Origin of the sequence: Streptomyces sp. BE20, assembly GCF_036322525.1 — a bacterium.
Lineage (GTDB): Bacteria > Actinomycetota > Actinomycetes > Streptomycetales > Streptomycetaceae > Kitasatospora.
Genome location: NZ_JAQYWW010000587.1, coordinates 1 through 57671, shown reverse-complemented (window position 1 = coordinate 57671; position 57671 = coordinate 1). Strand labels below are relative to the sequence as shown.

43 protein-coding genes and 1 pseudogene are annotated in these 57671 nt (G+C 75.1%); 14 read left to right on the top strand and 30 right to left on the bottom strand.

The features are described 5' to 3' along the window. Positions 1-333: 333 nt before the first annotated feature. Positions 334-1158 (top strand): serine hydrolase, encoded by an 825-nt coding sequence (locus PUR61_RS10995; protein WP_329878290.1) that lies wholly within the window; start codon positions 334-336, stop codon positions 1156-1158. 75 nt (positions 1159-1233) lie between these two features. On the opposite strand, the gene PUR61_RS10990 is transcribed toward PUR61_RS10995, so the two are convergent. From PUR61_RS10990 to PUR61_RS10970, 5 genes are all read right to left on the bottom strand, one after another. Next, complete coding sequence (locus PUR61_RS10990; protein ID WP_329878288.1) at positions 1234-2367, bottom strand: FAD-dependent monooxygenase; 1134 nt, start codon at positions 2365-2367, stop codon at positions 1234-1236. An 85-nt stretch (positions 2368-2452) separates the two neighbouring features. Beyond that, entirely contained in the window at positions 2453-3106 is a 654-nt protein-coding gene (locus PUR61_RS10985; protein ID WP_329878286.1) for a GTP-binding protein, read from the bottom strand. 3 nt (positions 3107-3109) lie between these two features. Beyond that, positions 3110-3535: a DUF742 domain-containing protein gene (locus tag PUR61_RS10980; RefSeq protein WP_380355415.1), complete on the bottom strand. Its 426-nt coding sequence runs from the start codon at positions 3533-3535 to the stop codon at positions 3110-3112. Between the two features lie 7 nt (positions 3536-3542). Beyond that, positions 3543-3974: a roadblock/LC7 domain-containing protein gene (locus PUR61_RS10975; RefSeq protein WP_329878284.1), complete on the bottom strand. Its 432-nt coding sequence runs from the start codon at positions 3972-3974 to the stop codon at positions 3543-3545. After that, positions 3974-6931 carry a sensor histidine kinase gene (locus tag PUR61_RS10970; RefSeq protein WP_329878282.1) on the bottom strand — a complete coding sequence of 986 codons (2958 nt, stop codon included), beginning with the start codon at positions 6929-6931 and terminating at the stop codon, positions 3974-3976. Before PUR61_RS10970 ends, PUR61_RS10975 begins: the two co-directional genes overlap by 1 nt. 794 nt (positions 6932-7725) lie before the next feature. On the opposite strand from PUR61_RS10970, the pseudogene PUR61_RS10965 reads away from it, so the two are divergent. Both PUR61_RS10965 and PUR61_RS45285 read left to right on the top strand, forming a co-directional pair. Beyond that, a pseudogene (locus PUR61_RS10965) lies at positions 7726-9435 on the top strand (2-isopropylmalate synthase); the annotation flags it as partial. Positions 9436-9468: 33 nt separating this feature from the next. Beyond that, entirely contained in the window at positions 9469-9966 is a 498-nt protein-coding gene (locus PUR61_RS45285; RefSeq protein ID WP_355401503.1) for a YbaK/EbsC family protein, read from the top strand. Between the two features lie 63 nt (positions 9967-10029). Here PUR61_RS45285 and PUR61_RS10960 read toward each other — a convergent pair whose 3' ends face one another. From PUR61_RS10960 to PUR61_RS10945, 4 genes are all read right to left on the bottom strand, one after another. After that, positions 10030-10638, bottom strand: a complete 609-nt coding sequence (locus tag PUR61_RS10960; protein WP_329878280.1) for an RICIN domain-containing protein — start codon at positions 10636-10638, stop codon at positions 10030-10032. Beyond that, positions 10635-11282, bottom strand: coding sequence for a hypothetical protein (locus PUR61_RS10955; protein WP_329878278.1), 648 nt, complete (start codon positions 11280-11282; stop codon positions 10635-10637). Before PUR61_RS10955 ends, PUR61_RS10960 begins: the two co-directional genes overlap by 4 nt. 123 nt (positions 11283-11405) lie before the next feature. Beyond that, a complete protein-coding gene (locus PUR61_RS10950; RefSeq protein ID WP_329878276.1) occupies positions 11406-11939 on the bottom strand; it encodes a GNAT family N-acetyltransferase in 534 nt (177 codons plus the stop codon). Positions 11940-12255: 316 nt separating this feature from the next. Beyond that, the gene (locus tag PUR61_RS10945) at positions 12256-13416 is read right to left on the bottom strand and encodes an NAD(P)-binding protein (RefSeq protein ID WP_329878274.1); all 1161 of its coding nucleotides are present in this window, start codon (positions 13414-13416) and stop codon (positions 12256-12258) included. A 296-nt stretch (positions 13417-13712) separates the two neighbouring features. Here PUR61_RS10945 and PUR61_RS10940 point away from each other — a divergent pair, with 296 nt between their 5' ends. After that, positions 13713-14156 carry an SRPBCC family protein gene (locus PUR61_RS10940; RefSeq protein ID WP_329878272.1) on the top strand — a complete coding sequence of 148 codons (444 nt, stop codon included), beginning with the start codon at positions 13713-13715 and terminating at the stop codon, positions 14154-14156. Between the two features lie 72 nt (positions 14157-14228). On the opposite strand, the gene PUR61_RS10935 is transcribed toward PUR61_RS10940, so the two are convergent. Then, positions 14229-15665 carry a helix-turn-helix transcriptional regulator gene (locus PUR61_RS10935; protein ID WP_329878269.1) on the bottom strand — a complete coding sequence of 479 codons (1437 nt, stop codon included), beginning with the start codon at positions 15663-15665 and terminating at the stop codon, positions 14229-14231. A 175-nt stretch (positions 15666-15840) separates the two neighbouring features. Here PUR61_RS10935 and PUR61_RS10930 point away from each other — a divergent pair, with 175 nt between their 5' ends. Then, entirely contained in the window at positions 15841-16797 is a 957-nt protein-coding gene (locus tag PUR61_RS10930) for a quinone oxidoreductase family protein (protein WP_329878267.1), read from the top strand. 91 nt (positions 16798-16888) lie between these two features. On the opposite strand, the gene PUR61_RS10925 is transcribed toward PUR61_RS10930, so the two are convergent. Beyond that, positions 16889-17311, bottom strand: coding sequence for a MarR family winged helix-turn-helix transcriptional regulator (locus PUR61_RS10925; RefSeq protein ID WP_329878265.1), 423 nt, complete (start codon positions 17309-17311; stop codon positions 16889-16891). 37 nt (positions 17312-17348) lie between these two features. Then, positions 17349-18569, bottom strand: a complete 1221-nt coding sequence (locus tag PUR61_RS10920; protein WP_329878263.1) for a M48 family metalloprotease — start codon at positions 18567-18569, stop codon at positions 17349-17351. Positions 18570-18955: 386 nt separating this feature from the next. Between PUR61_RS10920 and PUR61_RS10915 the strand changes: the two genes are divergently transcribed. Beyond that, the gene (locus PUR61_RS10915; RefSeq protein ID WP_329878261.1) at positions 18956-20122 is read left to right on the top strand and encodes a CapA family protein; all 1167 of its coding nucleotides are present in this window, start codon (positions 18956-18958) and stop codon (positions 20120-20122) included. A 58-nt stretch (positions 20123-20180) separates the two neighbouring features. On the opposite strand, the gene PUR61_RS10910 is transcribed toward PUR61_RS10915, so the two are convergent. The 3 genes from PUR61_RS10910 to PUR61_RS10900 form a co-directional block, all read right to left on the bottom strand. Then, positions 20181-20879, bottom strand: a complete 699-nt coding sequence (locus PUR61_RS10910; RefSeq protein ID WP_329878259.1) for a siderophore-interacting protein — start codon at positions 20877-20879, stop codon at positions 20181-20183. Between the two features lie 69 nt (positions 20880-20948). Beyond that, a complete protein-coding gene (locus PUR61_RS10905; RefSeq protein ID WP_329878257.1) occupies positions 20949-21596 on the bottom strand; it encodes a TetR/AcrR family transcriptional regulator in 648 nt (215 codons plus the stop codon). A gap of 4 nt (positions 21597-21600) precedes the next feature. Continuing rightward, on the bottom strand, positions 21601-22917 hold the full coding sequence (locus PUR61_RS10900; protein WP_329878255.1) for an MFS transporter: 1317 nt from the start codon (positions 22915-22917) through the stop codon (positions 21601-21603). 316 nt (positions 22918-23233) lie between these two features. Here PUR61_RS10900 and dhbC point away from each other — a divergent pair, with 316 nt between their 5' ends. Next, positions 23234-24436: an isochorismate synthase DhbC gene (gene dhbC, locus PUR61_RS10895; RefSeq protein ID WP_329878490.1), complete on the top strand. Its 1203-nt coding sequence runs from the start codon at positions 23234-23236 to the stop codon at positions 24434-24436. A 265-nt stretch (positions 24437-24701) separates the two neighbouring features. Here the strand turns inward: dhbC and PUR61_RS10890 are convergent, their stop codons facing one another. The 11 genes from PUR61_RS10890 to PUR61_RS10840 all read right to left on the bottom strand — a co-directional run bounded on the left by PUR61_RS10890 (position 24702) and on the right by PUR61_RS10840 (position 37627). Then, a complete protein-coding gene (locus tag PUR61_RS10890; RefSeq protein ID WP_329878253.1) occupies positions 24702-26078 on the bottom strand; it encodes an MFS transporter in 1377 nt (458 codons plus the stop codon). Further along, positions 26075-27400 carry an ATP-grasp domain-containing protein gene (locus tag PUR61_RS10885; protein WP_329878251.1) on the bottom strand — a complete coding sequence of 442 codons (1326 nt, stop codon included), beginning with the start codon at positions 27398-27400 and terminating at the stop codon, positions 26075-26077. The genes PUR61_RS10890 and PUR61_RS10885 overlap by 4 nt, the downstream gene beginning before the upstream one ends. Then, positions 27393-29069: an AMP-binding protein gene (locus PUR61_RS10880; protein WP_329878249.1), complete on the bottom strand. Its 1677-nt coding sequence runs from the start codon at positions 29067-29069 to the stop codon at positions 27393-27395. Before PUR61_RS10880 ends, PUR61_RS10885 begins: the two co-directional genes overlap by 8 nt. Beyond that, entirely contained in the window at positions 29070-31109 is a 2040-nt protein-coding gene (locus tag PUR61_RS10875) for a hypothetical protein (protein WP_329878247.1), read from the bottom strand. Further along, positions 31106-31372 (bottom strand): phosphopantetheine-binding protein, encoded by a 267-nt coding sequence (locus PUR61_RS10870; protein ID WP_329878245.1) that lies wholly within the window; start codon positions 31370-31372, stop codon positions 31106-31108. Before PUR61_RS10870 ends, PUR61_RS10875 begins: the two co-directional genes overlap by 4 nt. Next, positions 31366-32235, bottom strand: a complete 870-nt coding sequence (locus PUR61_RS10865; RefSeq protein ID WP_329878244.1) for an aspartyl/asparaginyl beta-hydroxylase domain-containing protein — start codon at positions 32233-32235, stop codon at positions 31366-31368. Before PUR61_RS10865 ends, PUR61_RS10870 begins: the two co-directional genes overlap by 7 nt. Before the next feature lie 44 nt (positions 32236-32279). After that, positions 32280-33281: a proline racemase family protein gene (locus tag PUR61_RS10860; protein WP_329878242.1), complete on the bottom strand. Its 1002-nt coding sequence runs from the start codon at positions 33279-33281 to the stop codon at positions 32280-32282. Positions 33282-33345: 64 nt separating this feature from the next. Then, the gene (locus tag PUR61_RS10855) at positions 33346-34281 is read right to left on the bottom strand and encodes a PhzF family phenazine biosynthesis protein (protein WP_329878240.1); all 936 of its coding nucleotides are present in this window, start codon (positions 34279-34281) and stop codon (positions 33346-33348) included. Then, entirely contained in the window at positions 34278-35393 is a 1116-nt protein-coding gene (locus PUR61_RS10850) for a DUF6421 family protein (RefSeq protein WP_329878238.1), read from the bottom strand. The genes PUR61_RS10855 and PUR61_RS10850 overlap by 4 nt, the downstream gene beginning before the upstream one ends. Positions 35394-35418: 25 nt before the next feature. Next, the gene (locus PUR61_RS10845) at positions 35419-36252 is read right to left on the bottom strand and encodes a DUF6202 family protein (RefSeq protein ID WP_329878237.1); all 834 of its coding nucleotides are present in this window, start codon (positions 36250-36252) and stop codon (positions 35419-35421) included. Positions 36253-36460: 208 nt separating this feature from the next. Next, complete coding sequence (locus PUR61_RS10840; RefSeq protein ID WP_329878235.1) at positions 36461-37627, bottom strand: GNAT family N-acetyltransferase; 1167 nt, start codon at positions 37625-37627, stop codon at positions 36461-36463. 240 nt (positions 37628-37867) lie between these two features. Here PUR61_RS10840 and PUR61_RS10835 point away from each other — a divergent pair, with 240 nt between their 5' ends. The 7 genes from PUR61_RS10835 (at position 37868) to PUR61_RS10805 (ending at position 53474) form a co-directional block, all read left to right on the top strand. Continuing rightward, on the top strand, positions 37868-39070 hold the full coding sequence (locus PUR61_RS10835) for a PQQ-dependent sugar dehydrogenase (protein ID WP_329878233.1): 1203 nt from the start codon (positions 37868-37870) through the stop codon (positions 39068-39070). A 349-nt stretch (positions 39071-39419) separates the two neighbouring features. Further along, positions 39420-40274, top strand: a complete 855-nt coding sequence (locus tag PUR61_RS10830; protein WP_380355459.1) for a DUF4132 domain-containing protein — start codon at positions 39420-39422, stop codon at positions 40272-40274. Continuing rightward, positions 40271-45466, top strand: a complete 5196-nt coding sequence (locus PUR61_RS10825) for a hypothetical protein (protein ID WP_329878231.1) — start codon at positions 40271-40273, stop codon at positions 45464-45466. Before PUR61_RS10830 ends, PUR61_RS10825 begins: the two co-directional genes overlap by 4 nt. After that, positions 45463-46611 (top strand): ATP-binding protein, encoded by a 1149-nt coding sequence (locus PUR61_RS10820; RefSeq protein WP_329878229.1) that lies wholly within the window; start codon positions 45463-45465, stop codon positions 46609-46611. The genes PUR61_RS10825 and PUR61_RS10820 overlap by 4 nt, the downstream gene beginning before the upstream one ends. 270 nt (positions 46612-46881) lie before the next feature. After that, positions 46882-50679 carry a vWA domain-containing protein gene (locus PUR61_RS10815; RefSeq protein ID WP_329878227.1) on the top strand — a complete coding sequence of 1266 codons (3798 nt, stop codon included), beginning with the start codon at positions 46882-46884 and terminating at the stop codon, positions 50677-50679. Continuing rightward, positions 50676-52850 (top strand): hypothetical protein, encoded by a 2175-nt coding sequence (locus PUR61_RS10810; protein WP_329878225.1) that lies wholly within the window; start codon positions 50676-50678, stop codon positions 52848-52850. The genes PUR61_RS10815 and PUR61_RS10810 overlap by 4 nt, the downstream gene beginning before the upstream one ends. Before the next feature lie 156 nt (positions 52851-53006). Then, positions 53007-53474, top strand: coding sequence for a MarR family winged helix-turn-helix transcriptional regulator (locus PUR61_RS10805; RefSeq protein WP_329878223.1), 468 nt, complete (start codon positions 53007-53009; stop codon positions 53472-53474). Positions 53475-53533: 59 nt separating this feature from the next. Here the strand turns inward: PUR61_RS10805 and PUR61_RS10800 are convergent, their stop codons facing one another. The 4 genes from PUR61_RS10800 to PUR61_RS10785 form a co-directional block, all read right to left on the bottom strand. Further along, positions 53534-54106, bottom strand: a complete 573-nt coding sequence (locus tag PUR61_RS10800; RefSeq protein WP_329878221.1) for a GTP-binding protein — start codon at positions 54104-54106, stop codon at positions 53534-53536. Positions 54107-54194: 88 nt separating this feature from the next. Continuing rightward, a complete protein-coding gene (locus tag PUR61_RS10795; RefSeq protein WP_329878219.1) occupies positions 54195-54575 on the bottom strand; it encodes a DUF742 domain-containing protein in 381 nt (126 codons plus the stop codon). Further along, a complete protein-coding gene (locus PUR61_RS10790; protein WP_329878217.1) occupies positions 54572-55003 on the bottom strand; it encodes a roadblock/LC7 domain-containing protein in 432 nt (143 codons plus the stop codon). Before PUR61_RS10790 ends, PUR61_RS10795 begins: the two co-directional genes overlap by 4 nt. Beyond that, on the bottom strand, positions 55003-57249 hold the full coding sequence (locus PUR61_RS10785; protein WP_329878215.1) for a sensor histidine kinase: 2247 nt from the start codon (positions 57247-57249) through the stop codon (positions 55003-55005). The genes PUR61_RS10790 and PUR61_RS10785 overlap by 1 nt, the downstream gene beginning before the upstream one ends. Positions 57250-57671 lie beyond the last annotated feature (422 nt).

Genomic DNA, 57671 nt, shown 5'->3' with positions numbered 1-57671 from the left:
CGTCCAGGAAGGCCGGCTGGCGGCCCAGATCGACCAGCTCGACCTGCGCGCCGACCCGGTTCAGCCGGTGATAGACGAACGGACGCCCGTACGGGCAACCTCGCCACCCGCGCCGGCACGCTGGCCGACGCCCGACTCGCCCATCTGCACCGCCACCTGCTCACGGAGTCGCAGGGCTGGACGTGACGCCGCCCCGGGCGGCCGCCGCGTTCCGCGGCCGCCCGGGACGCCGGTGGGGCTGCCGGCAGGGCCTCCGGGAGGGCGGCCCCGTCGTGCCGCCGCCCCGCGGTGCCGCCGGTTTCGACACCACCGCGGTCGGGAACGGAAGCGACCATGCTGTCTGTCGTGGTGGCCCCCTGGGGCGGTGACCCGGTGTTCGCCCGGGCCGGGGACGAGCCGCACGACGCGGCGAGCACGATGAAGGTGGCCGTCCTGGCCGCGCTCCACCGCAGCGGGGTGGACCTGGACGCCCGCGTCCCGGTCGTGAACGCCTTCGCCTCGGCCGCCGGCGGCGAGTTCGGCAACGATCCGGACTGGGACAGCGACCCCGTCCCCTGGAGCCTGCTCGGCCGGACGGCGCCGCTCCGGCTGCTCGCCGAGCGGATGATCACCCACTCCTCGAACCTCGCCACCAACCTCTGTCTCGCCCGGACCGGCCACGCCGCCGTCGCCGGGGCCTGGCGGCGCGCGGGCGCGACGCACAGCTCCAGCCCGCGCGGCATCGAGGACCACCGGGCGCGCGACGCGGGCCTGCACAACCGGGTGACCGCCCGCGACCTGGTCCGCCTCCTCCAGTCCCTCGACGGCGAACCGGAGCTGCTGGCCCTGCTCGAACGCAACGCGTTCCGGGTCGACCTCGCGGCCGGGCTGCCGCCGGGCACCCGGGTGGCGTTCAAGAACGGCTGGTTCCCCGGGGTGCGGCACAGCGTCGGCCTCGTCCACCCGGACGACTGCCCGCCGTACCTACTGGCCGTCTGCTACACCGGTCCGCTGGCCTCCGGGGCGGACGAGGCGGAGGCGGACCCGGCGGCCCGGCTGGTGGCCCGGATCTCGGCCGAGGTCTGGCGGCGCCGGCACGCCGTCACCCGGACGCCGACCGGCCCGGCCGGTGCGACCGGCACGGCCCCGGCGGCCCGCCCGGGACCGACGTCGCGTTGACCCACGGCTCAGGCCCGGGCCCTGCGCGGACACACGTCCGCACCGGGCCCGGGCCGGTCACAACCGAGGGAAGGCTCAGTACGGCTGGACGAGGACGTGCGCGGCGCCCGGGATGCCGACCTTCAGCAGCTCGTCCTCCTCCGCGGTGGTCGGCGTGCCGGTCTCCTGCTTGAGGACGGCCCGGGACAGCGCCTGCACCCACATCGCGCGCGGCCGGCGGCGCTCCTCCCAGGCGGCCAGCGCGGCGGGCACGGTCTCGGCGGCGTCCAGGCTCTGGGCGAGCACCAGCGCGTCCTCGACGGCCATCGCCGCGCCCTGGGCCAGGTGCGGGGTGGAGGCGTGCGCGGCGTCGCCGGCCAGCACCACCCGGCCGACGTGCCACGGCTCCTCGACCGTCACCTGGGAGATCCGGGTGTACACCACGGCCGCCGGGTCGACGACCTGCGCCAGGGCCTCGGCGATCGGGCCGCCGAAGCCGGCCAGCCGCTCGCGCAGCTGCTCGTGGGCCAGCTCCGGGTCCGGACGGAAGTCCTCGGCCTCGGCGAACACCGAGCCCAGGTACATCAGGTCCTCGCTGATCGGGGTGAGCAGCGCCTTGGCCTTGAGGTTGCCGGCGGACATCACGACGCCCTGCACCTCGGGCGAACGCGGCAGCGTGACGCGCCAGTTGGCGAAGCCGGTGTACTCGGGCGCGTAGGTCTCGCCGTACAGGTGCCGGCGCAGCGGCGAGCCGATGCCGTCGAAGCCGACCACCAGGTCGTAGCGGCTGCTCTGCCCGTCGGACAGGGTGACCGCCACCTCCTCGCCCTCGTCGACGAGTTCGGTGATCGTGGTGCCGAACCGGATGCTCGCGCCGGCGGTGGTGGCGGCCTCGTTGAGCACCTGGGCCAGGACCGGCCGCGGGATGCCGTTGTTGGAGGGCGCGTCGCCCATCCGGGGCTGCGGGATCTTCGCGACGGTGACGCCGGCCGGGTCGCAGATGGTCAGCACCTCCCACTCGAAGCCGGCCTTGACGCACTGCTCCAGCACGCCGATCTCACGCATCACGTGCAGCGCGTTGGACGGCTGGATGATGCCGACGCCCAGCGCCTCCAGTTCGTCGCGCAGCTCGACGACGTCGACCCGGTGGCCGCGCCGGGCGAGGGCGGTGGCCGCGGTCAGGCCGCCGATGCCGCCGCCGTGGACGAGTACGCGCAGGGGTGGGGTCATGACGGGTTCTCCAAGCGGGAGGGGAAACGGGAGGGGAGGGGGGAGCCCGGCGGCCGGGGGAGGGGCCGGCGGGCGAAGAAACGTTTCAGCCGACCGCTGCGGCCGTCGAGAGGTCCATCAGATGGTCGACCAGGGCCAGCAGCAGGTCCCGCCCGTAGGTCCGCTCCCGCACGTCGCCGAGCAGCATCGGCACCTGCGGGTCCAGGTCCAGAGCGGCCCGGATCTCCTCCGGGCCGCGGGTGTTGTGGGCGTGGAAGCAGTTGATCGCCACCACGAACGGGATGCCCCGGCTCTCGAAGAAGTCGATCGAGGCGAAGCTGGTGTCCAGCCGGCGGGTGTCGGCGATGACGATCCCGCCGAGCGCGCCGTTCACCAGGTCGTTCCACATGAACCAGAACCGTTCCTGGCCGGGCGTGCCGAACAGGTAGACCACCAGCTCCGGATTGACCGTGATCCGGCCGAAGTCCAGGGCGACGGTGGTGGTCTCCTTGCTGTCGATGCCCGACAGGTCGTCGACGCCGACGCTGGCGCGGGTCAGCAGCTCCTCGGTGCGCAGCGGCGCGACCTCACTGACCGAGCCGACCAGGGTGGTCTTGCCGACGCCGAAGCCGCCGGCGATCAGGATCTTGACGGCGGCGGGGGCCGTCGTCGGGCCGTGGGAGGCCGGGCCCCCGGCGGCCAGGCGGTTCGGCCCCGCTGCGTGCGGTCCGGGGGAGGGGAGGGGTGCGGTCGGTGCCATGGTTCAGAGTCTCCGGAGTCCTTCGCGTACGGCCGTCAGCAGTCCGAGGTCCACGCCCCCGCTGACCCGGGCCACCGAGAGCGGCGGCCGGGCCAGCAGCAGGCCCTGCGAGATGAGATCGCCCAGCAGGATCTTGGTGACCGAGACCGGCAGGTTGAGGCCGGCCGACACCTCGGCGACGGCGGCCGGACGGCGGCAGCGCTCCAGGATCATCCGGTGCTCCGGCTGCAGGGAGCGCGGCCCGGACCGGGAGCCCCGGGCCAGCGCCTCGGCCGCCGGGTCGTCGACGGTGGTCAGCAGGGTGATCAGGGTGAGGTCGTCGCGTTCGGGCGCGACCCGGCCGCGGGTGATGGTGTAGGGGCGCACCATCGTGCCCGCGCCGTAGTCCTCGTCGTCGTCCTCGTCGGGCTCGCTCCAGTGGGGGCGCACCGGCGTCTCAGCCCCGGTTCCGGGCCGCGAAGGCGTCGAACTCGTTGCGGGCCGGGGTGCTCATCTTCTGGCCCACCTGCTGCACCAGGGTGTGCATGGCCACCGACATGACCTCGGCGTCCACCTCCTGGGAGGCGACCACGGCCAGGTGGGTGCCCTGGGCGGCGGCGATGATGAACAGCCAGACCTCGGCCAGCTCGACGATCACCTGGTGCACCGGACCGCCGTCGAAGAGCTGGCCGACGCCGCGGGCCAGGCTCTGCTGGCCGGTGGCGACGGCGGCCAGCCGCTCGGCGTCCGACCGCTCGATGGTCCGCGAGTGACTGACGACCAGGCCGTCGTCGGAGAGCAGGACGGCGCTTCTGGTCCCGGCCACCGAGTCGACGAGTCCGTCCAGCAGCCAGTCCAGGTCCTGGTGGGTGGCGATCGTACGGTTCATCACTGGTCTTCCGTCCTCGTGGTTCGGGGGTCCGCGGCGGGGAGGGCCCAGGGGGACGGGCCCGGCGCGGGAGTCGGGGGGCCGGCGTGGGTGGGGGGTGCCGGGGAGTCGGGGTGCTCGGGACCCGTGCCGTCCGGGTCCGGCCCCTGGCCGCGCGCGGCGCGGGACTGGCGCTGGAAGGCGCCGATGGTCGCGCCCGACCGGCGGGGCGGCCGCTGGAAGGGCCCCGCCGCACCGTCCTGCCCACCCTGCCCGACGAGCCCGGGGGCGTCGGCCTGCCCGCCGGCGGTGGCGCCGTGGTCGGCCCGGGGCTGCGGCGGGACCCGCAGCTCGGCGGCGAGGCTGGCCTGCCGGACGCGCTGCGGGAGCGGCGGCTGGCCGGTCTCCGGGGCGCTGAGCGGGATCGCGGAGTCGTACTCGCGCCGCTCCCGGCGCTCCGCGAGCCGGTAGTGGTCGGCGGGCCGGTACTGCTCGTCGGCGTACGGCGCCTCGGCGGGCGTCACCGTCGCGTAGGCGATGTCGGGGTACGCGGGGGCGTCGTACGGCGGGAGCGCGGCCTCCGGGGCACCGGCGTGGGCGGGGCTGCCGTGGGCCGGGGTGCCGTCGTAGCCCGGTCCGCCGTACGCGGGTGCCTGGTAGCCGGGCGAACCGTGCTCGACGGGCTGCTCCGCCTCCGCGGGCGTCACGTACTCGACGAGCGCGAACGCCTCGGCGGGCTCCGGCCGGGGGTTGCCGGTGAACCAGTCGGTGTCCGGGGGGACGTCGTCGTCGGTGAACGTCTTGCCACCGGAGTAGCCGCGGCCCTCGGGGTAGCCGCCCTGCTCCGGGTAGCCGCCCGCCTGGGGGAAGGCACCCTGGTCGGCGGGGGCGGCCTCGCCGGGGCCGTCGGAGGGGCCGGCGGCGGTGGGGGCCGTGGTCGCGGTGTCGACGCTGTCGCCGAACGCCGCCTCGATGGCCGCGCGCCCCTCCTCGTCCTCGTCGACCAGGACCACCGGTCCAGCGGTCGGCACGGTCGGTGCGGTCGACAGAGCGGGCATCTCGGTCACCGAGGCCAGCACCGCGTTGCCGTGCGCGCCGCGCTGGCGGCGGGCGAGCGGGATCGGCTCGACCGGCACGGCGTCCGGCAGGTCGGCGTCCCCGTCGATGACGAGCTCGCCGGGGACGAGCACGACCACCCGGGTGCCGCCGAAGGCCGACGGCCGGAACTCCACCCTGATGCCGGTGCTCGCCGCGAGCCGGGCGACCACGTAGAAGCCGAGCCGGATGTCGTCGGCGCGGGCCAGCACGTCCATCCGCGGCGGGCTGGTCATCAGCGCGTTGGCCGCGTCGTACTGGTCCGGGTCCATGCCGAGCCCGCGGTCCTCGATCTCGATGGCGAGGCCGCGTCCGACGACGGCCGCCCGCACGTCGACCGGCGTGGGCGGCTTCGAGAAGGTCGCCGCGTTCTCCATCAGCTCGGCGACCACGTGGGCCACCGGTCCGACGGCGCGCTCCGAGAGCCACGGGTGGCCCTCGACGTCCAGCATGATCCGGCGGTAGTCCTGTACCTCGCCCTGGGCGGAGCGGAGCACGTCCAGCAGCGGGACGGGCTTGCGCCACTTCCGCTGCGGCTGGCCGCCGGCCAGGATGACCAGGTTCTCCTCGTAGCGGCGCAGGCGCGCGGTGAGGTGGTCGAGGTCGAACAGCCCCTCCAGCACCTCCGGGTCCTCGTGCTTGCGCTCCAGCTCGTCGAGCTTGCGCAGCTGCTGGCCGATCAGCAGCTGGGTACGGCGTGCGATCCGCTGGAGCAGCCGCTCGAAGCCGCGGTACTGCTCGGCCTGGCGGACGGACGTCTCCAGCGCGGAGGTGCGGGCCAGGTTGAGCGCCTGGCCGAGCTGCGCCAGCTCGTCGGTGCCGTTGGAGTGCGGTCCGGCCGTGATGGCCCGGCTCTCCGCCTCGACGTCGACCTGCTCGCCCTGCGAGAGCCGCTCCACCACCTCGGGCAGGGTCCGCTCCAGCTCCTGGGCCTGGCTCTGGAGCTCCTTGATCCGGCGGCGCAGCGAGCGGGTGAGCCGCCAGCTGGTGAGGACCACCGCGACGACCGCGAACAGGCCGATCACGGCGGTCAGCGCGACCCGGGTGAGCAGCGAGATGATCGAGCCCTTGCCGACCTCGACGACGCCCTCGGTGCGCGTCTCGATGGCCTTCACCAGCGCCGGGTTGACCTGGTCGAGGGCCTGTCGCCACTGGTCCTGGAGCTGCGGGAGCTTGACGCTGCCGCCGGCGTCGACGGTGGCGGGCCGGATCAGCGCCTGCTCGACGGTGGCCTTGGCCTGCCAGGCGGGGCTGTTGGCGAGCTGCTGCCAGGCACCCTGCTCGTCGGCCGGCACGTACGGGACGACCTGCACGGTGAACAGGTGGTCCTGGGCGCCGATGGCCTGCTGGAGCAGCTGGTAGTCGGCGGTGCTGAGCTTCCCGGAGGGCCAGCCGCGGGCCAGGATGGCGTCCTCGCGGGCCAGCATCTCCTTGGCCCAGAACGCGTTGACCAGGGTCTTGGAGATCCAGGTGACCTCGCCGTTGGCCACGTGGCTGAGCGCGGTGAACAGCCGGAGGTCGACGGCGATCAGGTCCGTGTAGTACGCGTAGACGGTCTGCTGGTCGACGGCGGACCGGTCGACGGCGGACCGCTGCTCGGCCAGCCTGCCGAGCGCGCGGCGCGCCTCGGCGACCGCGTTGCGGGCGTCGGTGGGCGCGCTGTCGGCGGTCTCGCCGGAGAGCGCCTGGAACTTCGTGACGGCCTCGTCGGTCAGCTGCCGCTGGCGCTTCAGCTGGTCCGTGACGCTGCCGGGCCGGGCGAGCGCCTCGGCACTGAGCCGGCGCTCCTCCTGGAGGTTGTAGTAGACGATGTTGGAGGGCTGTCCCGCCTTCTGCGCCAGCAGTCCCTGGGCCGCCTGGCGTTGGAAGTCGAAGAAGGTCACGCCGCTGGTGACGGCCCAGAGGGCGGCCAGGGCGAGACTCGGGACGAGGGCGAGGACGAGCAGTGCCGTCCGCAGTGACAGGCGCGGACGCCTGCGGGGGGCCTTCGGCGTCGGGGGCCGCCGATTCGCACGCGCGCGCAGAACTGTCTCCTTGGGGCTGGCGGCCGGTCCGTGAGGGCCGGGCCGTCCGGGGCACGGTCTTTTGACGAGGCGATACTAGTCATACGGTGTGTTAGGAGTGAAAGCGCGTTCGATCTTCGGACGACGTGCACACACGTCCTTAACATGGCGTCAGTGTGCGGTTAACGTCCCGGCCGGGCGCCGGACGGTCCCTGCGGCCCGCCCCCGGAGGTGCCGCGGCCGTGTCCGCGGCCGTGCCCCGAATCCGTCCGGGATGTGCCCGATCGCGCCTCCGACCTGGCCTCCGACCCGACCTCCGACGATGTCCGACGTGCTCCGGCCGGGCCGCGGTGCGGGCGCCCGGCAGCGGCGCACGGCCCGATGTCCGTTCTGCGGAACCGAGTTGTCCGAGGCGGCGGATCGTGGTTACGGTACCCGCTATGCAGTCGTGGAGTCTCCTTCTCGGTGGCCGCAGCGGGGTCTGACCGGACCGGCACCCCGCTGCGGGGTGCCGTGCTGCCGGTCGTCGTCCGGTACCGACCGCGCGGAAACCGCGCAGCGAAGGACCCCCCGTGACCGCCCCAGGCACCACTCCGCAGTTCCCCACCCTCCGCACCCCCGCCGGCCCCGTCCCGGCCGCCGCCCCCGCCTGGAACCCGCAGCGCGGCAGCGCGATGCCGTTCCACCGCTACCGCCCCGCCCACCGGCGCGTACCGCTGCCCGAGGCCACCGCCCGCGCGTGGCCGTCGCGGCGGATCGAGCGGGCCCCGCTCTGGGTGCCCGTCGACCTGCGGGACGGCAACCAGGCGCTCGCCGAGCCGATGGACCCGGCGCGCAAGCAGCGGATGTTCGACCTGTTCCTGGCCATGGGCTTCAAGGAGATCGAGGTCGGCTACCCCTCCGCCAGCCGGACCGACTTCGACTTCGTCCGCCGCCTCGCCACCACGCCGGGTGCGGTGCCCGAGGACGTCACCGTCGTCGTCTTCACCGCCGCCCGCGCCGACCTCATCGACCGCACCTTCGAGTCCGTCGAGGGGCTGCCCCGGGTCGTCGTCCACCTCTACACCGCGACCGCCCCCGTCTGGCGGGACGTCGTCCTCGGCCGCAGCCGCGAGGAGGTCCGGGCGCTGGTCACCGGAGCCGCCGAGCACATGGCCCGGCGGGCCGGCGACCGGCCCGGCCTGCGGTTCCAGTTCTCGCCCGAGGTGTTCAACCTCACCGAGCCGGACTACGTCCTGGAGCTCTGCGACGGCCTCACCGCGCTCTGGGACGCGAGCCCCGACCGCCCGGTCGTCCACAACCTGCCCGCCACCGTCGAGATCGCCACCCCCAACGTCTACGCCGACCAGATCGAGTACCTGCACCGGCACCTGGCCCGCCGGGACTCGGTGATCCTCTCCGTCCACCCGCACAACGACCGGGGCACCGGCGTCGCCTGCGCGGAACTGGCCGTCCTGGCCGGCGCCCAGCGGGTCGAGGGCTGCCTCTTCGGCAACGGCGAACGGACCGGGAACGTCGATCTGTCGACCCTCGCGCTGAACCTGTACACCCAGGGCGTCGACCCGATGGTCGACTTCTCCGACATCGACGAGATCCGGCGCACCGTCGAGCACTGCAACCGGCTGCCCGTCCACGAACGCCACCCCTACGTCGGCGACCTCGTCCACACTGCCTTCTCCGGCACCCACCAGGACGCCATCAAGAAGGGCTTCGCCCACCACGCCGCGACCGCCGCCGGCCTGGGCGTCCCGCCCGGCCTGGCCCCGTGGGACGTCCCCTACCTGCCGATCGACCCGGCCGACCTCGGCCGCGACTACGAGGCCGTGATCCGGGTCAACAGCCAGTCCGGCAAGGGCGGCATCGCCTACCTGCTCCAGGCCGGGCACGGCCTCGACCTGCCGCGCCGCCTCCAGATCGAGTTCTCGCGCGTGGTCCAGGAGTCGACGGACGACAGCGGGCGCGAGGTCACCGCCGACGAGCTCTACGCGCTCTTCCGGGCCACCTACCTGGACGCCGCCGTCGACGCGTCGTGGCGCACGGGGGAGACGGCCGGCGGCGCGCACTGGGCCGAGGTCACCCTCGACGGCACGGCGTTCCGGGGTGAGGGCAACGGGCCGCTGGACGCGGTGTCCGCGGCGCTCCGTGCGGCCGGGCACCCCGTCGACATCCTCCGGTTCACCGAGCACGCCGTCCGCACCGGCCCCGACAGCGACGCCGTCGCGTACGTGGAGGCCAGGATCGGGGGCGGCGGCAGCGCCGACGGCACGGACGACGCGGGGGACACCGGCGGTGCCGGGGGCGAGGTGGTCTGGGGCGTCGGACGGGACTCCTCCGTCCTGACCGCCGGGGTGCGGGCCGTCCTCAGCGCCGTCGGGCGCGGCCGGGCGCGTTCCGCGGGCGTCCGGCAGGACGGCGCGATGACGTCCTCCCTCCCCGCCCGCAGTCAGGCGGTCGCCGACGCCCTCGCGGCGGCCGGTCTGCCCGGCGAGATCCGGGTCCTGCCCGACTCCGCCCGTACCGCCGCCGAGGCAGCCGCCGCCCTCGGCTGCGAGGTCGGCGCCATCGCCAACAGCCTGGTGTTCACCTGCGACGGCGCGCCCCTGCTGGTCATGACCAGTGGCGCCCACCGCGTCGACACCGAGTACCTGGCCCGGCGGCTGGGCACCGGACCGATCACCCGGGCGGGCGCCGAGCAGGTTCGCGAGGCCACCGGCCAGGCCATCGGGGGCGTCGCCCCCGTCGGCCACCCCGCCCCGCTGCGGACCGTCGTCGACACCGACCTCGCCGGCCACGAGGTGCTGTGGGCCGCCGCGGGCCACCCGCACACCGTCGTCCCGATGACGTACGACGACCTGCTGAAGCTGACCGGCGGCACCCCCTCGGCGGTCGTCCCCGAGGAGCGGCGGGTGCTCTGACCCGTCCGGAGGTCCTCCCGGCCGCTGCCCGGCGCCGGGAGGACCTCCCCCGTCCCGTTCCGGCTACCAGACCTTGTGCAGCGTGAACAGGTCGGCCTGGAACTGCATCTGGACGGCGTGCGCCGCCCACCACCCGCCCTGGACGGCCACCCAGCTGTTGCTGTGCTGGGCCTGGAGCGCGACCAGGTCGGTGCCCGGGACCGGCTTGCTCCAGAACACCTGCCGCGTGGCCGTGCTGCACCCCTCGGTGAGGAGCCAGGCGCCGTCGCCCTCGTACCCGTGGTCGACGGCCAGGCACCACCAGCGCGCATGGTCCTTGAGCTTGTAGAACCTGCTGCCGGGGTGGTCGGGGTCGGGCCGGCTGCAGAGCTGCCACTGCTGGACGGCCTCCCCGTCCCACGGGGCCTGGATGATCGAGCCGTGCTCGTCCCGCTCCTGCGAGACCTGGAGCACCATCCGCTCACCGCCGTACGTGTGCGGGGTGAGGATCCGGTACCCGCCGCCCTCGCAGCTGTAGCCGTCCATCGGGTCGGCCGACGCGGCCGGCGCCCCGACCGTCAGCAGCGCGCCGACGGTGACGGCCGCGCCGAGGACGGCACCGAGGCGGCGGGCGGCCCCGCTCCTGCGCTTCGTCATGCTCTTCCCCTCCTGGTCGTACCTGCGGGTCGTCACTTGCACAGCTCCTTGCGGGCCGCGGCCCGGACGGTGCCGGCGGGCTCGGGCGACGGGCAGGAGACCGTGCCCTCCTCCGGGAAGTTGAAGGTCGTGTACTGGCCCGTGCCCGTCTGGCTCGCGTTGATCCAGTAGCCCGAGGCCGCGCCGGACCGGGCGCACAGGTACCGCGACCACTCGCCGTCGACCCGCAGGACGCCCCGGTAGATCCCGTAGTAGCCGGGCGCGTTCAGGTTGACGACCCGGCTCAGCTCCGTGGTCCGGGTGCTGGTGCGCTCGTTGGCGACCTGGAACCCGACCTTGACGCCGACCTCGGACAGGGTGGACTTGTAACCGGCGCTGAAGTCCGCGGTGTTGTTGATCTTCGTGGTGACCGTGTTCAGGACGCTGAGGCGCTGCGTCTGCTGCCCGGTCGTCCCGGGCGTGATGTTGAACGAGGTGAACTCCGTGATCACCGGGGTGATCGTGGCGGAGGTGATGTCGTCCCAGACGCTCTCGATGTTGGGGTTGCAGGTGGCCCCGGGCGGCGGGGTGGCGTGGGCGGGCGCCGCGCCGAGCCCGAGGCCCGTGACCGCGAGGACCGCGGCGAAACCCGTGGTGAAGACGGCCCGCCGACGCTTGGGGGCGGGAGACGTGATGGTCATGCGGAGATCCCTCCGGTAGGGGGAACGGTCCCGAACTGACTACCGGAATCCTCGGGTGCACCCCGGCACGGCTTCCATCCCAGCAATCTGGAGGGGAAGCCGCACCGGGGCGGCGGTGTTCCGTCACGCGATGCCGAACGGCGCGGCCCAGCGGGCCGTTCCGGACGGCAGCGGGTGGCGCTCGGCGTCCAGGCTCAGGGCCATCCACGCCTCGTCGGGCGCGTCGAGGGTGAGGACGATCCCGTGCTCCGAGGCCCGGCCGAAACCGAACCGCGGGTAGTACGACGGGTGGCCGAGCAGGATGACGAACCGCTCGCCCGTCGCGCGGGCGGCGTCCAGCCCGGCCAGGACGACGGCGGATCCGGCACCGGACCGCTGCCGGTCCGGTCGTACGGAGACCGGCGCCAGGGCGAGGGCCGGGACGTCCCCGATGTGGGCGCGGGTGAAGGCCACGTGGCCGACGAGCGTGCCGGAGGTGTCGGTGACGACGGTCGAGAGACCGCCGATCCAGGACTCGTCGGCCCGCAGGGCATCGAGGAGGTCGGCCTCCATCGGCCGGCCGAAGGCGGCCAGCGTCAGCTCACGCACGGTCGGGACGTCGGACGGCGTTTCGACACGGGTGTACCAGGAGGAGGACGAGGAGGAAGAAGAAGACATGGGTGAACCCTTGGAGGAAGGGGCCCCGTCGCGAGAAGCGTCAGACCGGGACCCGGGAGGTGAGGGCAGTCGGGGCGCCACGCAGCACGTGCGCAGCAGCGGTCACCGCGGCCACGATTCACCTCCTGTCTCCGGGTCGGTCCCCGGTCGAGCTCGGACGGCCGAACGTAGCACGGTGCCCGGAGGCGGCGCACACCGTTTCCGGGCAGCCCGGGGAGCTCGGCAGCGGGGGCTCGGCCCGGGCAGCCCGGGCCGAAGAGCCGCGCCAGGGCCGTCCGCGCCGCCACACGCCCGTCCCGTGCACGCCCTGGCACCCTCAGCGGGAGACCCGGCTCGCCGGGCGCTGCGCGACGGCCAGCGAGACGGCCTCCAGCGCGCTGGTGAACGACACCTCGCTCAGTACGCCCGGCGCCGCCACCTGGTCGCCCACCAGGTACACGCCGTCGCCCCGGTCGACGGCCGGGCGGTCGCGCCAGCAGGTACCGGGCAGGTCCACCGCGCCGGTCCGGCCGCCGGCCACCGCCGTGCGCCGCCACACCACGCGCTCGCGCCAGCCGGGGAAGCCCAGGTCCAGCAGCCGTTCGGCCCGGGCGGTCCCGTCCTCCTTCCGCCCGCCAGGGGCGAGCGGGAACTGGGCCTGGATCAGCTCCTCCCCGGCAGGCGCCAGACTCCCGTCCTGTGCGGTGAACCGCTCCACCCACCCCGGGCCGTCCAGGTCCGAGACGAAGAACGCGTCGCCGCGCCGCGACCGCACCGCCAGGTCGAGCAACAGCGTCCGACCGCTGTGCCAGACCAGGCCGTCGTCGCCCAGCAGCCGCCGCGCCGAGTCCAGGGAGGTCGCCACGATCACCGGGCCGCCCCCGACCGGAAGGTCGTCCACCCGGGCGCCCGTCTCGATCCGCACACCCAGCTCGCGGGCCCGCGCCGCCATCCGGTCGATCACCGACTGCCAGCCGCCCACCGGGTACCGCGCCTCCGGCACGAGGCTCGCGGACCGGCGGAGCCGCTCCTGGACGAACGCCGCCGACAGCAGCCCGGGGTCGTGGTGGAACGTGGCGACGGCCACGAAGTTCGCCGCCGCCCGCGCGGTCCGCTCACCCGCCACCTCGCTCGCCCAGCCCAGGAAGGTCCGGCCCACCGGGGCCCCGCGCCGCCGCGCCAGCCGCGTGAGCCCGACCGGCGGCAGACGGTGCAGCCCGCCGTCCCGGTGGTAGCGCATCCGCAGGGCCTCCGCCGCCGGGATCCGGGCCAGTGGCCCGACCAGCCCGCGCTGCCGCAGCCACGTCCAGTGCGGCCCCCGGCGGTAGAAGGCGTGCGGGCCCTCGTTGGTCCGGTACGGCGCCTGCGCCGTCCGGGCCCGCCCGCCGAGCGTTCCGTGCGCCTCGTGCAGGGTGACCGCAGCCCCCGCCTCGGCCGCCGAGATCGCCGCCGTCAGTCCGCCGAAACCGCCGCCGACGACCGTGATGTGCTGCGCCATGTCCTGTGCCCCTCCGGGTGCCGGGCGGCCGCTTCCGGTCGCCGTCGCCAAGGGGACGGAGCAGCCCGCCGGAATGTGACAGCCGATCCGCAGAGGACTGCTCCGGCCCCGTCCCGCCGCCCGGCGGCTCCGCTCCGGCGCTTCCGGCGGCACCGCCGGACCCGGCGCCCGGGAGGCGGGGTGGGCGGCTCTCTGAAATCCTGGCCGCGCCGTACCGCAGTGCCCGCAGCACCGCAGTGTCCGACCGCAGTACCCGCAGCACCGCAGTGTCCGACCGCACCCCGCGAGGAGCCGGCATGTCCGGAATGTTCGACACGAGCGTCGAGGTCGACCGGCCGGTGGAGCACGTCTTCGCCTACCTGGCCGACGGCCGCAACGACCCGGAGTTCAGCCCCCGGGTCCAGTCGATCGAGAAGACCCCGGACGGCCCGACCGCCGTCGGGACCGTCTTCCGCAGCACGGTGAAGGACGCCGGGGTGAAGACCTCCCGGGAGTTCCGCATCACCGCGCTGGAGCCGCCGCACACGATCCGCTGGACCGAGCAGAGCAAGAACCTGATCACCGCCGAGGGCGGCTACGACCTCGAACCGCTCCCGGGCGGCGGCACCCGGGTCCGCATCTTCAACGAGCTGGACGGCCACGGGCTCGGCAAACTCCTGGTGGCCCCGGCGCTGCGCGCGGCCCGCAAGGACGCCCCCGACTTCGGCCGCCGCATCAAGGCCGCCGTCGAACGGTCCTGACCCCCTCGGGCCCCGCGGCCCCCGGGCACGCGGGGCGCGGCGGGCAGGTGCGTCCGGTGCCGGGCCGGCCGCTCAGGACGCGGCGTGGAGGGACGGCGGGGTCGAGGACAGCCCGGCGCGGTGGGCGAGGGCGGCGGCCTCGCCGCGGGAGCTGACGTCCAGCTTGGCCAGGATGTTGGCCACGTGGAACTTCACCGTCGACTCGCTGATGTGCAGGGCCTGGGCGATCTCCCGGTTGCGGCGGCCCTGGGCGAGCTGGTCGAGGACCTCCAACTCCCGCGGCTGAAGGCCCTCCAGCGGATCCACCGAGGTGACCGGGGCCGCCGCCACGTTCAGCGGCAGGTCGACGGTGACCGTCGTGCCCCAGCCGGGGACGGCGTCGACCGTCAACCGGCCCGCCAGGGCGGCGATCCGGTCGGCGGTGCGGTGGACGGCGAGCGCGTCGGGGGTGAGCAGCCCCGGGCCGTCGTCCCGGACGACGGCGCGCAGCGTGCCGTCCACGAACTGCCAACTCACGTGCAGGCGGCCCAGACCGTCCTGCTCCAGCATGGCCAGCACGGTGGAGCGGACGGCCGCCCGCGCGGTGTGCGCGGTGTCGGCGGGGACGGACCGGTCGCCGGCCGTCGGCGCCAGCAGGTCCAGCCGGACCGGACTGTGCCGGAGCAACGGCCTCAGCACGTCGGCGAGTCGGGCGAACGCGGTGGCCGCGGGCTCCTCGCTCAGCTCGCGGTCGAGGTCGGCGGCCCCGCGCAGGTCGAGCAGGGCGGTGACGGCCAGGTCGGTGGCACTGCGCCGGGCGGTGGCGTCGTCCAGGGCGGCGGCGCGCAGCGGCGCGAGGATCGCCGAGAGCGCGGAGGCGTGCGCACCGCTCAGTTCGGCGATCGCGCGGGCCCTGGCGGCGGCCGAGGCGCGGGAGGCGGCGGCGTGCGCGGGGGCGGCGTCGATGGCCCGGTGGTGGGAGTGCGTGGTCACCAGCTCCCAGAGCTGCTGGAGCAGGGCGAGCGGCAGCTCGGGCAGCGGGGCGAGGGGCCCGGCGGTCGCCCGCACCAGGACCAGCAGCGCGCCGTTGCTGCCGGCCGGTGCCGACGCCACCGCGACCGCCGGCCGCGACCGCCCGGCCAGGACGGCCTCACCCTGCCACGGCCGGCCCGGCGGCACCGCCTCGGCGACCCGGGCCAGCTCCGGGCTGGTGATCCGGGTGGACAGTTCCTCGGGGCCGAAGGCGCTGGCCGGTGAGTAGGTGCAGACGCCGCTGAGCTGGGCGAGCGCGACGTGCGGGACGAGGTCGGCGGTCACCTCCGAGAGCCTCGGCATGATCGCCGGCCGGGGCGTGCGCAGCACCTCGACGACCCGGGCCAGCGCGCCCTCCGGCCGGTCCCAGGACCACGCGGCCCGCTCGCCGCCGGGGGCCCGGTCCATCGTCCGGGCGGGGTTCGTCGACCGGGTCTCGGCCGTTCGGGCCGGTGCCGCCGTCCGGGCCCGGCCCGTTGCGCGTGCCTGTTCCACCATGCCGTCCAGCGTAGACCGGGCCCGCCCGGCGCAGCCTGGCCGAACGGCCAGGCCGAACCGGCCGAACGACCGGCGGGGGATCACCTCCACCACGGACAGGCTGGGACCGTCACCTCGGCGCCGCACCCGACACCGAGGCCCCGGCAGAGACAGACGAGAGAACGGTGGAATCCCCATGACCGACGCCGATCCCGGCACCCTTCCGACCAAGGCCATCGGCTTCGCCGAGTACGGCGGCCTCGACGTGCTGCGCCCGATCGAGATCGAGGTGCCCGCGCCCGGCGCCGGCCAGGTGCGGATCGCCGTCCGCGCCGCAGGCGTGAACCCGCTGGACCACAAGGTGCGTTCGGGCTCGATCACCGAGTTCTTCCCGGTCACCTTCCCCGCCGTCACCGGCTACGAGGTGGCGGGCGTCGTGGAGGCGGTGGGCGAGGACGTCACCGCGTGGCAGGTCGGTGACGAGGTGTTCGGCGCGGTCCACGGCGGCGGCTACGCGGAGCACGTGCTGGCGACGGCCGACAAGCTGGCCCGCAAGCCCGCCGGGCTGGGCTGGGAGCAGGCCGCGGCGATCCCGGTGGCCGCCGAGACCGCGTGGCGCTCGCTCGACCTGCTGGCCGTCGAGCCGGGCGGGACGCTGCTGGTGCACGGTGCGGCGGGCGGGGTCGGCACGATCCTGCTGCAGTTCGCCCGGCAGCGCGGGATCCGGGTGATCGGCACCGCGAGCGAGGCCAACCACCCGCACCTGCGCGATCTGGGCGCCGTCCCGGTCGTCTACGGGGACGGTCTGGCCGGGCGGGTGCGGGCCGCCGCCCCGGAGGGTGTGGACCGGGTCCTGGACGCGGCGGGCCTCGGCGGCGTCCTGCCGCTCTCCGTCGAGCTGGCGGGCGGAGCGGAGAACGTGCTGGCCATCGCCGACTGGCAGGGCGCCGCCGAGCACGGCGTGCGGTTCACCGGCGGCACCGAGCCTGCCGACTACCAGGGGCCGGCCCTGGCGGGTGCGCTCGCCCTGTTCGAGGGGGACGGGCTGGTCCTGCCGTTGCACCGGGTCTACCCGCTGGCGGAGGCGGCCGAGGCGCAGCGCGAGAGCGAGGGCGGCCACGTCCGCGGCAAGATCGTCCTCACGGTCGGCTGAGCCGCCGAGCCGCCGAGTCGCCGAGGGGGGCGGGTCGGCAGCCTCGCCGGCCGCCTCGTTCGGTGACCGTCGTCCCGGCGCGGCCGGCCGGTCAGTCCTCGGCGCCGTAGCGGGCCAGGTACGCGGAGAACCGGGCGACGTCCTCGTCCGACCAGTCGGTGAAGCGGGCGGAGAAGGAGACCCGCCGGTGCTCGTTGGCCTCGCGCAGCAGGGTCAGGCCGGCGTCGGTGGCGCGCAGGATCTGGCCGCGCTGGTCCTCGGGGTCGGTCTCCCGGCGCAGCAGGCCGAGTTTCTCCAGCGCGGTGACCTGGCGGCTGACGGTGGACTTGTCGAGCATGAAGTGCGCGGCGACGTCCGCGGCCCGGCAGCCGCCGCGTTCCGTGATGAGGTCCAGGATGCTGTACGTGACCAGGGAGAGGTCCGGATGCAGCTGCGAGGCCTTGTGCCGGGCCCGGCGGGCGAAGGCGGTCAGCTCGCGCTGGATGGTGTCGATCGACGTCTCGCGGTCGGGCATGGTGGACCCACCTCCTCGGCTTCCGGTATTTGTTGCACTATACAACGAGTTTGTGTGCGGTGCGACGTGCCTGCCAGGCTCGGGCGGCCGCGATCCGGCGCGTTGCGCTCGGGTGAGTGGCGAACAGTAGTTCAAGCACCCGGGGCGGGTCGACGTCGGACACGTTGGTCAGGGCCAGTCTGCGCTGCATCGCGATGAATTGCTCGGCGTCCGAAGTGAGTTCGAGGGCGTGCCGGTCGGCCCGGACCTCGACGCGGCGGCTCACCGCACACTGCACCGGGCCGGACAGCGCGCCCAGCAGCGCCGCGCACGCCGCCAGCAGCGGCAGTGAACGGGGGTCGGCCGCGTCCGTGGCGCCCGCGGCCGACAGTAGCGGGCCCCGGTCGAGGGCCAGGCCCAGCAGTGCCACCGCGACCGCCGCCCCCACGGCGCCCAGCACCGTGCCGGTCAGCACGTCCCGGTGCTTCACGTGCCCCAGCTCGTGCGCCACCACCAGCTCCACCTCGCGCGGTTCGGCGGTGGACAGCAGCGTGTCGTACACGACGATCCGCCGCGTCGCGCCGAGTCCCGAGACGTAGGCGTTCAGCGCCGTCGTCCGGCGCGACGCGTCCGCCACCAGGACGTCCCGCACGCGGACGCCGTCCCGCTCGGCGAGAGTCAGCAGCGCCTCGCGCAGCGGGCCCGGCTCCATCGGGGTGAACCGGTTGAACACCGGCTCGACGAGGAGGGGGTAGAGGAAGGAGAGCGCCGCCGTCAGCAGCGCGGCCGCGCCCGCGGCCGGCACCCACCAGTGCACCGGCGACCGGTCGGTGAGCGCGTACAGGCCGAAGGCCGTCGGCAGCACCAGGGCGAGGGTCAGGGCGAGTCCGCGCGCCAGGTCCGCGGCCCAGCCGGCCCAGCCCTGGGTCACCAGGCCGAACCGGGTCCGCACCGACCGGGCGCCCGCCCCGAACGGCAGCTGGGCCGCCCGGCCGAGGAGCACCAGCGCACCCGCTCCGGCCAGCACCTCCGCCGTACGGGAGCCGCCGAACCAGCCGCCCACCGCCGTCACGAGCCCGGCCCCGGCGGAGGTCAGCCCGAGCGCGAGGGTCAGCGCCAGGCCGGTGAGCCGTCCGCCCAGCGCCCACGGGAGACCGGCGCGGCGCAGCGCCCGGCCGCGGGCGCGCTGGGCGGGGGTGAAGTCGGACTCGGGGGAGGCCGGCGCGGGGGCGGGGCCGGGCTCGGTGCCGCCCGGGTGTGGTCGGACAGAATCCGTCATCTGTTATCCGTCATCCGAAACTCGTCAGCTGCCGGCCGTCGTCTGTCGGCCCTTGCTTGTCGGTCCGTGCCTGTCCGGCGGTCCTTGCTCGCCGGCCGGGCAGCCCCCGGCCGTGCGGGCCGCCGGGTATCAGCATGGCACCCCCGTGCCCGGCCCGCGGCGCCACGGGTGCCCGCGCGGAGCGCCCTCCGTCCCCTCGGGGCACGGCGCGATATCTGCTCGCCACCGCCACGGCGACGGGCAAGACTGACCTGCGTCCGCGGGTGGGGCGGGGCGGGGCGGACACCGGGCGGCGGGCGGGCGCGGTTCGTGGAGGCGTGGCGGAGGGGGAGTGGGGGAGTGGCGTAGGCTGACCGCGCTCTTGGACCGACCCACGGGGGGAACACATGCGCCGTGCCGCGGCCGCCGTCGCACTGCTGCTCGGGCTGATACCCGTCGCCGCCTGCGGACCGGACGACCCCGACCCGGCCACCGTCAAGGCGGCCAAGGAGGCCAAGGCCGCGAGTGCGGCGGCCGAGGCGGCGAAGGCGGCCCCGGAGGCGTCCGGCACTCCGGACGACCCGACCTCCTCCGACGGCGCCGACGCGGCTCCCCGCCCCGACGGCAGCATCACGGTGGCCTTCGCCGGCGACGTGCACTTCGAGGGCCGCACCGAGGCCCGGTTGGGCGTGAAGGCGCCCGAGACGGCGCTCGGCCCCATCGCCAGGACGCTCTCGGCCGCCGACCTGGCCGTGCTCAACCTGGAGACCGCGATCACCGAACGCGGTGCCCCCGAGGCCAAGACCTACACCTTCCGCACCTCTCCCAAGGCGCTCACCGCGCTGAAGGGCTCGGGCGTCGACGTGATCTCCCTCGCCAACAACCACGCCGTGGACTTCGGCGCGGAGGGCCTCACCGACACCCTCGCCGCCCAGGACTCCTCGCCGGTCCCGATCGTCGGCTTCGGCCGCAACGCGCAGGAGGCGTACGCCCCGTACGTGTCCACCGTGCGCGGGGTGAAGGTCGCGGTGGTCGCGGCCAGCCAGGTCGAGGACCTGACCAACCAGAAGTGGCGCGCCGGCGCCAACAAGCCCGGCATCGCCTCGGCGCTGGACGCCGCCGCGCTGGTCAAGGCGGTCGAGACGGCGAAGAAGCAGGCGCCGGTAGTGCTCGTCTACCTGCACTGGGGCGACGAGGGCAAGGCCTGTCCGACCAACGCCCAGACCACCATCGCCCGGAAGCTCGCCACCGCCGGCGCCACGGCCGTGGTCGGCACCCACGCGCACACCATGCTCGGCTCCGGAATGCTCGGCGCCACCTACGTCGGGTACGGCTTCGGGAACTTCCTCTGGTACGGCACGTCCAACTACGCCAACTCCAACGAGACCGGCGTGACGACGCTGACGGTCGGCCCGACCGGGAAGGTGCTCGGCGAGGCGTTCGCGCCGGCGACCATCGACGACAAGGGCGTACCCGTCCCGCAGTCCGGCGCCGCGGCGACCGCCGCCCTCAAGCGGCGCGACGGCCTGCGCGGCTGTACGGGGCTGACTCCCGCACCGAGCCCCACGCGCTGACCTCCGCGCGCCGGGTCCCTCGCGCCGGGTCCCGCGCGTCGGGCGGGACCGGCGGACGTCAGCCCTTGTGGTCGGACTCGCCGTGCTTCCAGTAGCCCTTGCTGTGGACGCGCTCGCGCGGAAGCGACCAGTCCGTCAGCAGGTGGCGGCGGACGACGGCGACGGCGTGGGCCTCGCCGGCCAGCCAGGCGGCGGTGCCGGCGGGGATGTCGGTGGCGAGCAGGGTGTCGGCGAGCAGGCTGCCCTTGGTCTGCTCCGGGCGCCGGACGAGCCAGTGACCGGTGAGGCCGGGCCGGGCGGGGAGGGGCAGGACGTTCCCGGGGTCACCGATCTCGACGAAGAGGGAGACCGGGATCCCCGGCGGAAGGTCCTCGATGATGGTGAGCGCGGCGGGCAGGGCACTCTCGTCGGCGGCGAGGAGGACGTGTTCGGCCCCTTCGAAGGAGGGGCGGCGACCACGCGGTCCGGCCAGCTGCGCCCGGTCGCCGGGGCGGGCGACGGCGGCCCAGCGGGCGAGCGGGCCGTTGTCGTGGAGCACGAGGTCGATGTCCACCTCGCGGTCCGCCGGTCGGTGGTGGCGGATGGTGTAGGCCCGGGAGTGGCCTTCGGGGATCGCCACCTTGACCCACTGGGTGGGGTGTTCGATGGGGAGGTCGCTCAGGGTGGGGCCGGTGAAGGTGATCCGGGTGAGCGCCGAGGTGAGCGGCGTGACGGCGACGACCCGGACGTCGTAGGTCGGGCGGGTGCGGTTGAGCATGGTGACTCCTGAACGGACCCGGAGGTGAACACGGGCCGGAGTGAGGGGAGTTGGTGAGGGCGTGGAAGGTCAGCGCGGAAGGTGCCGGTCGAGCAGCGCGTCGACGAACGCGGTGTCGAGAGGGCGGCGCAGGACCAGGGCCCGGTGGTAGAGCGGGGCGAGCAGGGCGTCGAGCAGCAGGGCGGCCCGCTCGTCGGGGTCGTCCCCCGTGGGGTCCAGGCAGGCACGGGTGTGGGCGACGTCGCGGGCGCGCAACTCGTCCAGGAAGCCACCGTGCAGCAGATCGGCCGTACGGGAGTCGAGTTGGGCGTGGCCGAGGAGGGCCTGAAGGACCCGGCCGGCCGGCGCCTCGCCGAGGAAGGCGGCGAACCGGTGGACGTAGGCGCGCAGGTCGGCGAGGGTCGACGGGGAGTCGGGCCAGGCCAGTGCGGTGGAGGCGTCCAGGACGAGATTGTCGAACAGGATGTCGACCTTGGACTTCCACCAGCGGTAGATGGTCTGCTTGGCGACCCCGGCCGCAGCGGCGATGCCCTCGATCGTGAGACCTTCGAAGCCCTGCTCCACCAGGAGGTCGTCGGCCGCGTTCAGCACGGCCAGGCGCGCGGCCTCACTGCGGCGGCTGCTGGAGCTGCTGCCGGTGGCGGGTCGGGGCTGGGCGGCGATGGTGCTCGGGTCCTTGTGCGGGGGCGGCTGGCCGGGGGTGTCGATCGTGGTCATCCTCTCATGCCTCCTCGGCCAGGGCCGCCGACGGACCTGCGGTGTTCGCTCCGGTCGGACCCGGGGTGCCGGTCGGACCCGGGGTGCCGGACTCCTCCGCCCCCGTCGCCTCGCGGGTCCGTCGGACCAGACCGGCCGCGACGCCCACCGCCAGTGCCGCGACCACGGCACTGAACGTCACCCCGCCCGTGCGCAGCCCGGTGGCCTGGACGAGCACGCCCACGCCGATGACCGGCACCGAGAGCATCGAGAACAGCACGGCGAAGAAGGTGGACACCGTCTCGCCGCGCCGCTCGGGGGCGACGCCGCCGTTGATGGTGCCCAGCCCGGTGCCGATGGCGGTACCGGTGGCGAGTCCGTTGACGCAGGCGCCGAGCAGCAGCGGCGCCAGCGTCCCGGTCAGCAGCGCACCGGCGATCAGGGCGGCGGCCAGCACCAGTCCGGCGCACGCCAGTGGCAGGGTGCGGGCCGGGGGGAGGACGCGGACGAGCAGCTGCCCGACGGCGGTGGAGAGGAAGGCGAGCGCGACGACCAGGCCGGTCAGCGCGTGGTTGTGCAGGTCGAGCACGGTGGCGAGGAAGAGCCCGCTGACCGCCGTCAGCACGCCGCTCACGGCGAAGCCGGAGCCGCCGGCGAGCGCGGCCCGCAGGAAGGCGGGGCGGATGTCGGCCGGTATGCGCAGGGGCTGGAAGCGGAGGCGGATCCCGCCGGCGCGGATCTCGGCGGGGACGGTCTCGGGGACGGCGGACAGGCCGATCAGGGCGATGCCGGTGAGCACGAGGGCCGCCGTCCAGGGCAGTCGGAGCGGCGAGCCGGCCCATTCGGCGAGGATGCCGGAGAACAGGGTGCCGCCGGCCAGGCCGCCCATGTTGGCGGCGAGCGCCAGGGTCTGGGCGCGCAGCCGTCGTTCGGGCGCGGCGAGGTCGAGCAGGGCCGCGGTCGCGGCGCCGGTGATCAGTGCCGCGCCGAAGCCTGAGAGCACCCGGGCCGTGAGCAGCCAGGGCAGCGAGTCGGCGGCCTCGAACAGTCCGGCCGCGGCCGCGGCGAGCAGCAGGGCGGTGGCCATGACCGGGCGCCGGCCGATCTGGTCGGACAGCCGGCCGAGTGCGAGCAGTCCGGCGACGACGCCCAGCGCGTAGACGGCGAAGATCACCGTGACCATGAACGGCGAGAACCCGAAGGCGTGTTGGTAGAGCGAGTAGAGCGGGGTCGGGACGGTGGTGCCGGCCATGGTGACCCAGAACGCGAGGGCGACGGCGGCCCGGGCGAGCGGGGCGGAACGGCCGGGCGGGCCTGTGCGGCCGGGCGGGGCGGAGGGCATGCGGGGGCTCCACTGAGGAGGAGGGCAGGGGAGGGTGTTGGCGGCCGGTCCGTGCCGGTGGGCGGGACGATTCGCGAGATTGGACGCAACGTTGCGTCTCGATTGGACCGTAACACCAGACGCAACGTTGCGTCCACCTTCGGGTGCGGCCGGCGTCCTGCGGGCCGTCGCGGTCCGACCCGGAAGCCGTGAAGGACCTCTCGGCGGAATCGTTCGATTGTGTTAGGTTAGGCTTGCCTAATGTTGCTGGTCGGAGGGGATTTCCTGTGCAGCAGTCCGCATTCGCCGCCTCGGCCGCCGCTCACAGACTGGGGGAATCCAGGTGACCACGGTGCATCACGCCCCCGCCGGGGCGGACCACGCCGTCATCGGCGCGGCCAGCGGACTGCTGGGTCAGTACCGGGCCGCTCCCGACCAGGCGTTCTTCGCCTCCCCGACCCGCACGCTGCTCGCCGAGGGCGTGCACGCCGAGGTCCCGCAGGACGGCCGCCCGCTGCCCGTCCGGGTCGCCGAAACCCTCGCGCAGGTCCGCCGTGACGGCGTGGAGAACCCGCTGGTGGTGGGCGCCGTGGCCTTCGACCACGACAGCCGTGCCGAACTCGCGGTCCCCGTCAGGGTCCGCGCCTGCGGCGCGCTGTGCGACGACCCGCTGATCGCGCTGCCCGCCCCGGCCGCCGACCGGGTGCAGTGGGACGTCCGGCCGGTGCCCGCGCCGGAGACCTACGGCGCCGGCGTCGCCGAGGCCGTCCGACGGCTCCAGGAGGGCGAGTTGAGCAAGGTGGTGCTCGCCCGGACGCTGGAGCTGAGCGCCGCCGAGCCGCTCGACCTGCCCGCCATCCTCCAGCGCCTCGCGCGGCGCGACCCCGGCGGCTACACCTTCGCGCTGCCCGCAGGGTCCGGCCGCACCCTGATCGGGGCCAGCCCCGAACTGCTGCTCTCCCGCCGCGGTGTCGCCGTCCTGGCCAACCCGCTGGCCGGCTCCGTCCCGCGCAGCCCGGACCTCGGGGAGGACGTCCGCCGGGCCGCCGCGCTCCTGGAGTCGCCCAAGGACCTGCACGAGCACGCGGTCGTGGTCGACGCCATCAGCGCCGCGCTCGCCCCGTACTGCCGCACCCTGGACGTGCCGGAACGGCCCACCCTGGTGCGCACCGCCGCGATGTGGCACCTGGCCACCACGATCACCGCCGAACTGGCCGACCCGGCCGTCTCCGCCCTGGAGCTGGCCACGGCCCTGCACCCGACCCCGGCGGTCTGCGGCACGCCGACACCGCTCGCCCGGGAGGCGATCCGCGAGATCGAGCCGTTCGACCGGGGCCTGTACGCGGGGATGGTCGGCTGGGGCGACGCGAACGGCGACGGCGAGTGGGTCGTCACCCTGCGCTGCGCCGAGGCCGACGAACGCACCCTGCGGGTGTACGCGGGGGCCGGCGTGGTTGCCGCCTCCCGGCCCGAGGCCGAACTCGCCGAGACCAGCGCCAAGTTCCGCACCTTCCTGGACGCCGCCGGGGTGCCGCGGTGAGAGGGGCGGCCGACGGCCCCGGGGTGAGCGGGCCGGCGCGGCCGGGTGCGTCGACCCGGGCGGCGTAGCCGGGCCGGGCCCGGGCGGCCCGTACGGCAGCTCGCCCCACCCAGAGACTCCGGCGGCGCGCCCCTCCTCACGGGGCGCGCCGCCGGGACGCACCCGGTACGCGCCGGTTCGCCGGGCGGGCCCGCCCCCGGACGACGCGGCGCGTCACCCGTCGGGTTCCGACGGGTGACGCCTGCACGCTCCCCGGTTCGTGCCGTCAGGTGAGGTTCGCCCCGACGCCCACCGCTGCGGGCGCGGGCCGCGGACCGGTCATCCGGTCCATGACGGGCCGGCAGATCGCGCCCGTCGCCAGCACGATCACGGCGAGGGCCAGCCAGCCGGGCAGCCCGAGGGCGAGCGGGAGCGCGCTCAGGACGGCCGGTGACACGCCCTCGGCGAGCCCGTGCCCGAGGCCGAACACCCCGGCGTACTGGCCCTGTGCCTCGGCCGGGGCCAGCCCGAAGGAGTACTCGGCGGCTGCGGCGGTGTGCCAGATCTCGCCGAGCGTGTAGGCGGCCATCCCGGCGGCCAGGGCGACGGTGGCGAGCCAGCCCGGGGGAGTCCCGGCCACCGCCATCAGGATCAGGCCCGCCGCGACGGCCAGCCCGGCCCGGCGCATCGCGTTCCCGGCGGACGGCACGTCGGCGACGCCCCGGCTGAACCGGACCTGGAGGACGACGACGAGGACGGTGTTCAGGACGAGTACGCCGGAGATGGTCCAGCGCGGCGCCGCGGTGTGGTCCGCGATCCAGAGCGGGAGCAGGAACGTCGGGACCGCGAAGTGCAGGGACATCACCGCGTTGACCGCCGTCGCGGTCAGGTAGGTGCGGTCGCGCAGCGCCGCCCAGCCTCGGCCGGAGACTCCACCGGGCCCGGCTGCGGATTCGGTTGCGGACTCGGAGCCGGTCACGGTGGCGGGCGGGGCTCCCGGGTCGGTGACGTGCGCCGCGTCGGTCGTGACCGCGGGGCCCTCCAGGGCGAACGGCGGGAGCCGGAGCAGGATCAGCCCGGAGACGAGGTACGTCAGGGAGCGGGCGATCATGACGGCGAGGAAGGCCGCCCGGGTGTCGACCTGGACGGCGAAGCCCGCCGCGACGGCGCCGAGTGCGATCGCGAGGTTGCCGACCGACCGCAGGTAGCCGCGGAACACGGCCGGCGAGTCCCCGCCGAACGCGCGGACCAGCGGTGCCAGGGTGGACCAACTCGCCGCGACCACGGCGCCGGAGAGCACCGAGACCGCCAGGTAGGTCCAGAACGCGTCGACCAGCAGGAGACCGGTGTTGACCACCGTCCCGCACACCGCGACGACGAGCTGGACGCGCTTGGGCCCCCATCGGTCCGCCAGCCGGCCGACGTACACCCCGGCCAGCAGGCCCGTCATCGCCGCCGCGAACAGGCCCACGGCCACCTGGGAGGCGGGCAGTCCGACGATCCGGGTGAAGAAGAGCGCCCCGGCGGCGACCGACATCCCGGTGCCCAGGCTGTGCACGAAGGAGGTGAGCGCAACCACCCGCTGCCCCCGGTCGGACGGCAGCAGTGCGGACGACAGCAGGGCCGCGCCGGGCCGGCCCGCCGGCGGGCGGGACCTCGTCACCGCCACAGGGTGTCCCCGAAGTCGGCGCCCGGCTGCCAGGCCCGCTGGAACTCCCGCCGCCCGCCGGTGGTCAGGTGCTCGGGCAGCACCCACAGCCGTTCGTCGAACCAGCGCCGGACCTCCTCGAAGCGCCCGGTGAGCTCCTCGACCGACTCCGCGACGACCATGAACTGCCCCACCCGCTGGCTGGTGTTGGCCGGCCCGGCCGCGAACCGGGTGCCGACCGGGTGCTCGACCCGCGCGAACTCCACCTGCGGCAGGGCGACGAGGTCGGCCGCCGTCGGGCAGCCGAGCAGCGTCCCCGGCCGGCCGGGCAGGTAGGTGCCGCCGAAGATCTCCGGCCGGACCTCGGGCTTGATCTCCGGGCGGGCGCCGAGCGCGATCCGGACGGCGCACTCGGCGACGTTCACCCCGAACTTCGCCTGGATCTGCTCGTGGATCAGCCCGCCGCCGCGCCGTGCGGCGCACTCGCCGAAGGTCAGCGACCCGGACGCCGCGTCGTGGAAGAGCTCCATGTGGAACGACCCGTCGTGCAGGCCCAGCGCCCCGAGCGCGGACTCGACCACGCCCCGGGCCCGCTCGTACACCCAGGACTCCCGGACCGGGTCGAAGTGCCGCAGCCACAGCGGCTGTCCGCTCTCCAGCGCGGTGAGGCAGGGGTCGCCGTAGGCGCCCACGGCGAGGAACAGCAGCTCCCCGCCGAAGACGACCCCGTCCACGAACCACTCGTCGCCGCCGATGTGCTCCTCCAGCAGGAACGTGCGCTGGGCGGGCTTCTGCTGCCGGTACTCCTCGCTCCGCGCCCGGAGCTCCTCGACGGACCGGACCGAGGAGGTGAAGGACGTGGCGGCCCCGGCCACCGGCTTCAGGACGGCGGGCGAGAACGGCAGCTCGTCGAGGTGGGTGACGTCGAGGACGTCGTCGACGACCAGGTAGTCCGCGGTGGGCAGCCCGGCCCCGCGGACCGCGCGCTTCTGCAGCGACTTGTCGCGGAACCGGATCGCCACCTCCGGGTCGAGTCCCGGCAGCCCGAGGTGGCGTGCCAGGACGCCGGCCGTGACCATGGAGAACTCGTCGGAGGTGTGGACGGCGTCGAAGCCGTCGGCGTCCGGCCCGGCCCGGCGCAGTGCCGCCAGGACGCTCTCGACGCTGCTCTGGTCGTCGACGTCCAGCACGGTGAGCTCGGGCGGCACGCTCATCAGCCCGTCGTCCCGGGACGCCGCGCCGCGGACGACGACGGCGTCCACGTCCAGGCGGACGCACGCGTCGAGGGTGTACCGGTCCAGTCCCACGACGAGCAGGCGAGGTCGGCGATCAGCCATGATTGTTCCTTCGGTTCTGCGTGCGTCCCCAGTCCTCCAGGGCGGCACGGTCCAACTTTCCGTTCGGCGTCAGCGGCAGGGCCGCGACGGCCACGGCACGGGCGGGCACCAGGAACCCGGGGAGCACCGCGGCCAGGGCGGCGCGCACCCCGAGCGGGTCGGCGGAGCCGGCCGCACGGTCGGCCTCCTCGTCCGGCCGCACGGTGTAGGCGAGCAGCAGCGACTGGCAGCTCCCGTCGGCCTCGCGGACCGGGACGGCGGCGCAGTCGAGGACGCCGGGGACGGCGCGCCCGGCGCGCTCCACCTCGGCGGGCTCCACGCGGTAGCCGCGGAGCTTCACCTGGCGGTCCCCGCGGCCGAGATAGTGCAGCAGGCCGTCGTCGTCCACCCGTCCCCGGTCGCCGGTGCGGTACACCCGGGTGGGCACGCCGTCGACGGTCAGGGTGCGGAACTTCTCCGCCGTCAGGCCGGCCTGTCCCAGGTAGCCGTGGGCCAGGCCCTCGCCGGCCACGCAGATCTCGCCCTCCTTTCCGGGCGGGCAGATCTCGCCGAAGCCGTCGCCGAAGCCGTCGCCGTCCGCGCCGCCGTCCGCTCCGGCGTCCGCTCCGGCGTCCGCGAGGACGAGGAGCCGTGTCCCGGGAGCCGCCGTGCCGAGCGGCACGCCGTCGGGCCGGTCGCAGTCCGGGAGCGAGACCCGGTGCCAGGAGACGAACATGCAGCACTCGACCGGCCCGTAGCAGTTCACCAGCGGGACCGTCGGATGGGCCCGTACGAACCGGCCCGCGTGGGCGCCGGACATCGCCTCGCCGCTGACCAGGACGGCCCGCAGACCGGTGAAGCAGCCCGGGTCCACGTCGACGAACAGGTTGAACAGGGAAGTCGGCAGGTGCACCGTGTCGGCGCCGTGCCCGGCGACCGCCGCACGCAGCGAATCCGGGAGGAAGAGCGGGGCACCCGGGCCGGGGAGGAGACACGTCCCGCCCGCGACCAGCGTGCCCCACACCTCCAGCGCGTACATGTCCCAGGCCGCGTTCGACACCTGCGGCATGACGTGGCCCGGGCCGAACGACGCCGGGCCGGTCCCGTTGAACAGCCGCAGTGCCGCCCGGTGCGGCAGGACCACGGCCTTCGGTGAACCGGTGGTCCCCGAGGTGAAGATGACCATGGCGGGGGACTCGCCGTCGGCCGCCCGCCGCACCGGTGCGCCCGCCCGGTCCGCGAGTTCGGCCGGCGGTTCCGGCGGCGGCGTCCAGACGGGGAAGCCGTGCCCGTCCGTCGGCCCGGGGTCCTGCGGCCCGGGGTCCTGCGCCCCGGCCAGGTCCGTCACTGCCCGGGCGGCCACCGCCTCGTCCGCCACCGCCAGCGGCGACCGCAGCCGTCCGACCAGCGACGCCAACCGCGCGGGGGGCCACCCCGGATCGAGCACGGAGTAGGCCGCGCCGCACTTCAGCAGGGCCAACTGGACGATGACCAGGCGCGCGGACCGGGGGAGGATCACGGGGACCAGGCTTCCCGGCCCGATGCCGAGGTCCGTGAGGAGCGACGCCAGGTGGTCGGCCGCGCGGTCGAGGGTCCGGTAGGTGACGGTCGTTCCGGGCTCGACCAGCGCCGGACGGTCGGGCGTCAGCAGGGCCCGGCGGGCCACCGCCGCGTGGAGGGTCCGGTTCATCTAGGCCTCCCCGGCCGGCAGGACGGCGAACGGGCAGCGGAGCAGGGACAACGCGAGGTCCTGCACCGCGAAGACGGTGAAGTGGTGCTCCTGGGGCGGGGCCGACGCGTCGAGGTGCACCTCGAAGACGGCATTCGGCCGCCCCGCCCGCCGGTCGGACCCGGCCGCCCCCGGTCCGACCGCCTGGACCGGCGGCGAGACGGCGGCCCGGACGCTCCACGGCAGGAGCACGCCGACGTGGACCGGCCCGGGGCGCGACGGCACGACCGGCACCTCGATCCGCAGCGTCCCGCCGGCGGGGACGGTCGCGGCGGAGGCGGCACCGAGCAGCCGCGCCGCGCCGTCCGTCCAGTAGCCGACCGGGCCGCAACTCAGGCAGACGTGGGCGGTGGTGAGCGGGACCCGGGAGGTGAACCCGCGGCGCGGGTACTGCCAGGCCTCCCGCCCGCACAGGACGCAGGGGGTGGTCACCGCCTCGGTCCGCGCGACCGAACTCCGGTCGCCGAAGAAGCGGGGGAACTCGGAGAGCGGGTCGTCGGGCCGCTCCGACATGCGGACGGCGATCGCCCGGTCGAGCACCCGCGCCTCCTCCCGGAGCGTGCCGACGAACGCCTCCCGGTCGGCGGCCGGACCCATGACCGGCCGGACGGCCGTGAGCTCGGCCCGTTCCGCAAGCTGCCCGAGCGGCTCTCGCAGCGGGTGCGCGGCCGGCAGCATGCCGGTCATGAGGAACCCCTGGGCCCGGGCCGAGAGGCCGCCGACCCACCCGGCCTGCTCGGCCGCCGACTCCACGGTCGCCTTCCCGGTCGCCTTCCCGGTCGGCCCGCCGTCCGACTCCCCGTCCGACTCCCCGGCCGGTTCCGGGGGCGACGAGGCCCCCGGGTAGGCCGAACTCGGCAGCCCCACCTGGATGAACGTGGGGTACGGGTGCAGGGCGTACAGGCTCGCGTTCAGCCGCCGGGCGGTGCTCCCGTCCCCGTCCGCCGAGTCCAGCCAGACGAGGTTCTCGACGCGGGCCGACTGGTGCATGGAGAGCGCGGCGACCACCGCCTGGGCCGGGCCGTCGACGGCGTTCAGGAGCAGCTGGTAGCGGGGGTCGTAGGTGGCGAGGTCCGCCAGGGCGCCGCTGTCGCAGCCGCTGAGCACCAACTCGGCGGCCCGGACGCGGTGGGCGGGGATCAGCTTGTCCTCGGGCTTGTAGCAGCCCCGGCCGTACGAACAGGTGGGCCCGGACCGGCCGGGGCCGGCGGCCGGGCTGAGCCCGCACACCGTGTGCGCGCCGAGGTTGATGCTGTCCTCGGTGCCGTGCCCGCTGACCAGCACCCGTCGCCAGACCCGCTCGGCGGTGAGGCGGACCAGGTCCGCGCCGCTGACGGTGCGTGCGTCGTGATAGGTCGCGGAGGTGGCCACCGGCCGGGTGTCGAGGTCGGTGAACAGCCCGGTCGCACCGTCGGGGTGGACCTCGCCGTACTGCTTGGCGATCGCCCAGGTGAGCGAGTGGAGGTCGCGGCCCGTCAGCAGGAAGACGGCCCGGCCGCGGGCGTACGCGTCCACCAGGACGGGGCCGATGACGTCCATCCGGAGGTCCTCGTACCGGCCGAGGACGACCAGCGGGCCGTCGTCCGCGGGCGGCGCGCCGGTGGTGCGGCCGGCCGCGTGCGCCGCCGGCGCGCCGTGCTCGGTCCAGTGCCGGGCGAGCGGGCGGGCGAACGCGCGGATCGTCGCCGGCACGTCCCCCACCACGACTCCTGCCGCGCACACCGGCGGGCGCCGCCGGGCCGGGTAGAGGCCCGCTGCGAGGTCGAGGGCCGCCAGGAGGTCGGAGCGGTCGCCGATCCACACCGGGACGGCGTCCTCCGCCCCGGACCCGAACGCGGCGACGGCGCGCGCGAAGTCCGCCGCGCCGGACACCGCGCGGAAGATGCCCGGGACTCCCGCCAGGTCGTCGGTCCCGCTCGTGACACCCGTGGTGCTCGTGCCACCCGTGCCGCCCGTGCCGCTCGCGCGGGAAGTGCGGTCGGTGTCGTCAGTGCCGCTCATGCCACCCCGTCGTCGTTGACGATCGCGGCGGCGAGCGCGTCGACCGTGCGGTGTTCGAAGATCACCCGCAACGAGAGGTCGCGGCCGAGTTCCTCCCCGAGCCGGGAGGCGGTGCGGATCGCCCCCAGCGAGTGACCGCCGAGCTCGAAGAAGTCCTGGTCGGGGTCGATCCGGTCCACGCCGAGCACGTCCCGCCAGACCTCGGTGATGTGCTCGACCAGTTCCGCCCGTGGCGACCGCCCCTCGTCGGGCCCGCTCAGCACGGCAGGAAGGCGAAGTCCTCGCCGACCTCGCGGGAGAGGACGAAGAACTTCCTGGCGCGCTCGGCGATGTCGATCAGCTCCGGGTCGCCGGACTCCCGGGTGATGTCGACCAGCCAGTCCCACGAGGCCCCGATCGGCACCTCCTCGGCGAAGTGGATCCGGCCGAGCAGGAACGCGATGTCCTTGATGTTGTACCGGGAGACGACGGTGCCCAGGGCGCGCAGCCGTTCCGGCAGGTCCGCGGCGGCCGGCCGCCGCTCCACCAGGGCGGGTTCCAGGTCGGGCCGGTACAGCTCGGGCCGCGCGAAGATGTCGGCGGGCCGGAAGCCCGGACCGGCAGCGAAGTCCAGGCAGAGCGACCAGCGGCTGCGCGAGGACATGTTCATCCCGGCGTGGATCTGGGCGGCGTCCAGGAACCACACCTCGCCCTTGCGCATGTGGAAGACCATGTCCTCGTCGGAGTTGACGGCGTGCTCGTTGTCCTCCAGGAAGACGATCACCCGGAAGAACTCCGTGACGTCCCCGGCCTCGATGAAGTCGCGGTGCGGGATGATCGAGAACTCGGAGACGTTGCGCCCGCGCACCATCGTCAGCCGGCTCCCGTCGAACCACTCGGCCAGCACCTCGCGGAGGTACGGGACCTCGTCGAGCAGCTCGGTGGGCTGTCCCGGCCGCTGCTCGTGGCCGTACCAGAAACCGTCGCCGTGGTCGCCGGAGGCGTTCCACAGGTTGAGGTTCAGCCAGGTGCCGGTGGTGAACACCTGGTACGGCTCCTGCGGGACCGGGAGGCTCGCCAGGCGGGCGACGTCCTTGGCGAGGCGCTCGTCGTCGAACGGGATGCGGCCGAGTATCACGGAGGCCATGGAGAGGCGTGCCCTTCTGTTCCAGAGGCCGGGGAGGGGTCGGGTCAGAGCTCGAAGCCGGCCGGGAACGGGTCGTCGGGCGACAGGAAGTACTGCGCGGTGCCGGTGATCCAGGCCCGTCCGGTGACGGTCGGCACGACCGCCGGACGGCCCGCGACCGTCGTCTCCTCGACCAGGCGGCCGGTGAACTTCGAACCGATGAAGGACTCGTTGACGAAGTCGGCGCCGATCGCCAGCTCGCCGCGTGCGTGCAGCTGCGCCATCCGCGCGCTGGTGCCCGTCCCGCACGGCGACCGGTCGAACCAGCCCGGGTGGATGGACATCGCGTGACGGGAGTACGACGCGTCCGAGCCGGGCGCCTCGAAGTAGACGTGCTTCACACCGCGGATCCGGGCGTCCTCCGGGTGCACCGGCTCGTCGGTCGAGTTGATCGCCTGCATGGTGGCCAGCCCGGCGGCCGTGATCTCGTTCTTGGCCTTCCGGTCGAACGGCAGCCCGTAGTCGTCGAGCCGCACGATCGCGTAGAAGTTGCCGCCGTACGCCACGTCGTAGCGGACGGTGCCGAACCCGGGAACCTCCAGCTCGGCGTCCAGCCGCTCCGCGAAGGCGGGCACGTTCCGCAGGGTGACGTGCTTCGCGACCCCGTCCGTGACCGCCACGTCGACCACGACCAGGCCGGCCGGGGTCTCCAGGCGCACCGTGGTGACCGGCTCGGTCACGGGGACCATGCCCGTCTCCACCAGTACGGTCGCCACACCGATCGTGCCGTGGCCGCACATCGGCAGGTAGCCGGACACCTCGATGAACAGCACCCCCCAGTCCGCGTCGGGCCGGGTCGGCGGCTGGAGGATGGCCCCGCTCATCGACGCGTGCCCACGGGGCTCGGTCACCAGCAGGGTGCGGATGTGGTCGAGGTTGTCGCGGAAGTGGATCCGGCGTTCGGCCATCGTCGCGCCGGGGATCACCCCGACGCCGCCGGTGATCACCCGGGTGGGCATGCCCTCGGTGTGGGAGTCCACCGCGTGGAAAACTCGATTGGTGCGCATGTCGTCCCTCTGGGGTCTGGGTCTGGACGGGGGGCTGGGGTGTGAGGTCCGGGCGGAGCCCCGGTCAGGGGCGCCGCGCGGGATCCGGGCTCTGGTCGAGGTCCTCCTCGGAGAGCTGGATCACCCCGGTCATGTACGGTCGTGCCGCGCCGATCAGGCCGACCCGGTCGCCGGTCAGCTCGCAGTCGAGGCTGATCGTGCGGGTCCGGCCCAGCCGGGGCGAGAACTGGTGGGCGTGCAGCCGGGTCCGGCCCAGTCGCTCCGCCCAGTACGGGACGAGCGCGCAGTGCGCCGACCCGGTGATCGGGTCCTCGGGGATGGACAGCTTCGGCCCGAAGAATCGCGAGCAGAAGTCGGCCCCGTCACCCGGCGCGGTGACGACGACTCCGCGCAGGTCGAGCGCGGAGAGCGCGCGCGGGTCCGGCACCACCGCGCGGACCTGTGCCTCGTTCTCGTAGACCGCGATGTAGTCCATCGACCGGTAGACCGCCGTGGGTGCCACCGGTCCCAGCCCGCGGAGCAGGTCCGCCGGCGGGTCCACCGGAGTGAACTCCAGGGCGGGGAAGGTCAGCCCGAACCGGTCGCCGTCCCCCTGCCGGGCGACCACGAGCGGTCCGCTGGCCGAGTGGAACGTCACCTCGTCCCAGTCCGGCTCCAGGTGGGTCAGGACGACGTGGGCCGCGCCCAGCGTGGCGTGCCCGCACAGGTCCACCTCGGTGGCCGGGGTGAACCAGCGCAGGTCGTAGGCGTCCCCGTTCCGGACGATGAAGGCGGTCTCCGGGAGGTTGTTCTCCAGGGCGATGGCCTGCATGACGGGTGCGGGCAGCCAGCTGTCGAGCGGGCAGACGGCCGCCGGATTCCCCCACAGGAGCCGGTCGGTGAAGGCGTCCACCTGGAAGATCGGGATCCTGATCGCCGACGTGTTCACCGGCGCGCTCACCGGCGCGCTCGCCGTCGTGTTCGTCGTCGTGCTGCTCGTCGTTGCGTTCGTCGTACTCACACGCCCAACCTCTGCTTGGCGTCGGCGAAGAACGGGATGTGACGGTAGTCCTTCGCCGCTTCGTCGTAGTCGGTGTACCGGTTGGTGAACTGCAGGAGCCGGTCCTGGACCTGTTCCGCCGGCTCACGGTGGATCCGTCGCTCGATGCCCTGGATCTCGCCGAGGAACTCGGCGAGGACGGCGGGCAGGCCCGGCCGCAGATGGATCAGGCCGCCGTGCACCCGGATGCCGTCCGCGGCGAGCAGGTAGTTGAACAGCAACTGCGAAGCGACGGCGTCGTAGTTGGGCCGGGGGATGCCCTCGACGGCGTAGCGCAGCAGCCGTTCGGACAGGATGTACTCGTAGGCGAGCCGTGCGTCGCGTTCCGGGAGACCCGGGTCGTGGAGGCAGGCGAGCATCGCGGACACGTCGACCCGCAGCTCCTCCAGGCCGGCCAGCGGCTTCAGCTTCTTCACCGGGAGGAAGTCCGGGATGGGCATGTCGCCCTGCCGGTGGTGGTACTCGTGCAGCCGCACCCACCAGGACGACGCCTGCTCGACCTCCGCCGGCCCCGCCGTCTCGACGAGCGGGAAGGAGCCCGGTGCCATGACGTGCCGCGTGAGCAGGCGGGTCAGGCGCAGGTGCCGTTCCACGAACTTGTCGATGAAGTAGAAGATCAGGTCGCCGCTCTCCTGCCGGCCGTCGAGGTGGTTCTCCGGGAAGAGCGCCACGACAGGTCGGGCCTCGAAGCCCTTCGACATCCGCTCGATGGCGACCGGCAGGGTCGGGCTGGGGTACCGGACCTCCAGTCCCTCGTCGGTCGGCAGCGGCCGGTAGGCCAGGAAGTCCAGGGAGAGGGTCGGGAAGTAGGACGCGTCGAACAGGGAGAGGACGTGGCCGTCCTTCCTGCCGTTGATGTGCGCCTTGGTCCGGAGCAGCCGGGGGTCCTCGGTGAACGTCAGGACGTCCTCGGCCAGCGCCTGCGCGGCGGGCAGGTTCCGCAGGGCCGGTGACGAAGTCAGCTCGTGCGAAAGGCGTTTGAGGAAAGCCTCGTCCCGCAGCTCGTCGCGCCGGACCGAGCCGCGCAGCGCGTTGACCGCGTCGACGACGTCGTTCAGTGGCTCGTTGTTCACTTGGTTCCGTACGTCCTTCCCCGGATCAGCTCGCGGAGGCCTGCGCCGGGGCCTGTGCCGGGGTCCCGGCGGCGAGCGGGCCGGAGAGCTGGTCGGCGAAGTCGTCGAGCGCGTCGGCCCAGTGGGCCGCGTACCCGGTGGCGAGCCGCAGCAGCTCGGCCGCGTCCTCCTCGCCCTCGACCAGCGCGGTCATGCCGGTCTCCTCGTCGCTGACCGACTTGGCGTGGCCGGTCTCGGCCTTGATGTGCGCATCGATCCACACCAGCGCGTCGGAGTCCGCGAACAGCTTCTCCCCGCCGACCTGCACCTTGCTGTACACGCGCCGGAACGCGACGGCGATGTCCAGCGCGATCGCCTCCACCACCCGCAACTGGACCGCCGCGCCGAGCCGGTGGTCGGCGAGTGCGTCCATCGCCTCCAGCAGCCTGGCGACGCCCGCGGGCAGCGCCGGCGCGGACTCCTCGCCCGAGGCTTTCACCAGCGGCGCCACGATCGAGTCCGCCCACCACAGGTAGTGGATGCCCGCCGCTCCGCCCGGTGCCACCGCGCCGAAGTCGTCCGCCAGGTTGTCCAGGTCGTCGCCGATCACCCGGAATGCGGTCTGGAAGGCCGCAAGGGTCTCCCGCTCCGGAGCTTCCTGCGCGGCGAAGTGCCGGGCGGCCGCGCCGAGTCCGCCGATCGTGGTGAACATGAAGGCCTTGGTCATGGCCTCCCACTGCCGCGCCACGGCGAGTGCGTTCGCGGGCGGGACGTCGTCCACCAGCCGCGCGTTCGCGAAGAAACGGTTTCCGGGTCGGACCAGCCCCGCCGCCCGGACGATCGAGGAAACCTGCTCGTCAAGTGCCGTCTCACCAGGCATGATTGCTCCCCCTTTGCCTGTGCCATTTCACATGCCACACGTTAAATGGCATCTGAGGAGGTGTCAATGATCCCCGGAGGGGCGGGAGGTCGGGCGGGAGGTCGTGGCGGGAAGGTGGTCGGGGGTGCGGACCGGGGCTCGGGCGGGCGTGTGTCGTCGCCCCCGGGGCGGGTGGCGGCCGTGCGCCCGTGGGTGTCGGTCGACGCCGCTACGGGCGGACGGCGTTCGGGCCTCCGCGCCGGCCGGAGGGCGGTTGCGGTCGGCGGTTCCCGGCGGGCCGGAGGAGCTTGACCAGCCGGCGGTGGCCGGGGCCCCACTCGTACCCGAGAGCCGAATTGACCGCGATCATCGGGATGTTGGACGCCTCGACCTCGGTGCACGCGGTCCGCACGCCACGGGAGGCGAGGTGTCGGGCGGCGTGCAGCTTGAGCGTCCGGGCCAGTCCGCGCCCGCGCCAGGAGCGCAGGACGCCGGTGAAGTCGATGTGGCAGACGCGCGGGTCGGCGGTCTCGCGGACGGCCGTGACGCCGACGATCCGGCCGGCGGCCTCGGCGGTGAACACCCAGTCCGGGCGGCAGCCCTGGCCGGACAACGCCTCGGCGTGCCAGCGCTCGAAGCCGGGCACCGCGTCGGCGAAGCCCGGGTTGTCGCTCGACGTCTCGCGGTAGAGCCGGTGGAGCTGCCGGGCCGGCTGCGGTGCGCCGGAGGTGGCGAGCGTGCGGAGGTCGATGCCGAGGGGCGGCGGCGGGGCGAGGGTGCGCGGCTCCAGCCGGGCCGTGGCGGTGCGGATGTGGGCGTCGATGCGGTGGCCGCGGGCGATGAGCAGATCGAGGAGTCCTGCGTGGCCGCCGCCGCGTGCGCTCCGGCCGCTGTCGGCGGTGCTGTCTCGCCCCTCGCCGTCGCCCTCGCTTCCGCCGGAGGTCCGGTGGACGTCGGCTCCGTCGGCGTCGGGCGCGGCCCCGGCGGACTCGCCGTGGTCCGGCAGCTCGCCGAGCAGCCGGCGCGCGCCCGCGCCGTGGGCCCAGTCCTCGATCCCGTCGAGAAGGGGGAGCAGGAGCTCCGCAGCCCGGCCCGGCGTGCCGACGACGAGCGAGGCGACGTCGCCCGGCGGCGTCCAGGGAGCCCGCCATGCGGTCGCGAACGCGAGGAGCCCGCCGCTCGGCCCGGGATCCACCAGACGGATCCGGCCGTGCCCGATCAGGAGGCCGTCGGGGTCGGTGGCAAGGCTGCCGACGGGAGGCATCACCTCGTCCTGCGCCCGGAGCTCCGCCGCCGTGACCTGTTCCGGCCCGGCGGAGGACAGGAGCGCGGCCAGCGCCGGATAGTCGGTGGCGGGCCAGAACGGGCGGATCACGCCGTTCGCAAGATGCGTCACATGTGACACCTTACTGATGAATGTCGCGGCCCGTGCGGGAATCGGGCGAGTTCGCCCGGCGGCAGGTGCCCGCCCCCCTGTGCGGTGCTCCACCGGAGCGAGGGCGGGGACGGGACCGCCCGGTCGGCCGTGCGGGCGCGGCGGGTTGCTGACCGTGCCGTCCGGCGATGTGGTCTGCTGGGAGTGCGTCCGCCGGACGTTCGTGTCGCCATGCGCCTGCCGCCTCCGGGAGGGTCACCGATGCTCCGCCGCTCCGCCGCCGCCCTGCTCGCCCTGCTTCTCGGACCGGCCGCCGTCGTGGGCTGCTCCTCCGCCGCCGCGCCGGACCGCGCCGCCGACCCGGCACCCACCGGCACGCTCGTCGCCTCCTCGCCGGCCCCCGTGCCGACGGCCGCCGGGACGGCGCCCGCGACGGCGCCCGCGACCTCCCTGGCCACCACGCCCCCCGCCGCACCGGCGGTGAACGTCCGGGCGACCGTCACGCAGGACCTCGACGCCCCCTGGGGCCTGGCCGTCCTTCCGGACGGAGACCTCCTCGTCGGCGAACGCGACGACGGCCGGATCGTCCGAGTCGCGGCCGACGGCGGCGCGAGGACCGACGTCGGCACCGTCGCCGGCGTCGCCTCCGGTGGGGAGGGCGGCCTGCTGGGACTCGCCCTCTCGCCCGGATTCGCCACCGATCACCGGCTGTACGCCTACCACTCCACCGCCGACGACAACCGCATCATCCGGCTGGACTACGACCCGACCCGTCCGGCGGGCGAGCAACTCGGCGCTCCCGAAGTCCTGTTGAAGGGAATCCCGCACGGCTCGCGGCACAACGGAGGCCGCATCGGCTTCGGTCCGGACGGCTTCCTCTACGCGGGTACCGGCGACGCGAGCGACAAGGCACTCGCCCAGGACCGCAACTCCCTGGGCGGCAAGATCCTCCGTCTCGCTCCGGACGGCGCACCCGCCGCCGGCAATCCGTTCCCCGGCTCGCCGGTCTGGTCGCTGGGCCACCGCAACGTGCAGGGCCTCGCCTGGGATCCCCAGGGCCGGCTCTGGGCCTCCGAGTTCGGCCAGGACACCTGGGACGAGCTGAACCTGATCACTCCCGGCGGCAACTACGGCTGGCCGACCGTGGAGGGCGTCGGCGGTCGCCCGGAGTTCACCGACCCGGTCGCCCGGTGGCGTACCGCCGACGCCTCCCCGAGCGGCATCGCCTACGCCGACGGTGCCGTCTGGCTGGCCGCGCTGCGCGGCGGGCGGCTCTGGCGCGTCCCGCTCAACGGGGATCAACTCGCCTCTGAGCCACAGGAGTTCCTGTCAGGCGACTACGGCCGGCTGCGGACCGTCGTGGCCGACCGGGACGGCACGCTGCTGCTCGTCACCAACAACACCGACGGCCGCGATGAGCCGCGTCCCGGCGACGACCGCATCCTCCGCCTGACCGTCTCGTAGCGGCTCGCCGGGCCCGCCCTGCCGGCGGGACCCGTCTGCCGGTCATGCCGCTCCGCCCGGCCGTTCCGCCGCCCCGTTCCGCCGCCCGTTCCGCCGCCCCGCGCCGGGCCTCCGGTCCGCGTCCCCGCTCCCCGGGGCGCCCGGCGTCCGTGCGCCGGGGCCGTTTCCCGCAGCCGTTCCGCGGCTGTTCCGCGGTCGTTCTGCGCTGCCGTTCTGTGCTGCGCTAGTTCATTCGTTCGAGGGGTTTGGAATCGGGATCCGCTCGGGGTCAGCCCCCGCCGGTCGCGTTGTCAGTGTGTCCCGTTACGTTCCTTCCATCACTGACCGACCAGCTGGGAGGAGAGCGGCCGTGGCGTGGGTGGATACGGGTGCGGGTGGCTATCAAGTCGCCCTCGACGAAGAGGGAAAGGTGCTCTGCCGGAATGCGGCGGGGCGTCCGCTGAAGAGCCTTCCGTCGAAGCTCAACGACGATCCGGTGGTGGTGGGGCTCAAGCAGCTCACCGAGTGGCTGGCCGCACACCGGCGCGGCTGCCTGGAGAGCGTCGAGCGGTGGATGGTCCGCTCGCTGCCGGTGCCCGCCGCCGTCGTCACGGCCGTCTGGGCCGACGAGGCCTGGCAGGAGGTCCTGCGCGACCTGGTCGTCACCGGCTCCGACGGCGCCGTCGCCGGGTTCCTGCGCGGTGCCGACGCCGAGCGCGGGATCGGCCTGGTCGACCTCGACGGCGACACCGTCCGCCTGACCGCCGACGAGTTGCTGATACCCCACCCGGTCCTGCTGGCCGACCTGGACGAGCTGCGCGAGTTCGCCGTCGAACTCGGCGTCTCCCAGCAGGTCCAGCAGTTGTACCGGGAGGTCTGGCACCGGCCTGCCGACACCACCGGCACCGAGGTCGACACCTACGCCGGTGGTCACTACGCGGCGCTGCGCGACCTGCTCGGCCGGTGCGCCCGGCTCGGCTACCGGGTCCGCGGCGGTCACGCCGTGCTGCCCGTGGTCGAGGACGGCCGCGCGCTGGAGGCCCGTGTCTGGGTCGGTGACTACTACGAGTACGACGAGTGCGAGACGGGCTCGCTGAGCTGGGCGGGCCCGGACGGCAAGGTCCTGCCGCTCGCCGAGGTCGGACCGGTCGCCTGGTCCGAGGGGACGCGGATGGCCGCCGCGCTGTACGCCGGCCGCACGATCGAAGGGGAGGAAGCCGAATGAGCACCACCGGAGCCGAGCGCGGGACCGCACGCGGGACCGAACTGAGCGAGCGCCTGCTGGACGCCGGGGCGGTCCTTCCGCCCGGTACCCTGCCCGGCGCCGGCGCGCCCGACGGCGTCGCCGACGTCCTCACCGCCCGCAGCTACGCCCACCCGGTGCTCGGCGAGCGCCGGATCGTCCGCCTGGTGCCCGGCGCGCTCGGTCCCGCCGAGGACCTCGCGGTGGACTTCCTCGGCCTCGTGCCCGCCGGGGAACCGGCCGAGGTCGGCCAGGTCCGGCAGGAGGCGCTCGGCTTCCCGGCCTGGGCGCTGGTCCACGACCCGGCCAACGGCCACCACGCGCTCGCGCTGGTCAAGGAGATGGAGCGGCTCGCCCGCCAGGCCAAGTCCAAGCCCGGCCACGCCAAGGACGGCTTCGAGGAGCTGGCCAAGCGGCTCGGCCGCGCGGTGCCGCACTTCCTGCCCACCTACTGCGAGCAGGTCGGTCGGATCTTCCTCGAACAGGGCAACCAGACCTACGCGAGCACCTTCTTCGGCAAGGCCCGCGACGCCGAGCGCACCCACAACCTGACCGTCGACGAGGAGCGGCTGCGCGCCGTCTTCCTGGAGTTCGCCCTCGCCGGCGCGCTCACCGTCAAGGCGCTCCGCCAGTACGTCAAGGAGCTGAGCGTCCGGCTGGACCCGGTGACCGCCTGGCAGCGGTTCAGCCAGCTCTGCACCGAGCGTTCGGCGGCCGGGATGGCTCCCTACGCGGGGGTCGCCGAGGACGCCCGGGCCCTGCTCCGGGCCGCCGGCCTCGACCGCGACGAGCACGAGCGGGTCCTGCTCGCCGAACTGCTCGCCTCGCCCGCCGTCAACCGGGCACCCACCGCGTTCTGGAAGAGCTGGCACGACGCCGTCATCGAGCTCGCCCGGCGCGACGACACCGTCCGCGCCCGCCTGCTGGAGATCCTGCCCGACCCCGCGGGCTCCGACGACCGCGACGGCCAGGACACCGCCTGGCTCACCGTCCTCTCCGAGAGCGGCGCCGACCGGCTGCTCACCGACGTCACCGGTTCGGCCGCGCCCGCCGGTTCCGTCGAGCCGATCGGCGGCGGCGCGCCCGCGGAACCCGCCGCCGCCTGGCTTCAGCGCTGGGTGAACCACCTCGGCCGCGGCTGGCGCGATCGCGGCCTCAGCGCCGAGACCCTCGCCCTGGCCGCGCGGATGGCGGCGCGCCTGCGTGCCGAGGCCGTCCCGGTCGACCTCTTCACCGGGGTGCGCCGCAGTGCCACCCAGATCGAACTCCTCGATCTGCTGCTCGCCGAGGGCGTCCCGGTCGCCGACCCGTCCGACGGGCACACCTTCCACCTCTCCGGCTGGGTCCAGGCCTCCGGCACCGACGGGCGCGACCTCGCCGCCGTCGCCGCCGACGCCCGCTTCCGGCCGTCCCTGCGCGCCGCCGTCCCCGACGTCTGGAAGGCCGCCGGCACCAAGGGCGTGACGGCGGTACCGGTGCTGCGCGAGCTGTTCGTCGAGTGGTCCGACGCGCGGGCCGACGAGCTCGCCGCCGTCCGCGGCCTCTCGACCGCCGTCGGCCTGCTGCGCGGGCTGTCCTCCAGCCGCGCCGCCATCCGCACCGAGAACCCGGCCGCCGCCGAGCGGATCGCCGCGCTCGACGTGGCCGGCCTGCTCGCCCGCAGCCTGCGCACCGGCATCCTCGACGAACTCGGCTGGCCCGCGCTGGAGGAGGCGCTCGCCCGGCTCGGTGTCAAGAAGAGTGAGGCCCCTGGCTTCGGCGACAGCAAGACGCTCCCCGAGGGCCTCATCCTGGAGGACGCCTGGCCGCACCTCATCCTGGTCCGCGGGGACCAGGCCCTCGTGGTCGGCGCGGAGGGCATCCTCCTCGAACACGCCGTCCGCATCCCCGACAAGCAGGAGTCCTGGCAGCGGCCCCGGTTCCGCTTCGTCGACGGCGAGTTGCTGGTCGCCTGGTTCCACGAGCGCAAGCAGCGCGCCTACTGGTCCAGCCGTCCCGCCGAGATCTTCGACCTCGGGGGCGCGACCATCGCCTACTACTACGGCGGGTCCCAGGAGCCCGACCAGCCGTCGCTCCCGCTGCCCGGCGGCGGCAGGAGCACCGGCGAGCGCCCGCTGCACCCCGGTGACACCCGGATGCCCGAGGAGTACCAGGTCCTCGGCGACGGCACCGGCTACTGGACGGTCCGCCACGGCCGCGGCACCGCCGCGCTCACCGAACTCGACCCGGCCACCGGTACCCTCGGCCGCGCCGCCGAACCGCCCCGGATCGCCGCCACCGCGGCCGCCGGCCGGCTCGACGTCCGGCGCACCCTGCTGCTGCCCCTCCGGCCCGGGCTGGAGGACACCCCGCTCGGCACGGACGGCTCCGCGGTCGGCAGCTGGCTCCGGGTCGAGGGCGGCCGCGTCACCACCGGCACCGCCGACGGCACGACCCTCGTCCTGCACAACACCAGGGACCACGCCAAGCTCTACCCGCTCGGCCGGCTCGGCCTGCCCGGTGGCGCCCACCCGCTGCTCGTCGAACTCCCCAACGACCACCTCGCCTTCGTGCTGCCGACCGACGGCGCCACGGCCACGGGTACCGTCGCCGGGCCGGCCGTCGTCGAGGGCGACGCCGCCGGAGCCACCGCCGACGTCCGGTTCTGCCGCCCCGGTGGCCGCGGCGCCGCCGGCACCGCGCTGGTGCCCCCGCTGCCCTACTGGCACGTCCTGCGGCCGCGCGACGAGGAGGGCTCGCGCCACCTGCGCACCGTCACCGCCGAGCAGGCCGCCCGGCTGATCGACGCGGCCTGGCCGGTCGACGCCGAGCCCGTCCCCGAGGAGCGCCAGCTCTGGCTCACCACCCAGGGTGTGCGCCGCCGGCTGGTCAGCGGCAAGAAGGCCAAGAAGGGGCTCCCCGTCCAGGACGTCGCCGGGATCCTCCCCGGCATCGGGGACCGGCTGCTGCTCGCCGGGGTCACCGGGCTCGCCCGGACCGCCGCCGACCTGCTCGACACGATCTCCCGGTACGTCCCGCAGCCCGAGGCCGAGGCCGAGGCCTCCGCGGACAGCGGCACCACCGCCTTCGCCTACCGGCCGGAGCACGGCTCCGACTACGACCTCGGCGAGGCCGTCACCCTCCTGCTGCCGGACATCGGTGGCTTCGGCCGGAACTGGGAGCGGTCCGCCAACTGGCGCGTCCTCAACAACCTCCGGGCCGTCACCGCCGTCCTCGCCGCACCGCCCGCGGCCACCGGCGAGAGCTGGACGACGCCGCACCGGATCAAGCTGCACGGTGACGACAACCACCACGGCTGGCTGCACCTGCTCGGCCGGCTCGGCACCGCCGCCTACGCCGCCGCCGCCCCGCTCACCTCCGACGCCGCACGCGCCTCGCTCGCGCTGCTGCTCACCGAACTCACCGCCGGCCCCCTGGCCGACCGCGGCGCCACGGTCCGCGAGGTCACCCTCACCGAACCGCTCACCGACCCCAAGGCCACCAAGGGCAAGCACGAGAAGCGGGCCGGCCAGGTGTGGCGGCACGGCGAGCGCACCGTCGTCATCCTCGGCTGCCGCCACCACGAGAACGACCGGGTGCACTGGCTCGCCGTCGACCACGATCCCTCGGGAGCGTTCGGACAGGTCGCGCACTTCGGCGCCGAGCAGGAGCGCAGCACCGAGGAGACCCTCACCGCCGACTGGGTCACCCGCTTCACCGCCCTGCTCGCCCTGCACGGCGGCATCCCCCACCGGGCCGAGCGCGCCGCCGACTTCGGCGACCGCAGCGGCATCGGCGCCGTCCGCGCCACCCTCCTGCTCAGCCCCACCGCCGCCCTCGTCCAGTGGTACGGCGCGCCGCTGCCCGCCGACCGGCTCAAGGAGTACGGCCTCAAGTCCTCCGAGGCGAAGGCCGCCCGGGACTGGGTCCGCGACCGGGACCGGACCGTCCTCACCGACGTCTGGGCGGCCCTGCTGCCCGCCGACCCGGCGAGCCTCTGGACCGACGGCCCCGACACCGCGGCCGCCGCGGCGCTCTGGACCGAACGCCTCGGCAGGCTCGTCACCCTGCCCGAGGAGATCCAGGCCACCGTCAGCGGCGCCACCATCGCGCACATCGAGGAGATCCTCAACGTCGCCCGCACCCCGTGGCTCAGCCGCACCACCCGCCACCGGCTCCGCCCCGAGGAGGACGACGGCTCACTGCGCCTGCGCCCCGACGACCCCGCCGCCCTGCCGGCGTACGACAGCCTCACCGGCGCCGTCGACGCCGTCCGCTGGCTCGCCTACCACCTGCCCTACGAGAGCCCGCTGCGCCCGTCGCTGCCCGGGGCCGCCGTCGCGCTGCGCGCCCGCCTCGCGGACCCCGAGCTGCTGCTGAGCTACGGCTACGTGCAGACCGTCAAGGGCCGCCCGGTCTCCGAGGTGCTGCGCTCCCGGTTCGGGCTGCCCGTCGAGGGCGGCGCCGACGCCGACGGCCTGGTCCGGTGCGGCGACGCCGTCGTCCTGTCGCCCGGCCACGGCGACGAGCAGATCTGGCTGCGCCCGGCCGGCCTCACCGGGGCCGACGACCCGGTGCTGGAGCTGCTCGGCGGCCTCGCCGAGGGCTACGGGTTCGCGGACCAGGTGCTCGCGATCCGGACGATCGTCGGCGGCGAGCTCGACCGGCTGGCCGCCCTGCCGGGCGCCGGACCGGCTCCGGACCCCGACGGGGCCGACGGGGCCGCCGACGCCGACGTGTCCTGGCCGCACCACCCGCAGGTCAGCGTGCCCGACCTCGTCGCCGAGGTGGCCAAGACCCACGAGCTCGGTGAGGACGCCGCCGCGCTCTACCTCCAACTGCTCGCCCTCCCCGACCCGACCGACCGCAACGCCGCCCGCTGGACGGGTTGGAAGCCCGCCCGCCTGAAGCGGGCCCGGGCCGAACTCGCCGGATCCGGACTGGTCCTGGAGGCCAAGCGGGCCCGGGCGGGCCGCACCCTCTTCCTCCCCGGCGGCTGGCAGGAGGCCAAGACTCCCGCCCTGCCCGCCGAGACCTGGAAGGCCGGGCTCTACGAACTGCCCACCCACCGGACCGCGCTGCCCCGCCACGCCGTCCCGGAGCTGTTCACCCGGGCCTGGCAGCGCGTCACCGACGGGGACACCCCCGGCTACGAAGAGCTCCAGACCGGCAAGCGCAGGAAGGCCCGCCGATGACCACCCCCACCACCACGGAACCCGCGGCCACCCGGCAGGTCGTCCCGCCCGAGGAACGCCACGCCGCCGAACTGGAGTTCCTCGCCGCCTACGACTCCGGCCCCCGGCCGCCCGGCTGGCGCCTCACCCCGCGCGCCGTCATCACCTTCGTGATGGGCAGCGACGGCGAGAAGCTCAAGGCGGGGCGGAAGAGCCTCGTCATCGAGCAGAAGTTCGTCGGCGAGCGGGCCCTCGTCGAGCGGTGCGTCGTCACCCTCGCCGGCGAGCGCGGCCTGCTGCTCGTCGGCGAGCCCGGTACCGCGAAGTCGATGCTCTCCGAACTCCTGGCCGCCGCCGTCTGCGGCACCAGCGCACTCACCGTCCAGGGCACCGCCGGCACCACCGAGGACCAGCTCAAGTACGGCTGGAACTACGCCCTCCTGCTGGCCAAGGGCCCCAGCCGGGAGGCCCTGGTGCCGTCCCCGGTGCTCACCGCGATGACCACCGGCGCGGTCGCCCGGGTCGAGGAGGTCACCCGGTGCCTCCCCGAGGTCCAGGACGCCCTGGTCTCGCTCCTCTCCGAACGGCGGATCGCCGTCCCGGAGCTGGCCGGGAGTCCGGACGGCCAGCTGCACGCGGTGCCCGGCTTCACCCTGATCGCCACCGCGAACCTGCGGGACAAGGGCGTCAGCGAGATGTCCGCCGCGCTCAAGCGACGGTTCAACTTCGAGACGGTCGGTCCGATCGGCAGCCTGGCCGCCGAGGTCGAGCTGGTCCGGCGTCAGTCCACCGCCGCGGTCGCCCGTGCCGGCGCCCCCTACGCGGTCGACGACGCGGTCCTGGAGGCGCTGGTCACGGCCTTCCGGGACCTGCGGACCGGCCGCTCCACCGAGGGCTGGGACGTCGAACGCCCGTCCACCGTGATGAGCACCGCCGAGGCCGTTTCCGTGGCCACGGCCCTCGGCGTCACCGCGGCCTACCTCCCCGACGGCGGCGACCTGCTCGGGCGCCTGCCCGGCCAGCTCATCGGGGTCGTCCGCAAGGACGACCCCGCCGACGGCGCCCGCCTGCTCGGCTACTGGGACGGCCCGGTCCGCCGGCGCGCCGAACAGGGCGCCGGCACCTGGCGCACGCTCTGGGACCTCCGCACGGCGCTGGAGTCGTGAGGTGACCGCGCACACCGCCACCGGGACCGGCGGCCTCCGGCCGGGCCCCGACGGCATCCGCCGGGCCTGCGGCGGCCACCGTCGCCGGGCCCGGTGCGCGGTGTGCGCGACCCGCACCGGCACACCCGGCCCCGAAACGCCCGCCGCCGCACCGCACCCGGGCCACCCGGCGACGGTCGGCACCGCGGCGGCTCCCCGTCCCCCCGGCCGATCCGCCCGCCCGGCGGCCCGGCCCCATCCAGATCCGTTCCACACCGGAGAGGTGAACACATGAGCAGCGCGGTGCTGCCCGACGAGGCGGGCGTCGACGACCCGCGAGGCGTGGTCGAGGCGGAAGCGGCCCGGCTGGCCGACTCCGGCCTCGGTGCGCCCGGGCCGTACCTGATCGGGGTGCGCCACCACGCGCCCTCGCTCAGCGCGGTCGTGCCCGCACTGCTCGACGCCGCCCGGCCCGAGGTGCTGCTCGTCGAGCTGCCCGCCGAGTTCCAGCCCTGGCTGGACTGGCTGGCGGACGAGTCCACCCGGGCGCCGGTCGCCCTCGCCGCCGCGCCCGGCGGCCCGGACGACGGCGGTGACGCGGGGCGCGGCGCCGGGGGGCTCGCCTTCTACCCCTTCGCCGACTTCTCGCCGGAGCTGGCCGCCCTGCGCTGGGCCCGCCGCAACGGCGTCGAGACGGTCGCCTGCGACCTGCCGCTCGCCCTACGGGGCGCCGAGCGCGGTTCGGCCCCGGCGGCGGGGGAGCGGGCCGCCGCCGGCCCCCTGCCGGGGGTGGCCGACGCCCTCCGGCACCGCCTCACCGGCCGCGAGGACGACGACCTCTGGGACCGCCTGGTCGAGACGGCCGCCCCGGGCTCCGCACCGGAGGCCGTCCGCCGCGCCGCCCTGCTGGTCGGCTGGGCGCTGCGCCGGGACGCCCAGGGCGGCCCCGGCGTCGACCCGTACGACCTGCGGCGCGAGGACTGGATGCGGTCCCGCATCGAGGAGGCCGCGGCGGGTGGACGCCGGGTGGCCGCCGTGATCGGCGCGTTCCACGCCCCCGCGCTGACGGCCGCCGGCCCGGCCGCCCCCGGGGACGCCGCCCGGGTCGCGGACCCCGCCGACCCGGCCTCCGCAGGCGGCCACGTCGTCTCGCTGATCCCCTACACCTACCCGCTGCTCGACGCCCGCTCCGGCTACCCGGCCGGCATCCGCGACCCCGAGTGGCAGCACACCGTGCTCGACGCGGGCGGCGACCCGGACCGGCTCGCCGAGGCGCTCACCACGACCGCCGTCCGCATCTGCGAGGCGCTCCGCAACCAGGACCACCCCTCCGGCCCGGCCGACGCCCGCGAGATCGTCCGGATCGCCGGCGACCTCGCCCGGCTGCGCGGGCTCGCCGCGCCCGGCCGGGGCGAACTGATCGAGGCGGTGCAGACCGCCCTCGCCCAGGGCGAGCCGCTGGGCCGCGGCAGAGCCGTCGCCCGCGCCCTCGAACGTGTCCTGGTCGGCACCCGCACCGGCCGGCCGGCGCCGGCCGCCCCGCGCAGCGGCCTCGCACCCGCCGTCGAGGCGCTGCTCGCCGAACTCGGCCTGCCCGGCCCCGGTGAGACCGCCGAGTCCGCCCCGCGCGATCTCCGCCTCGACCCGCTCCGGTCGTCCCTCGACCGGCGCCGCGAACTCCTCCTGCAGCGGCTCGCCGTCTGCGGCGTCCCGTACGGAGACCCGGTCGCCACCACGGGCGCGGGCGGTACCGAGACCCTCTCCACCCGCTGGCGCGTCCAGTGGACCCCGACCGCCGCCGCGATGCTCACCGTCGCCGGTACCAGGGGTGTCACCCCGGCCCAGGCGGCCGAAGGCGCCCTGCGCGAACAGCTGCGCCGTGAGCGGCAGGCGGACGGGCCGACCGCGCGCGAGGTCCTGCGGGGCCTGGCCGACGCGGCCGCCTGCGGGCTCCCCGCCCTCGCCGACTCCCGCCTCGCCCAGCTCACCGCCGTCCTCCCCGAGAGCGGGACCCTCCCCGAACTCCTCGACGCCCTCGCCCTCGTCGACCGGCTCAGCGCCGGCCACGTCCCCGGCCTCGCCCCGGACCCGTCCGGCACCGGTCACGACGCCGGCGGCGACGCCGATCACGACGCGGACCGCCCGGCGGCACCACCCGGCCCCGCCCGGTCGGGCAGGGCCGAGGCCCTCGCCGCCGCCGCGGAGGTGGTGACGGTGGCCGCGGTCCGGCAACTGGAAGGGCTCGGCGGCTCGGACGAGCCGGCCGATGCCCGGGCCCTGGTGGAACTGGCCCGGCGGGCCGACCTCGCCGGGGGCCTGCGGCTCGGCCACGCCCTCGCCGAACTCTCCGACGGCGGAAGCCCGCTGGTCCGCGGCGCGGCAGGTGCGGTGCGGGTGCTGCTCGGACACGAGGAAGCCGCGGTGTTCGGCGGCCGGGCCGCCTCCTGGGTGGACGGGGCCACCGGTCCCGAGGCACGGCAGGCTCTGGGCCGGTCGCTGGTCGGACTGCTGACGGCGGCCGAGGGCCTGTTCGCGAGCGCTCCCGAAGTCCTCGAACCGGTGCTGGAACGGGTCGTCACCCTCGCGGACGGCGCCTTCCTGGACCGACTGCCCGCGCTGCGCGGCGGCTTCGACACTCTCAGCCCGGCCGCCCGCGACCGGTTGCTGACCCTGATCGAGGAGCGGCTCGGCGCCCGTCTCGACGTCCTGCCCGAGGAGGTGCCGCCGGCCCTGCTCGCCGACTGGTCCCGGGCCGACCTGGCCGCCCGGGCCGCACTGGGCCGTCGAGGACTGCTCCCGGCGGCGCTCTCCGCGCCGGACCGCGCGGGCGCGCACCCGGCTCCCGGCGGCACTCCGGCCCGCCCGTCCGGCGCGGCACCCGTCCCCGCCGCAGACCCGTCCGCCGACCGCCCGGCCGGTCCTGCGGCCGACCCCGCAGCCGGTCCCGCCCGTGCCCTCGGCCCTTCCGAGCGGTGGCGGCTCCTGCTGGGCCGGCCCGGCGACGGCGGCCTCGGCGGGCGCTCCGCCAGGCTCGCCACCGCCCTCGACGAGCTGTACGGGACGGGACACGGCGAGGGTTCCGGCCCCGGCCTGGACGGCCGGGGCGGCGGGAACCGCGGCGGACGCGAGGCGCCGTTCCCGGGCGTGCGGGAGTGGTCCGAGGAGCTCATCGCCCTGTTCGGGCCGGGTATCCGGGAGGAGGTCCTGGCGGCGGCCGTCGAACAGGGCCGGACCGACGCCCTGGCGGCGATCGACCCCGGCGCCGTCCGCCCCTCCGTGGACCTGCTGCGCACCGTGCTGGAGCACGCGGGCGGCCTGCCCGAGGCCCGGATCGCCGGACTGCGCCCGCTGGTCCGCCGCCTGGTCGACGAGCTGACCCGGGAGCTGGCGACCACGCTGCGCCCGGCCCTCACCGGGATCAGCGTGCCGCGCCCGAGCCGCCGCCCGGGCGGCGGGCTGGACCTGCACCGGACGATTCGCGCGAACCTCGCCACCGCCCGCCCGGCCGAACCGGGCCCGCCCGGCAGCCCCGGCGGCGGCCTGGTGATCGTCCCGGAGCGGCCGGTGTTCCGCACCCGGGCCCGTAAGGCGTCCGACTGGCGGCTGATCCTGGTCGTCGACGTCTCCGGCTCGATGGAGACCTCGACCGTCTGGGCGGCGCTGACCGCGTCGATCCTGGCCGGGGTGCCGTCGCTGAGCACCCACTTCGTCGCCTTCTCCACCGAGGTGGTGGACCTGACCGACCGGGTGGAGGATCCGCTGAGCCTGCTCCTGGAGGTCCGGATCGGCGGCGGCACGCACATCGCCGCCGGCCTGAAGTACGCGCGGGAGCTGGTGACCGTGCCGTCCCGCACGCTGGTCGCGGTGGTCAGCGACTTCGAGGAGGGCGGCCCGATCGGGGGCCTGCTCGCCCAGACCCGGGCGCTGGTCGACTCGGGCTGCCACCTGGTCGGCTGCGCCGCGCTGGACGACACCGGGACGGCACGGTACTCGAAGGCGGTCGCGGGCCGGCTGGTCGCGGCCGGGATGCCGGTGGCGGCGCTCAGCCCGCTCGAACTGGCCCGCTGGGTGGGGGAGAAGGTCCGATGACGGAGACGGGAGCGGTGGGAGCGGTGCAGGAGACCGGGGCGGACTGGCCGGCGATCAGGCCGGAGGTGGTCGCCGAGGTGGTGGCGGGGCTCTCGGCCCGGCTGCAGAAGCGGCTGGACAGCGCGGCGGCCAAGTTGGCGGGCCGCCCGGTGGAGCGCACCGGCGACGACTGGCGGATCGCCGTGGACGAGGAGGCGGAGCTCGTCCTGCACGCCCCGGGCGGGGTGATCGCCGATCAGGCCGACGTCCGCTGCGGCTGCCTGCTGGCACCCGCGTGCGTGCACCGGGCGGCGGCGGTCACCGTCTGCCCGATCACGGACGAGGAACCGGCCGGGCGACCGGGCACCGGAGGCACCGGTACGGACGGGGCGGGGCCGGCCGCCGCGGCCCCGCCCGCCGGCACTCCGGTCGCCGGTCAAGGGACCACTGCCGGGACCACTGCGGGGACCGCTCCCGGGACCGGCGACGGCGCGCCCCCCGACGTCCTCGCCGCCGCCGAGGTGGCCGCCGTGCACCACCTGCACCGGGCGGGCGCCGCCGTCCTGGCGGCCGGCGTGGGCGGCGCCGGCGCCGTGCTCCAGGCGGAGCTGCTGCGCGCGGCCCACCGGGCGCGGCTGGCCGGGCTGTACCGGCCGTCGGCCGCGGCCGTGGCGGTGGTCACCCGGGTCCGGGCGGCCCGTTCGGGGGAGCCGGACCACCGGCTGGCCGACCTGGTCGCCGCCCTGCGCGAGCTCCTCGGCCTCACCACGGCCCTGGCCGACGCCGCGTCCGCCGCCCCGCCCGGTCCGGCGGACGGCGCCCCGGACGGTACCCCGCCCGTCGTCCCGGTCGGCATCGCCGGCCTGCGCGGCACCGCCCGCCAGGCGTACGGCGAGGCAGGCGGTCTGCGGTTGTACGGGCTGTTCAGCGAGCCGGTACTGACGCCCACCCATGCGGGTGCGGTCACCTGGGCGGTCGACGCGGGCGGCGGCCTGCACACGATCGCCGAGATCATGCCGCACGCCGACGCGACGACGGCGGCACCGCAGGCGGTCGGTGCCGGGAACCGGGCGATCCGGTTGGGGGACGCGCTGCTCAGCCACCGCGAGTTCACCCGAGCCGGGCTGGCGGTCCAGGGCGCCACCCGGTCGGCGGGCGGGCGGCTCGGCGCGGGTGCCGCGGTCCGCGCGGTCCGCGCCTCGGGGGCCGCGTGGACGGCGGAGCCGATCGCCCGGCTCTGGGCCGAGCCGCCCGCCGCGCAGGTGGAGCGGGCGCTCGCGGCGGCGGCGCTGCCCCCGGAGGGCAGGCCCGCCGGGAGCGAGTTGCTGTTCCTGGAGGTGACGCTGATCGGTGCCGTTCCGTACGGGCCGGGCGGGGCACTGCAACTGCTGGCCGACTGCGGCGGGGCCGTCGTGGTGCTCCGCGCCGCGCACGACCACCCGGGGCTGGCCCACCGGGGCAACCTCGCGCTGCTCGCCGCCGCTCCCGGGCTGCGGCTGAGGGTGGTCGGCCAGCTGGAGCGGGCGGCCCGGCCGGAGCTGCGGCTGCTTGCGGTCGGGGCGCCGGCGGACGGTCCGCACCCGGGCGAGCCGGCGCTCGCACTGACCGACCGGGCGGACCGGGTCAACCTGGGTCTGGAGCGGCTCCAGCGGGCGGATCTCGTCCTCCCGGCCGAGACCCCGGCTCCGTCCTCGACCCCGTCCGGCGTGGAACCGGAGGGCGCGTCACGCCTCGCCGGAGCCCCTTCCGCCCCCGGACCCCTGGCGGCCCTCCCGGACCGGGAGGGCCCCGCGGCCCCGGTCCACCTGCTCACCCGCCGGGTCGAGCAGGCGGTGACCGGAGGCCGGGCCGCGCTGACCCTCACCGTGCGGACGGCCGACGGCGCGCGGTCGGTGGACGGTGACCGGACACGGCTGCGGTCGGCTGGTCTGGCCACCGGTGCCGCGCTGCTCGACGGGCTCCGTTCGGCGGCTGCGGACCAGCCGCGCGACGTCTTCGGCCGGGTGGTCGCGGACGACCACGCGGCGTTCGCCGTGGCCTGGCTGGCAGCCGCCTGGTACGGGGAGGAGCTCGCCTCGGCGCTCTGCGCGACCGCCTGGACGTCCGCGATGTCCGGGCCGGCGCCCGCCGTCGGGCCGGTGCCTGCCGGGGAGGGGGCGTCCGTCCATTCACAGCTGTCATCCCAGCCATAAGGGGAGGTACTTGCACGAGCAGGTAAACGGCGCCGAATGGCATACTGGGAGGACAGGAAACGTTCGACCGGTCGTCCTACCGCCGACCGGCAGTGGACGACCCGCGATGGCAGGACCGTCGCCAGAGGGACGACCGGCAGCAGAGAGGCTCCAGCCATGGGTATCCAGGACGATGCCGCCGAGATCCGCGCCTGCGGCTGGCGCACGCTCGCCGCGTTGCACGGTCAGATCGACACGGCGCTGGAGAAGGCGCTGCAGGCCGAGCACCGGCTCTCGGTGGTCGAGTACACGGTGCTGGACGCCCTCTCCCGGCAGGACGGCTGGCACATGCGGATGCAGCAGCTGGCCCGGGCGGCCGCGCTGAGCAGCAGCGCGACCACCCGGCTGGTGACGCGGCTGGAGGACAGGGGGCTGCTCAGCCGCTACCTCTGTGCGGACGACCGGCGCGGCATCTACACCGAGCTGACCCCGCAGGGGCGCGAGCTCCTCGCGGCCGCCCGGCCGGTCCACGACGCGGCCTTGGAGGCGACGCTCACCAAGGCCGCCGACGTCCCCGAGCTGGCACCCCTGGTCCGGGCCCTGTACGAGCTGGAGCTGACGCCGGCGGCCCCGGTCAGGACCTGACCGGAGTCCGGCCGCGAGTCGTCCGTCGGCGCCGCGCCGCGCGGAAGCCGCGCGGCCCGTCAGCGCTGCGCGGCGAGTGCTTCCCGGTGGACCCGGTCGAGGAGGGCGAGCAGGAGCTCCTTGCTGGAGGCGCGGTCCCGCACGTCGCACAGCACCACCGGGACGCCCGGGTCGAGGTCCAGGGCGCGCCGGACGTCCTCGGGGGTGCAGTCGCGGCGGCCGTGGAAGCAGTTGACCCCTATGGCGAACGGGATGCCGCGCTGCTCGAAGAAGTCCACGGCGGCGAAGCTGGACTCCAGCCGCCGGGTGTCGGCCAGCACGATCGCGCCGAGCGCACCGAGGGCGAGGTCGTCCCACATGAACCAGAACCGGAACTGGCCCGGCGTGCCGAACAGGTAGAGCACCAGGTCCTCGCGGACGGTGATCCGGCCGAAGTCCATCGCGACGGTGGTCGTGGACTTGCCCTGGATCCCGTCGAGGCTGTCGACCCCGATGCTGGCGCGGGTCATCCGTTCCTCGGTCTGGAGCGGTTCGATCTCGCTGACCGAGCCGACCATGGTGGTCTTGCCGACGCCGAAGCCGCCGGCGACGAGGATCTTGACCGCGCCCGGCACCAGGCTCTGGGTCGTCACGTCGGGTCTCCTGGGAGGGAACTGAACGGAACACGAATGAACGGGGGACTGCGACGGCCGCGGGGACGGCCGGGCGGGCGACGGCCGGTCAGAGCCGGCGCACGCCCTCGATGACGGCCCGGATCAGCGAGATGTCCGGCGCCTCGGCGAGCTGCACGGGTGCCCGGGTGAGGATCATCCGGGCCTCGGCGAGGTCGTCCAGCAGCACCTTGACCACGCTCACCGGGAGGTCGAGGCTGGCCGCGATCTCGGCCACCGCCAGCGGGCGTTCGCGGCAGAGGTCGAGGATCGCGGCCGGTTCGGGCGTCAGCCGGCTGGTGTCCGTGCGCGCGTCGGCGGTGACCACGAGGGTGATCAGAGCGAACCCGTCACGGACCGGTCCGGTGCGCCCGTTGGTGATGGCGTAAGGACGGACCAGATGGCCTGCGTCCTTGTCGAAGAACCAGGCCTCTTCGGCGTCGACGGTCACGCACTGCCACCCGCGCCCGACAGGCCGGCGTCGCTGCGCGGCGCCGCCGTGAGATACTGGCCGACCTGCTTGACCAGCATGTTGATCTCGTAGGCCATCAGCCCGGCGTCGACCGCCTCGCTGGTGAGGACGGCGAGCCGGGCACCCTGGCCCGCGGTCGTGACGAACAGGAACAGCTGGTCCATCTCGATCACGGTCTGCCGGACCCGGCCGCCGTTGAACCGGTGCCCGGCGCCGCGGGCGAGGCTCTGCAGGCCGGAGGCGACGGCGGAGAGGTGCTCGGCGTCGGCCCGGTCCAGGCCCTGGGAGAGCCCGACCAGCAGGCCGTCCTCGGAGAGGACGATGGCGTGCCGGGTCTCCGGGACCCGCGCCACCAGCTGGTCCAGCAGCCAGTTGAGGTCGCGCTGGGTGTCGGTGTGCTGCGTCATCACTGCTGTTCCTTAGCTGCGGAAGGTGCGGCCGGTGCAGAGGGAGTGGCCGGTGCGTCCGAGTCGGGTGCCGCCGCACGGGCGGTACGGGTGCCGCGCTGGATGGCGGCCATGGTCGCGCGCGAGCGCTGAGGCATCAGGTCGTCGGCGGCCGGGGCCGCCGGTCCGGGCCGGCCGTACGGGTCGGCTCCGCCCTGCGGTCCGGTCCGACCGAACGGGTTGTCCCGGCCCTGGGCCGCGGCGCCGGGGCCGGTGGCCGGGGCGCCGGGGTGGGCCACCGGCGGAAGCATGGCGCCCGGGGCGTGGGCCTCCCGCAACTGCTCGGCGAGGCTGGCGTTGCGGACCCGCTGGGGCAGGACGCGGGGGGTGCGCAGCTCGCCGTCGGGGCCGTGTTCCGTGGCCTCGTCCTCGGCCCGCTGGTGCGTCGGCGTGCGGGGCGCGGCGGGGAGCGCGTGGCTCCCGCTGCCGTCGCCGCGGTCGGAGCCGGCGCCGGGAGTCTCCGCGGAGCCGTTCTCCCACGGCCCGGCGGGACCGGCCGACGGACCGACGGCCGGATCGCCCGCCTGCTGCTCCTCGTAGGGCAGGGGCAGCACGGGTCGTGGGACGACCACCGCACCGGGCAGTCCGGGGATCTGCGCACCCACCTGCAGACCGCCGTTGACGGCGGGGTCGTTCTCGCCCCGTGCGCCGCCCATGGGGTAGCGCGCGAGCAACTCGCTGATGGCGAGCCCGCCTTCGCCGCCGGTCGTTCCGACGACCGGGACGCCGTTCGCGGGTGTCCCGTCCACGAGCGGGCCCTCGTGCCACTCCGGCCCGCCCGCGGCCTGGCCGGGAAGGACGTGGCCGGGGAGGACGTAGCCCAGGTCGCCGGTCACCGCGGTGGTGTCCGCGGTGGTGTCCGCGCTCCGGCCCACGACCACGCCCGGCGCCGAGTCCGGTGCGCCGCCGGAACCGGGCGTCGGCCCGGTGCCCAACAGCCCGCCGAGCACGCCGGCCAGGGCCCCCGACAGCTCCTCGTCGATCTCGCCCAGGTCCGCGTCCGGGCCCGGCAGCGGCTCCGGTACCGGAGTCCGGGTGACCCGGGCCCCGGCCGGCAGGCCGGGAACGGAGGCCGCCTGCTCGGCCTGCTCCAGCAGCACCGCCGGAACCAGCACCACGGCCCGCGTCCCGCCGTAGGGGGAGGGGCGCAGGGTGACCTGGATGGCGTGCCGGGCGGCCAGCCGGGCGACCACGAAGAGGCCGAGCCGCAGGTCGTCGCCGAGCGCGGAGACGTCGAGCTCGGGAGGGTTGGCGAGATAGTCGTTGAGGCGCTCGTACTCGTCCTCGCCCATGCCCAGGCCGCGGTCCTCGACCTCGACGGCCAGGCCCTTCGGAACCTCCTGTGCGGAGACCTGGACCTGGGTGTACGGCGGGGAGAAGGTGGTGCCGTTCTCGATCAGTTCGGCGACGAGGTGGATCACGTCGGCGACGGCCTGGCCGCTGAGCGAGGAGCGGGGCACGCCCTGGACGACGACCCGGGCGTAGTTCTCGGTCTCGGAGACGGCGCTGCGCAGCACGTTGACCATGGGCACGGCGTTGCGCCAGCGCCGGGCGGGCAGGGCGCCGCCGAGGATGACCAGGTTCTCGGCGTTGCGCCGCATCCGGGTGGCGAGGTGGTCGACGGCGAACAGTTCGCGCAGCAGCTCGGGTTCCTCGTGCTCGCGCTCCAGTGCGTCGAGCATGCTGATCTGGCGGTGGATCAGGATCTGGGTGCGCCGGGCGATGTTGAGGAAGACCTTCTTCGTCCCCTCGCGCCCCTGGGCCTGGTGGATGATGGCGGCGACCGCGGCCTGACGGACCGCGGCGAGGCCGTCGGCGGTCTGCTGCACCTCGTCGCCGACCCTGCGGGCGGGGGCCCAGGCAGGTGGGGACGGGACCGACTCGCCGGACTGGAGCCGGCCGACCACCTGCGGGATCTCGTGCTGGGCGATCGCGAGGGTGTCCTCGCGCAGGCCGGAGAGCCTCGCCGGGAGGGAGCGCGCGACGCGTATGCCGCGGACCAGGCTCCAGAGCAGGACGGCGGCGAAGACGGCGCTGCCGGCGTACAGGGCGGTGGTGTCTCCGGAGTCGCGCAGCAGGTAGGCGGCGTAGCCCCAGGCGGCGGCGAGGCCGAGGCAGGGGACCAGCGCGAGCGCGAGGAGCGAGCTGCGGAGGGAGCCGGACCGGCCGGCGCGGTGGCCCGTGCGGGGGGCCGATATGCCTGGCATCTGATTCCTTGTAGCAGGGCCGAGCGGCGGGGTCGCCCGTGTGCGGTACCGGCCGGGGCTTCGGGGGTGCCACGACCGGCGGGTCCCGGAAGGGTCGCCGACGTGGATGACGCGGTGTCACCGTCCGGACGGGTGCAGCACGGCCGCCGACTGCAGGCACGCTACCAGCCCCAGGTGCCCTCACTGCAACATCAACTGACGATATGTAAACGGCCGGTGACGGATGGGTCCGTTCCCGGACGGACCGTCGGGCCGGGGATCGCCGCTGGTCAGCGGAGCTCCGGGAAACGCCGGACGGCCTTCCGGCGGCCGAGGGGTGGTCGCCGGAAGGCCGTCAGGGACAGGTCAAGGGTGCCTGTTCCGAAGAGTCGTCCGTTTCGCCGGAAGAGTTCCCGAAGGAGCCCCTCCGGGCTCCCGGCCGG

What these genes read in the sequence shown, in the direction of transcription:
- PUR61_RS10995 (WP_329878290.1), top strand. Translation starts at nt 334, where the DNA reads ATGCTGTCTGTCGTGGTGGCCCCCTGGGGCGGTGACCCGGTGTTCGCC.
- PUR61_RS10990 (WP_329878288.1), bottom strand. Translation starts at nt 2,367, where the DNA reads ATGACCCCACCCCTGCGCGTACTCGTCCACGGCGGCGGCATCGGCGGC.
- PUR61_RS10985 (WP_329878286.1), bottom strand. Translation starts at nt 3,106, where the DNA reads ATGGCACCGACCGCACCCCTCCCCTCCCCCGGACCGCACGCAGCGGGG.
- PUR61_RS10975 (WP_329878284.1), bottom strand. Translation starts at nt 3,974, where the DNA reads ATGAACCGTACGATCGCCACCCACCAGGACCTGGACTGGCTGCTGGAC.
- PUR61_RS45285 (WP_355401503.1), top strand. Translation starts at nt 9,469, where the DNA reads ATGACGTCCTCCCTCCCCGCCCGCAGTCAGGCGGTCGCCGACGCCCTC.
- PUR61_RS10955 (WP_329878278.1), bottom strand. Translation starts at nt 11,282, where the DNA reads ATGACCATCACGTCTCCCGCCCCCAAGCGTCGGCGGGCCGTCTTCACC.
- PUR61_RS10950 (WP_329878276.1), bottom strand. Translation starts at nt 11,939, where the DNA reads ATGTCTTCTTCTTCCTCCTCGTCCTCCTCCTGGTACACCCGTGTCGAA.
- PUR61_RS10945 (WP_329878274.1), bottom strand. Translation starts at nt 13,416, where the DNA reads ATGGCGCAGCACATCACGGTCGTCGGCGGCGGTTTCGGCGGACTGACG.
- PUR61_RS10940 (WP_329878272.1), top strand. Translation starts at nt 13,713, where the DNA reads ATGTCCGGAATGTTCGACACGAGCGTCGAGGTCGACCGGCCGGTGGAG.
- PUR61_RS10935 (WP_329878269.1), bottom strand. Translation starts at nt 15,665, where the DNA reads ATGGTGGAACAGGCACGCGCAACGGGCCGGGCCCGGACGGCGGCACCG.
- PUR61_RS10930 (WP_329878267.1), top strand. Translation starts at nt 15,841, where the DNA reads ATGACCGACGCCGATCCCGGCACCCTTCCGACCAAGGCCATCGGCTTC.
- PUR61_RS10925 (WP_329878265.1), bottom strand. Translation starts at nt 17,311, where the DNA reads ATGCCCGACCGCGAGACGTCGATCGACACCATCCAGCGCGAGCTGACC.
- PUR61_RS10920 (WP_329878263.1), bottom strand. Translation starts at nt 18,569, where the DNA reads ATGACGGATTCTGTCCGACCACACCCGGGCGGCACCGAGCCCGGCCCC.
- PUR61_RS10915 (WP_329878261.1), top strand. Translation starts at nt 18,956, where the DNA reads ATGCGCCGTGCCGCGGCCGCCGTCGCACTGCTGCTCGGGCTGATACCC.
- PUR61_RS10910 (WP_329878259.1), bottom strand. Translation starts at nt 20,879, where the DNA reads ATGCTCAACCGCACCCGCCCGACCTACGACGTCCGGGTCGTCGCCGTC.
- PUR61_RS10905 (WP_329878257.1), bottom strand. Translation starts at nt 21,596, where the DNA reads ATGACCACGATCGACACCCCCGGCCAGCCGCCCCCGCACAAGGACCCG.
- PUR61_RS10900 (WP_329878255.1), bottom strand. Translation starts at nt 22,917, where the DNA reads ATGCCCTCCGCCCCGCCCGGCCGCACAGGCCCGCCCGGCCGTTCCGCC.
- PUR61_RS10885 (WP_329878251.1), bottom strand. Translation starts at nt 27,400, where the DNA reads ATGGCTGATCGCCGACCTCGCCTGCTCGTCGTGGGACTGGACCGGTAC.
- PUR61_RS10880 (WP_329878249.1), bottom strand. Translation starts at nt 29,069, where the DNA reads ATGAACCGGACCCTCCACGCGGCGGTGGCCCGCCGGGCCCTGCTGACG.
- PUR61_RS10875 (WP_329878247.1), bottom strand. Translation starts at nt 31,109, where the DNA reads ATGAGCGGCACTGACGACACCGACCGCACTTCCCGCGCGAGCGGCACG.
- PUR61_RS10865 (WP_329878244.1), bottom strand. Translation starts at nt 32,235, where the DNA reads ATGGCCTCCGTGATACTCGGCCGCATCCCGTTCGACGACGAGCGCCTC.
- PUR61_RS10860 (WP_329878242.1), bottom strand. Translation starts at nt 33,281, where the DNA reads ATGCGCACCAATCGAGTTTTCCACGCGGTGGACTCCCACACCGAGGGC.
- PUR61_RS10845 (WP_329878237.1), bottom strand. Translation starts at nt 36,252, where the DNA reads ATGCCTGGTGAGACGGCACTTGACGAGCAGGTTTCCTCGATCGTCCGG.
- PUR61_RS10835 (WP_329878233.1), top strand. Translation starts at nt 37,868, where the DNA reads ATGCTCCGCCGCTCCGCCGCCGCCCTGCTCGCCCTGCTTCTCGGACCG.
- PUR61_RS10825 (WP_329878231.1), top strand. Translation starts at nt 40,271, where the DNA reads ATGAGCACCACCGGAGCCGAGCGCGGGACCGCACGCGGGACCGAACTG.
- PUR61_RS10820 (WP_329878229.1), top strand. Translation starts at nt 45,463, where the DNA reads ATGACCACCCCCACCACCACGGAACCCGCGGCCACCCGGCAGGTCGTC.
- PUR61_RS10815 (WP_329878227.1), top strand. Translation starts at nt 46,882, where the DNA reads ATGAGCAGCGCGGTGCTGCCCGACGAGGCGGGCGTCGACGACCCGCGA.
- PUR61_RS10810 (WP_329878225.1), top strand. Translation starts at nt 50,676, where the DNA reads ATGACGGAGACGGGAGCGGTGGGAGCGGTGCAGGAGACCGGGGCGGAC.
- PUR61_RS10805 (WP_329878223.1), top strand. Translation starts at nt 53,007, where the DNA reads ATGGGTATCCAGGACGATGCCGCCGAGATCCGCGCCTGCGGCTGGCGC.
- PUR61_RS10790 (WP_329878217.1), bottom strand. Translation starts at nt 55,003, where the DNA reads ATGACGCAGCACACCGACACCCAGCGCGACCTCAACTGGCTGCTGGAC.
- PUR61_RS10785 (WP_329878215.1), bottom strand. Translation starts at nt 57,249, where the DNA reads ATGCCAGGCATATCGGCCCCCCGCACGGGCCACCGCGCCGGCCGGTCC.